The 56,701-nt window shown below is 42.5% G+C and carries 61 protein-coding genes, 3 tRNA genes, 1 other RNA gene and 1 pseudogene (1 of these 66 cut by a window edge); 38 read left to right on the forward strand and 28 right to left on the reverse strand.

What is annotated here, in order from left to right:
• The 16 genes from AC1HJP_RS15180 (at window position 1) to alr (ending at window position 10,619) form a co-directional block, all read left to right on the forward strand.
• A tRNA-Gly gene (locus tag AC1HJP_RS15180) sits at window positions 1-76 on the forward strand.
• Window positions 77-204: 128 nt separating this feature from the next.
• A tRNA-Gly gene (locus AC1HJP_RS15185) sits at window positions 205-280 on the forward strand.
• 186 nt (window positions 281-466) lie between these two features.
• Window positions 467-808 carry a 30S ribosomal protein S6 gene (gene rpsF, locus AC1HJP_RS15190; protein ID WP_058028561.1) on the forward strand — a complete coding sequence of 114 codons (342 nt, stop codon included), beginning with the start codon at window positions 467-469 and terminating at the stop codon, window positions 806-808.
• A 29-nt stretch (window positions 809-837) separates the two neighbouring features.
• Window positions 838-1,161, forward strand: a complete 324-nt coding sequence (gene priB / locus AC1HJP_RS15195; protein ID WP_130254141.1) for a primosomal replication protein N — start codon at window positions 838-840, stop codon at window positions 1,159-1,161.
• An 11-nt stretch (window positions 1,162-1,172) separates the two neighbouring features.
• Window positions 1,173-1,400 carry a 30S ribosomal protein S18 gene (gene rpsR / locus AC1HJP_RS15200; RefSeq protein ID WP_010386263.1) on the forward strand — a complete coding sequence of 76 codons (228 nt, stop codon included), beginning with the start codon at window positions 1,173-1,175 and terminating at the stop codon, window positions 1,398-1,400.
• A gap of 36 nt (window positions 1,401-1,436) precedes the next feature.
• Window positions 1,437-1,889, forward strand: coding sequence for a 50S ribosomal protein L9 (rplI, locus tag AC1HJP_RS15205; protein ID WP_138481601.1), 453 nt, complete (start codon window positions 1,437-1,439; stop codon window positions 1,887-1,889).
• Between the two features lie 268 nt (window positions 1,890-2,157).
• The gene (locus tag AC1HJP_RS15210) at window positions 2,158-2,583 is read left to right on the forward strand and encodes a type IV pilin protein (protein WP_480362541.1); all 426 of its coding nucleotides are present in this window, start codon (window positions 2,158-2,160) and stop codon (window positions 2,581-2,583) included.
• A complete protein-coding gene (locus AC1HJP_RS15215; protein ID WP_480362542.1) occupies window positions 2,567-3,031 on the forward strand; it encodes a GspH/FimT family pseudopilin in 465 nt (154 codons plus the stop codon). The genes AC1HJP_RS15210 and AC1HJP_RS15215 overlap by 17 nt, the downstream gene beginning before the upstream one ends.
• On the forward strand, window positions 3,022-3,447 hold the full coding sequence (locus AC1HJP_RS15220; protein WP_480362543.1) for a type IV pilus modification PilV family protein: 426 nt from the start codon (window positions 3,022-3,024) through the stop codon (window positions 3,445-3,447). The genes AC1HJP_RS15215 and AC1HJP_RS15220 overlap by 10 nt, the downstream gene beginning before the upstream one ends.
• Window positions 3,431-3,967, forward strand: a complete 537-nt coding sequence (locus AC1HJP_RS15225; RefSeq protein ID WP_480362544.1) for a prepilin-type N-terminal cleavage/methylation domain-containing protein — start codon at window positions 3,431-3,433, stop codon at window positions 3,965-3,967. The genes AC1HJP_RS15220 and AC1HJP_RS15225 overlap by 17 nt, the downstream gene beginning before the upstream one ends.
• Complete coding sequence (locus AC1HJP_RS15230) at window positions 3,964-5,802, forward strand: DUF7305 domain-containing protein (protein WP_480362545.1); 1,839 nt, start codon at window positions 3,964-3,966, stop codon at window positions 5,800-5,802. The genes AC1HJP_RS15225 and AC1HJP_RS15230 overlap by 4 nt, the downstream gene beginning before the upstream one ends.
• A gap of 174 nt (window positions 5,803-5,976) precedes the next feature.
• On the forward strand, window positions 5,977-6,540 hold the full coding sequence (locus AC1HJP_RS15235; protein WP_480362546.1) for an RNA polymerase sigma factor: 564 nt from the start codon (window positions 5,977-5,979) through the stop codon (window positions 6,538-6,540).
• Window positions 6,533-7,009 carry a hypothetical protein gene (locus tag AC1HJP_RS15240; RefSeq protein WP_421965214.1) on the forward strand — a complete coding sequence of 159 codons (477 nt, stop codon included), beginning with the start codon at window positions 6,533-6,535 and terminating at the stop codon, window positions 7,007-7,009. Before AC1HJP_RS15235 ends, AC1HJP_RS15240 begins: the two co-directional genes overlap by 8 nt.
• Before the next feature lie 10 nt (window positions 7,010-7,019).
• Window positions 7,020-7,958 (forward strand): DUF4097 family beta strand repeat-containing protein, encoded by a 939-nt coding sequence (locus tag AC1HJP_RS15245; RefSeq protein ID WP_480362547.1) that lies wholly within the window; start codon window positions 7,020-7,022, stop codon window positions 7,956-7,958.
• Window positions 7,959-8,105: 147 nt separating this feature from the next.
• Window positions 8,106-9,485, forward strand: coding sequence for a replicative DNA helicase (gene dnaB, locus AC1HJP_RS15250; protein WP_421965216.1), 1,380 nt, complete (start codon window positions 8,106-8,108; stop codon window positions 9,483-9,485).
• Between the two features lie 45 nt (window positions 9,486-9,530).
• Window positions 9,531-10,619: an alanine racemase gene (gene alr / locus AC1HJP_RS15255; RefSeq protein ID WP_480362548.1), complete on the forward strand. Its 1,089-nt coding sequence runs from the start codon at window positions 9,531-9,533 to the stop codon at window positions 10,617-10,619.
• 34 nt (window positions 10,620-10,653) lie between these two features.
• On the opposite strand, the gene AC1HJP_RS15260 is transcribed toward alr, so the two are convergent.
• From AC1HJP_RS15260 to yjgA, 7 genes are all read right to left on the reverse strand, one after another.
• On the reverse strand, window positions 10,654-11,082 hold the full coding sequence (locus AC1HJP_RS15260) for a secondary thiamine-phosphate synthase enzyme YjbQ (protein ID WP_480362549.1): 429 nt from the start codon (window positions 11,080-11,082) through the stop codon (window positions 10,654-10,656).
• Complete coding sequence (locus tag AC1HJP_RS15265; RefSeq protein WP_480362550.1) at window positions 11,079-11,546, reverse strand: chemotaxis protein CheX; 468 nt, start codon at window positions 11,544-11,546, stop codon at window positions 11,079-11,081. Before AC1HJP_RS15265 ends, AC1HJP_RS15260 begins: the two co-directional genes overlap by 4 nt.
• Window positions 11,547-11,615: 69 nt before the next feature.
• Entirely contained in the window at window positions 11,616-12,050 is a 435-nt protein-coding gene (locus AC1HJP_RS15270; protein WP_058028574.1) for a transcriptional repressor, read from the reverse strand.
• 140 nt (window positions 12,051-12,190) lie between these two features.
• Window positions 12,191-12,562 (reverse strand): rhodanese-like domain-containing protein, encoded by a 372-nt coding sequence (locus AC1HJP_RS15275; protein ID WP_421965219.1) that lies wholly within the window; start codon window positions 12,560-12,562, stop codon window positions 12,191-12,193.
• 163 nt (window positions 12,563-12,725) lie between these two features.
• Entirely contained in the window at window positions 12,726-13,397 is a 672-nt protein-coding gene (locus AC1HJP_RS15280) for a YiaD family glycine zipper/OmpA-like lipoprotein (RefSeq protein WP_480362551.1), read from the reverse strand.
• Window positions 13,398-13,575: 178 nt separating this feature from the next.
• Window positions 13,576-13,652: transfer RNA gene (locus AC1HJP_RS15285), tRNA-Ile, on the reverse strand.
• 329 nt (window positions 13,653-13,981) lie between these two features.
• Window positions 13,982-14,503: a ribosome biogenesis factor YjgA gene (yjgA, locus tag AC1HJP_RS15290; RefSeq protein ID WP_480362552.1), complete on the reverse strand. Its 522-nt coding sequence runs from the start codon at window positions 14,501-14,503 to the stop codon at window positions 13,982-13,984.
• Window positions 14,504-14,633: 130 nt separating this feature from the next.
• On the opposite strand from yjgA, the gene pmbA reads away from it, so the two are divergent.
• The gene (gene pmbA / locus AC1HJP_RS15295; protein ID WP_480362553.1) at window positions 14,634-15,983 is read left to right on the forward strand and encodes a metalloprotease PmbA; all 1,350 of its coding nucleotides are present in this window, start codon (window positions 14,634-14,636) and stop codon (window positions 15,981-15,983) included.
• A gap of 58 nt (window positions 15,984-16,041) precedes the next feature.
• Here pmbA and mgtE read toward each other — a convergent pair whose 3' ends face one another.
• The 12 genes from mgtE to AC1HJP_RS15355 all read right to left on the reverse strand — a co-directional run bounded on the left by mgtE (window position 16,042) and on the right by AC1HJP_RS15355 (window position 25,293).
• Window positions 16,042-17,400: a magnesium transporter gene (gene mgtE / locus AC1HJP_RS15300; protein ID WP_421965230.1), complete on the reverse strand. Its 1,359-nt coding sequence runs from the start codon at window positions 17,398-17,400 to the stop codon at window positions 16,042-16,044.
• Window positions 17,401-17,518: 118 nt separating this feature from the next.
• Window positions 17,519-17,794, reverse strand: a complete 276-nt coding sequence (locus tag AC1HJP_RS15305; protein ID WP_421965231.1) for an HPr family phosphocarrier protein — start codon at window positions 17,792-17,794, stop codon at window positions 17,519-17,521.
• Between the two features lie 3 nt (window positions 17,795-17,797).
• Window positions 17,798-18,646 carry an RNase adapter RapZ gene (rapZ, locus tag AC1HJP_RS15310; protein WP_058028594.1) on the reverse strand — a complete coding sequence of 283 codons (849 nt, stop codon included), beginning with the start codon at window positions 18,644-18,646 and terminating at the stop codon, window positions 17,798-17,800.
• Between the two features lie 17 nt (window positions 18,647-18,663).
• Complete coding sequence (gene ptsN / locus AC1HJP_RS15315) at window positions 18,664-19,116, reverse strand: PTS IIA-like nitrogen regulatory protein PtsN (protein ID WP_480362554.1); 453 nt, start codon at window positions 19,114-19,116, stop codon at window positions 18,664-18,666.
• A 2-nt stretch (window positions 19,117-19,118) separates the two neighbouring features.
• Window positions 19,119-19,406, reverse strand: a complete 288-nt coding sequence (gene hpf, locus AC1HJP_RS15320) for a ribosome hibernation promoting factor (protein ID WP_130255587.1) — start codon at window positions 19,404-19,406, stop codon at window positions 19,119-19,121.
• A 28-nt stretch (window positions 19,407-19,434) separates the two neighbouring features.
• Entirely contained in the window at window positions 19,435-20,955 is a 1,521-nt protein-coding gene (locus AC1HJP_RS15325) for an RNA polymerase factor sigma-54 (protein ID WP_480362555.1), read from the reverse strand.
• Window positions 20,956-21,002: 47 nt separating this feature from the next.
• On the reverse strand, window positions 21,003-21,728 hold the full coding sequence (gene lptB, locus AC1HJP_RS15330; RefSeq protein WP_138481556.1) for an LPS export ABC transporter ATP-binding protein: 726 nt from the start codon (window positions 21,726-21,728) through the stop codon (window positions 21,003-21,005).
• A gap of 2 nt (window positions 21,729-21,730) precedes the next feature.
• Window positions 21,731-22,255 (reverse strand): lipopolysaccharide transport periplasmic protein LptA, encoded by a 525-nt coding sequence (lptA, locus tag AC1HJP_RS15335; RefSeq protein ID WP_480362556.1) that lies wholly within the window; start codon window positions 22,253-22,255, stop codon window positions 21,731-21,733.
• Entirely contained in the window at window positions 22,245-22,799 is a 555-nt protein-coding gene (lptC, locus tag AC1HJP_RS15340; RefSeq protein WP_480362557.1) for an LPS export ABC transporter periplasmic protein LptC, read from the reverse strand. The genes lptA and lptC overlap by 11 nt, the downstream gene beginning before the upstream one ends.
• A complete protein-coding gene (gene kdsC, locus AC1HJP_RS15345; RefSeq protein ID WP_480362558.1) occupies window positions 22,796-23,347 on the reverse strand; it encodes a 3-deoxy-manno-octulosonate-8-phosphatase KdsC in 552 nt (183 codons plus the stop codon). Before kdsC ends, lptC begins: the two co-directional genes overlap by 4 nt.
• Window positions 23,348-24,319 carry a KpsF/GutQ family sugar-phosphate isomerase gene (locus tag AC1HJP_RS15350; protein WP_480362559.1) on the reverse strand — a complete coding sequence of 324 codons (972 nt, stop codon included), beginning with the start codon at window positions 24,317-24,319 and terminating at the stop codon, window positions 23,348-23,350.
• Between the two features lie 14 nt (window positions 24,320-24,333).
• On the reverse strand, window positions 24,334-25,293 hold the full coding sequence (locus AC1HJP_RS15355) for a calcium/sodium antiporter (protein ID WP_480362560.1): 960 nt from the start codon (window positions 25,291-25,293) through the stop codon (window positions 24,334-24,336).
• 213 nt (window positions 25,294-25,506) lie between these two features.
• Here AC1HJP_RS15355 and AC1HJP_RS15360 point away from each other — a divergent pair, with 213 nt between their 5' ends.
• From AC1HJP_RS15360 to murA, 7 genes are read left to right on the forward strand one after another with little or no spacing between them, the layout of a single operon-like run.
• The gene (locus tag AC1HJP_RS15360) at window positions 25,507-26,325 is read left to right on the forward strand and encodes an ATP-binding cassette domain-containing protein (RefSeq protein ID WP_480362614.1); all 819 of its coding nucleotides are present in this window, start codon (window positions 25,507-25,509) and stop codon (window positions 26,323-26,325) included.
• Complete coding sequence (mlaE, locus tag AC1HJP_RS15365) at window positions 26,322-27,101, forward strand: lipid asymmetry maintenance ABC transporter permease subunit MlaE (RefSeq protein ID WP_130255578.1); 780 nt, start codon at window positions 26,322-26,324, stop codon at window positions 27,099-27,101. The genes AC1HJP_RS15360 and mlaE overlap by 4 nt, the downstream gene beginning before the upstream one ends.
• 15 nt (window positions 27,102-27,116) lie before the next feature.
• A complete protein-coding gene (mlaD, locus tag AC1HJP_RS15370) occupies window positions 27,117-27,662 on the forward strand; it encodes an outer membrane lipid asymmetry maintenance protein MlaD (RefSeq protein ID WP_138481544.1) in 546 nt (181 codons plus the stop codon).
• A 2-nt stretch (window positions 27,663-27,664) separates the two neighbouring features.
• Window positions 27,665-28,339, forward strand: coding sequence for an MlaC/ttg2D family ABC transporter substrate-binding protein (locus AC1HJP_RS15375; RefSeq protein WP_480362561.1), 675 nt, complete (start codon window positions 27,665-27,667; stop codon window positions 28,337-28,339).
• On the forward strand, window positions 28,326-28,625 hold the full coding sequence (locus AC1HJP_RS15380; protein ID WP_480362562.1) for an STAS domain-containing protein: 300 nt from the start codon (window positions 28,326-28,328) through the stop codon (window positions 28,623-28,625). The genes AC1HJP_RS15375 and AC1HJP_RS15380 overlap by 14 nt, the downstream gene beginning before the upstream one ends.
• Window positions 28,626-28,630: 5 nt before the next feature.
• On the forward strand, window positions 28,631-28,888 hold the full coding sequence (gene ibaG, locus AC1HJP_RS15385) for a BolA family iron metabolism protein IbaG (protein WP_058028609.1): 258 nt from the start codon (window positions 28,631-28,633) through the stop codon (window positions 28,886-28,888).
• A 10-nt stretch (window positions 28,889-28,898) separates the two neighbouring features.
• Complete coding sequence (gene murA, locus AC1HJP_RS15390) at window positions 28,899-30,158, forward strand: UDP-N-acetylglucosamine 1-carboxyvinyltransferase (protein ID WP_480362563.1); 1,260 nt, start codon at window positions 28,899-28,901, stop codon at window positions 30,156-30,158.
• A gap of 93 nt (window positions 30,159-30,251) precedes the next feature.
• Here the strand turns inward: murA and AC1HJP_RS15395 are convergent, their stop codons facing one another.
• From AC1HJP_RS15395 to AC1HJP_RS15405, 3 genes are all read right to left on the reverse strand, one after another.
• Window positions 30,252-31,337 carry a trypsin-like peptidase domain-containing protein gene (locus AC1HJP_RS15395; protein WP_480362564.1) on the reverse strand — a complete coding sequence of 362 codons (1,086 nt, stop codon included), beginning with the start codon at window positions 31,335-31,337 and terminating at the stop codon, window positions 30,252-30,254.
• A 134-nt stretch (window positions 31,338-31,471) separates the two neighbouring features.
• A complete protein-coding gene (locus AC1HJP_RS15400; RefSeq protein WP_480362565.1) occupies window positions 31,472-32,824 on the reverse strand; it encodes a Do family serine endopeptidase in 1,353 nt (450 codons plus the stop codon).
• 160 nt (window positions 32,825-32,984) lie between these two features.
• Window positions 32,985-33,443, reverse strand: a complete 459-nt coding sequence (locus tag AC1HJP_RS15405) for a Z-ring associated ZapG family protein (RefSeq protein ID WP_480362566.1) — start codon at window positions 33,441-33,443, stop codon at window positions 32,985-32,987.
• Window positions 33,444-33,597: 154 nt separating this feature from the next.
• Between AC1HJP_RS15405 and zapE the strand changes: the two genes are divergently transcribed.
• The 8 genes from zapE to AC1HJP_RS15445 all read left to right on the forward strand — a co-directional run bounded on the left by zapE (window position 33,598) and on the right by AC1HJP_RS15445 (window position 40,090).
• The gene (zapE, locus tag AC1HJP_RS15410) at window positions 33,598-34,686 is read left to right on the forward strand and encodes a cell division protein ZapE (protein ID WP_421965314.1); all 1,089 of its coding nucleotides are present in this window, start codon (window positions 33,598-33,600) and stop codon (window positions 34,684-34,686) included.
• A gap of 303 nt (window positions 34,687-34,989) precedes the next feature.
• Window positions 34,990-35,418 (forward strand): 50S ribosomal protein L13, encoded by a 429-nt coding sequence (gene rplM / locus AC1HJP_RS15415; RefSeq protein ID WP_138481531.1) that lies wholly within the window; start codon window positions 34,990-34,992, stop codon window positions 35,416-35,418.
• Window positions 35,419-35,429: 11 nt separating this feature from the next.
• The gene (gene rpsI, locus AC1HJP_RS15420) at window positions 35,430-35,819 is read left to right on the forward strand and encodes a 30S ribosomal protein S9 (RefSeq protein WP_480362567.1); all 390 of its coding nucleotides are present in this window, start codon (window positions 35,430-35,432) and stop codon (window positions 35,817-35,819) included.
• Window positions 35,820-36,318: 499 nt separating this feature from the next.
• Window positions 36,319-36,906, forward strand: a complete 588-nt coding sequence (gene petA / locus AC1HJP_RS15425) for a ubiquinol-cytochrome c reductase iron-sulfur subunit (protein WP_138481527.1) — start codon at window positions 36,319-36,321, stop codon at window positions 36,904-36,906.
• On the forward strand, window positions 36,906-38,204 hold the full coding sequence (locus tag AC1HJP_RS15430) for a cytochrome b (protein ID WP_058028617.1): 1,299 nt from the start codon (window positions 36,906-36,908) through the stop codon (window positions 38,202-38,204). Before petA ends, AC1HJP_RS15430 begins: the two co-directional genes overlap by 1 nt.
• Window positions 38,201-38,938: a cytochrome c1 gene (locus AC1HJP_RS15435; protein WP_058028618.1), complete on the forward strand. Its 738-nt coding sequence runs from the start codon at window positions 38,201-38,203 to the stop codon at window positions 38,936-38,938. The genes AC1HJP_RS15430 and AC1HJP_RS15435 overlap by 4 nt, the downstream gene beginning before the upstream one ends.
• Window positions 38,939-39,038: 100 nt before the next feature.
• Window positions 39,039-39,665 carry a stringent starvation protein SspA gene (gene sspA / locus AC1HJP_RS15440; protein WP_058028619.1) on the forward strand — a complete coding sequence of 209 codons (627 nt, stop codon included), beginning with the start codon at window positions 39,039-39,041 and terminating at the stop codon, window positions 39,663-39,665.
• A complete protein-coding gene (locus AC1HJP_RS15445; RefSeq protein WP_480362568.1) occupies window positions 39,665-40,090 on the forward strand; it encodes a ClpXP protease specificity-enhancing factor in 426 nt (141 codons plus the stop codon). Before sspA ends, AC1HJP_RS15445 begins: the two co-directional genes overlap by 1 nt.
• A 278-nt stretch (window positions 40,091-40,368) precedes the next feature.
• Here the strand turns inward: AC1HJP_RS15445 and dolP are convergent, their stop codons facing one another.
• From dolP to AC1HJP_RS15465, 4 genes are read right to left on the reverse strand one after another with little or no spacing between them, the layout of a single operon-like run.
• Entirely contained in the window at window positions 40,369-40,935 is a 567-nt protein-coding gene (gene dolP, locus AC1HJP_RS15450; protein ID WP_480362569.1) for a division/outer membrane stress-associated lipid-binding lipoprotein, read from the reverse strand.
• A complete protein-coding gene (locus AC1HJP_RS15455) occupies window positions 40,935-41,522 on the reverse strand; it encodes an SIS domain-containing protein (protein WP_480362570.1) in 588 nt (195 codons plus the stop codon). Before AC1HJP_RS15455 ends, dolP begins: the two co-directional genes overlap by 1 nt.
• A gap of 2 nt (window positions 41,523-41,524) precedes the next feature.
• Complete coding sequence (locus AC1HJP_RS15460) at window positions 41,525-41,890, reverse strand: YraN family protein (protein WP_480362571.1); 366 nt, start codon at window positions 41,888-41,890, stop codon at window positions 41,525-41,527.
• A 23-nt stretch (window positions 41,891-41,913) separates the two neighbouring features.
• On the reverse strand, window positions 41,914-43,800 hold the full coding sequence (locus AC1HJP_RS15465) for a penicillin-binding protein activator (protein WP_480362572.1): 1,887 nt from the start codon (window positions 43,798-43,800) through the stop codon (window positions 41,914-41,916).
• A gap of 64 nt (window positions 43,801-43,864) precedes the next feature.
• Between AC1HJP_RS15465 and rsmI the strand changes: the two genes are divergently transcribed.
• From rsmI to AC1HJP_RS15480, 3 genes are all read left to right on the forward strand, one after another.
• A complete protein-coding gene (rsmI, locus tag AC1HJP_RS15470; protein ID WP_480362573.1) occupies window positions 43,865-44,725 on the forward strand; it encodes a 16S rRNA (cytidine(1402)-2'-O)-methyltransferase in 861 nt (286 codons plus the stop codon).
• A 49-nt stretch (window positions 44,726-44,774) separates the two neighbouring features.
• An RNA gene (gene rnpB, locus AC1HJP_RS15475) (RNase P RNA component class A) lies at window positions 44,775-45,135 on the forward strand.
• Between the two features lie 288 nt (window positions 45,136-45,423).
• Window positions 45,424-52,590, forward strand: coding sequence for a LamG-like jellyroll fold domain-containing protein (locus AC1HJP_RS15480; protein WP_480362574.1), 7,167 nt, complete (start codon window positions 45,424-45,426; stop codon window positions 52,588-52,590).
• A 142-nt stretch (window positions 52,591-52,732) separates the two neighbouring features.
• On the opposite strand, the gene AC1HJP_RS15485 is transcribed toward AC1HJP_RS15480, so the two are convergent.
• Window positions 52,733-53,758, reverse strand: coding sequence for a M48 family metallopeptidase (locus AC1HJP_RS15485; RefSeq protein WP_480362575.1), 1,026 nt, complete (start codon window positions 53,756-53,758; stop codon window positions 52,733-52,735).
• A 4-nt stretch (window positions 53,759-53,762) separates the two neighbouring features.
• Window positions 53,763-54,727, reverse strand: a pseudogene (locus AC1HJP_RS15490) (YjgN family protein).
• A 289-nt stretch (window positions 54,728-55,016) separates the two neighbouring features.
• Here AC1HJP_RS15490 and AC1HJP_RS15495 point away from each other — a divergent pair.
• The 3 genes in view from AC1HJP_RS15495 to AC1HJP_RS15505 are tightly spaced (at most 2 nt apart) and all read left to right on the forward strand, a layout consistent with a single transcriptional unit that may run on beyond the window.
• Window positions 55,017-55,679, forward strand: a complete 663-nt coding sequence (locus tag AC1HJP_RS15495; RefSeq protein WP_480362576.1) for a methylamine utilization protein — start codon at window positions 55,017-55,019, stop codon at window positions 55,677-55,679.
• Window positions 55,676-56,509 (forward strand): DUF3034 family protein, encoded by an 834-nt coding sequence (locus AC1HJP_RS15500; protein WP_480362577.1) that lies wholly within the window; start codon window positions 55,676-55,678, stop codon window positions 56,507-56,509. Before AC1HJP_RS15495 ends, AC1HJP_RS15500 begins: the two co-directional genes overlap by 4 nt.
• Window positions 56,510-56,511: 2 nt before the next feature.
• On the forward strand, window positions 56,512-56,701 hold the start of the coding sequence (locus AC1HJP_RS15505) for a group I truncated hemoglobin (RefSeq protein ID WP_480362578.1). The gene runs 236 nt beyond the window's last position; the window shows 190 of its 426 coding nt (coding positions 1-190); it begins with the start codon at window positions 56,512-56,514; its stop codon lies beyond the right edge, outside the window.

A 56,701-nucleotide genomic window follows, 5' to 3' on the forward strand; every position in this document is an offset into this window, starting at 1 on the left:
GCGGCACTAGCTCAGCTGGTAGAGCGCGACCTTGCCAAGGTCGAGGTCACGAGTTCGAACCTCGTGTGCCGCTCCAACTTCTTAATCTTGTATTTACACAAGTTAATTAGTATCTAGCTAATTATATGCAGTACTAACTCAGCTGCTAAAGGAAATGACGCGACCTTGCGTACTTACCGACAAATTGAGAGTTAATTATGTGATGCGGCACTAGCTCAGCTGGTAGAGCGCGACCTTGCCAAGGTCGAGGTCACGAGTTCGAACCTCGTGTGCCGCTCCAATCTTCTTGTTCAAATATATCCTGACTTATAATCTGATTAATAATTAGTCTTTTCTTTCTTTTTTCATTGCTAAAACTCCCAACTCAACGTAAAATACGCGCTCATTTCGGCTATCACATTTAGTTCCTTGCCTTCCCCCGACTGGCCGAAACGGGACAAGGCTATATTAACCGTAAGGAATATCCATGCGTCATTACGAAATCGTATTCATGGTTCACCCAGATCAAAGTGAGCAAGTACCTGGTATGATCGAGCGTTATACTGGTTCTATCACTGAAGCTGGTGGTCAAATTCACCGTCTAGAAGACTGGGGTCGTCGTCAACTGGCTTACCCAATCGAAAAGCTTCACAAAGCACACTATGTTCTAATGAACGTTGAAGCACCAACTGAAGTAATCAACGAGCTTGAAACTTCTTTCCGCTACAACGATGCAGTGCTACGTAACCTAGTTATGCGTACTAAAAACGCTGTAACTGAAGCGTCTCCTCTTGTTAAAGAAGAGAAAAAAGAAGCAGCTTCTGCTTAATCGTTATTGAATCTGGATTGATTAAATAGGTGACACAGCCTGATCTGTATACAAATCAATATGTACTTTCGGGTACGGTTTGTAAAACACCCAAATTTAGTCAAAGCCCAGCTGGTATTCCACATTGCACGTTTGTACTTGAGCACAAATCAATGCAAGTCGAAGCCGAACTAAATAGAAATAGTTATGTTCGTCTGAGTGTGGTTGCAAGCGGTGCACAATTACAGAATCAAACACAGCATTTATACGTTGGGCAGGCAATACAAGTTCGCGGTTTTTTAAATCGTCACGAAAACCGAAATGGTTTAAGTCAACTTGTTTTACATGCACAACATATTGAAAGAATTAATTGAGGAAATTACTCATGGCACGTTATTTCAGACGTCGTAAGTTCTGCCGTTTCAAAGCGGAAGGCGTACAACAAATCGATTACAAAGATCTAGCTACTCTTAAAAACTATGTAACTGAAAGTGGCAAAATCGTACCTAGCCGTATCACAGGTACTAGCGCTAAATACCAGCGCCAGCTAGCAACTGCTATCAAGCGTGCTCGCTACTTAGCCCTTCTTCCATACACTGACTTACATAAGTAAGCAGCGGATTAACTCGTTTTTAAAAGGTGTAGAAACATGCAAGTTATTCTACTAGACAAGATCGCAAACCTTGGTAACTTAGGTGACCAAGTTGCAGTTAAATCTGGCTTCGCTCGTAACTTCTTATTCCCTAAAGGTAAAGCAGTTCCAGCGACTAAAGCTAACATCGAAACTTTCGAAGCTCGTCGCGCTGAATTAGAAGCGAAGATTGCTGAAGAACTAACAGCTGCTCAAGCACGCGCTGAGAAGCTAGAAGCATTAGCTGAAGTTACTCTAGTATCTAAAGCTGGTGACGAAGGTAAGCTATTCGGTTCTATCGGTACACGTGACATCGCTGACGCTATCTCAGCTGTTGGTGTTGAAGTTGCTAAATCAGAAGTTCGTCTACCTCTAGGTACTATCCGTGAGACTGGCGAATTTGACGTTGCAATCTCTGTACACTCAGACGTAACTGCTACTATCAAAGTAATCGTTATTGCTGAAGCTTAATCTCTGATTAAGTATTGAAAAGCCGCGTGTTATGCACGCGGTTTTTATATAAGAAATAAAAACTATCACACTCTCTCTTCATATAAACATCTCACGGATCTGAGTTAACGGTACACAGTGTAATCACATGTAATCCGTTCCTTTTTCATATACATATATAATGTGGTATTTTGACTGCATATTTTGTCATAGGTAAGAACAAGTTTAGATTTTGTTTCTTGTTAGCTTTGTGTTAAAAATGACAGCGCTGTTTTAATTTGAGTAGAGTATGAATTCTAGAGTAAATACAAAAGGTTTTACGCTGATTGAGCTTTTAATTGTGGTTGCTATTGTTGCGATTACAACGACATTGGCGTATCCGTCTTATCAAAGGTATATCCAAGATGGGCATCGCTCAGATGCACAACAGGCTATGTTGCAAACTGCGGCAATTTTAGAGCGAATTTACTCAAGAAATGGGGGTTATCCAGATAGCGATCAATTTAACGATTTACCAAACTCAGCAGTCTATGATTTCACTTATCGACATACAAACAAACCTGTAGGTGCTGCAAACTTCAGAAGTTTGGGGTTTGTGTTAAGTGCAAGACCCAAAGCGGGAAGTGTACAAACGACAGACAGATGTGGTGACCTGTCAATCAATCAGGCAGGACAAACAACAGCAAGTGGGAATGGCAATGACTGCTGGAAATAAGCAAAAGTCACGTGGCTTTACTATGATTGAGTTATTAATCACGCTTGGTTTAGTGAGTATTTTAGCCATGCTAGCCGCTCCATCATTTGCTCAGTTTATAAAACAAGAACGCCTGACTAAAACAGCCAATCAATTAAACGCTGTATATCGTTATGCGAGAAGTGAAGCGGTAAAGCGAGCGCAAACGGTTATTCTCACCAAACAAGACACTTCTTGGTTAGTAGAAATTGAAGTCGCAGGTGGCAGAGAGACGTTACGACAGTTCGACTCTAATTATTCAACAGTCAATGCAGAGCTGGTTGATCGTATGATACGTTCAACGGGTGAATTAAATTTACAAAGCAATATTTTAATCTCTGATAACGATACAAATACCGATGATTATCGTTTATGTATTTTGCGAAGTGGGCAAAGCTGGTTAGGTAAGGCAGAAGAAAATTGCGCGTAAATGCTGGTTTTTCATTGCTAGAAGTATTGGTGTCTATGTTTATTGCGAGCATAGCGCTGATTGGTTTGGGTGTAACACAGCTGAAGTCACTGCAGTTCGCCAATAATAGCTTTGATTATACCGTCTCTCTTGTGCAGGCACAGAATGCGATTGAGCGTATGTGGCCTGAGCTGTGCGAAATACAACATAACTCGCCATCAAAATTTGCAGAGCAAGCATTTAGAGAGTCGTTACAGCCACCCGACAGCCTATCTTTTAGATATGCTTTAACATTACCTGAGACTTATAGCGATGAGATGCCCATCACTGTGGCATGGCAAGATTTACGAGTGCCAGAGGAAGCGCAAAAACAGCTGCTTAATCAGGTCACATTGAATGCAAGTTTCGTCGAGGTTCCGAATGTGTGTAACCCATAAGGTGAGGCAATCAGGATATACATTACTAGAGATGTTGGTGGCGATGGCTGTCGGCTTGTTTCTACTTGCAGGTGTTGCCATGTCTTATTCGGCGATAAAAAGCACAGTAAGAATGACCCAAGAGCTATCGGATGCACAAGAGGTGATCCGTTATACCAGCCAAGTATTTACGCGCAGTGTTAAGCAAACGAACAGTGAGCCTATTATTAGCGCAGCCCCTTTGACGATTCAATTTCAGCAACTAGCCAATGTATTATCTTGCCAAGGCACGACCCCAGCTGTGGATTACACTGAAACTTATGCACTTGAAAATGGTTTTTTAACCTGTGACATTGGTGATGGTAACGGCGCGGTACAACTGCTCAAGGGCATAGAAGCCATTAACTTTGCATATAATAATCATTTAGTCAGCGTGACTGTCAAACCGCTAAATATGCCAAGTCACTTTGGAGTAGGGCTACAAATAGATATTGCCACAACGCAATTAATTCTGCTCGAAGCATTTAAGGAAAGCGTATGAAGCAGCAGTCAGGATTCACTTTAATCAAAGTCATGTTAATGAGCACGATGGCCAGTGTCGTTGTGTTCGGTGCACTTAAAGAAACCGTGATCCAAGAGCGTTTAACGGGTAACTTTCAAAAAGACATGAATGCGCGTTTACTCGCTGAAAAAGGTATTTTTACGGCAGCTAAAAGTTTGCAAACAGCAGTGTCAAATGACACTAATTTGACCGTCGATGAGTTAGTTAATCAATATGGTTTACACGCCGGAAACGGTGATATAGGCGATGACACGGCTTATAAAGCACGCTTAAGTAAAAATGCTGATGGGTTACTTGAAATTACGAGTCTAGGTCAGCGCTATTATGGTGATGCGAATCAGCAACTTGTTGCCCGTTTTGAATTAAAACCAGGAGACGTTAAATCACCCTTTCAACATGCTGTTACGGGTTGTAAAGGTGTTAATTTATCAGGTAGCGGTGTCGTTGATAGTTATGATTCTAGTAAAGGCCCATACTCTGAAACTAACCGAGACTCTTCAGGTCATGTAAATACTGTGATTGGTGATTCGAGTGTCACCATTACGGGTAACTCACCGATTAAAGGTGATGTGAAAGCATCAGGTATCGTTTACCTTAAGGGCTCTTCACCTATTATCGGAGATGTTCATTCTAATACCGGTGTAGAAATTAGTGGGGGCGGTGGTTCAGGTTATCGTGTTGAAGGTAATGTTTACTCTGGGGGCTTCTTTACTCATCGCGGCGGTGAGGTAAAGGGTTATGTCAGAGCTGTGGGCAATGTTGACATGAAATGGGGAAGTAAGATCATTAATGCAAACAATGATCCTTACGACATCATGTATGGGGGAACGGGTAAGTTCCCTGCGAGTTATCACGCACAAGATAGGGTTGAACTCGACGATGGTACAGTAAGGCGAAATGTTCGTTATACAGACGATTATTTCAGAAAAACGCCAGAGATAGAGCCTGTTAAAGTATATGACCCAAGCGCTCCAGATTATGACCCAGCGAAGCCAAATAAAGAGTGTGATCCTTTTGAATTACCACTGAACATGCCGGATGTGATGGCTCAAAATCCAAAGCGAAGTCAAGATTTCGCTGTTGGAGCGACACAGAGCTATCAATTTACACCAGACATAGGCCGCTTGATGACATCTCAAGTTGGCATCAAAAAGGCTGTTGCGTTAGATTCCGAAAAAGCAGAGATCTATTTGTTTGATAATTTGAGTCAACGACATGGCATTACAGGCACGACTGAAGAGCGTGTGTTTGGCATGAAAAACTTTAAGTTATACAGTGATGGAAAAATGACTATCACAGGGGGCGATGTCATATTTTTAGTCGATGGTGACTTTGTATTAAGCGGTAATGCCAAGTTAACCATCAAGTCGGGCAGTAGTTTAACTGTATTCACTACCGGTAAAGTGATCTTAGGCGCAAGCGGCCAAGTGATCACAGAGAAAGAGGGGATGACCACAAGCGGTATCCCTAGCCTGAATTTTTTCTCGTCATATTCTGGTAGTGATGGCTTTGAAGTGAAAGGGGCATCAGATATGTATGCGACAATTTATGCGCCCTTAACACAAGTAAAGTTCTCAGGAAGTGGACAACTCTATGGCACCGTTCGTGGCTCAATCATCAACTCCTCAGGTGGTAGTGGCGTACATTTTGACTCTGCTTTGAAAGATGTGAACTTCGGCTCTGGCGGCGGTAGCAATGAGAAACCTCAGCTTATTTTTAAAGGCTGGTTCTTTGAGCCGGCCAAACCTTTGCCTGATCTAGAAGAAGAGGAAGGAGAGACCTCTAACACTGATAATAACAACACGGATGACTAACAGCACAATATGCAACTAACAGCATTTCATTGCAAAACCATTTTTGCTTTGTAATGCTGTCTCTTCAAATATTTTAAATTTCTTTTAAACCTTTTTAAGCCAAGGTGGCGTCTTAGATAATAACAATGAAGCAAAACGCCAAACTGGGTAAAAACCCGATAAAGGAATAACGTCATGTTAATCGATGCCAAACAGGCATTTTCGAATACGAATAAAGACGAGCAAACAGATGACCTAGTACATAGAGTACAACAAGGTGATCAAGCTGCGTTTGCCCAGCTTTACCGTCAGCATGAAAAACCTGTATTTGCGTTATGTTTGAGGCTGCTAGCAGATCAACAGCATGCAGAAGATGTCACGCAAGAAGTATTCGTACAGTTGTGGCATAAAATTTCTCAGTTTCAGGGACAGTCAAAGTTTTCGACTTGGTTGCATAGTGTAACGAGCAATATTGCCATTAGTTATTTACGCAAACATAAAAACTGGCTGCAAAAAGTTGTGAGCTTTGAACAAAGCGGCATGGATGAACAAAGCCTAGCCATGTGTAGCGGCTTAAACGGGTTAGATAAGCTAATTTTGCGTTTGCCTGAGCGTGCACGTTTGGTGTTTGTACTTCATGCAGTTGAAGGCTATCGCCATGAAGAAATAGGCAATATGTTAGGCATGGCTGTTGGCTCAAGTAAGTCGCAATATCATCGCGCAAGACAATTATTACAGGAGTGGTACGAGCATGAGTAAAGTCAACTTTGACGACTTCTTAAAAGAAGAGCTAGCAAAACCAAGTGAAGTAGCGCCGAGTCGCGACTTATGGCCTGGTATTGAGCGAGCAATTGCAGAGCCAGCTAAAAGCAGTGTCAATGATAAACAGTATTGGCCCAAAGTAACCGGTATTGCTGCGTGTTTTATTGCGGGCTTATTAGCATGGAATGTGAGTGTAATGCGCCCTGAACAAAATACGATGAGAGATTTAAGTGCACTATTCGAACAGCAAAAGCAAGCATTACTCGTACAGTACGAAGCACAGCCAGCTTTAACAAATGACTGGCAGCAACAACTTGATGAACTAGAGCAGGCCGAGCAAGCTGTGAAGCTTGCCTTACAAAATGACCCAGAAAATGCCGCGCTGCTGAAAATGCTCGCGCAGGTTTATCAGCAGCAATTAGATTTAATCAACCGTGTACATGCACCAAGTTGGCAACAAATTTAGGAGAAGAAAGATGAAAAAACTACTAACAGGACTGCTATTTTTCCCAGTTGCTTGTTTTGCCGGTGAAGCCATCGATAAGCAAATTTCAGTACCCGCCAATGGCAAGATTGTAATTGAAAACCAACGCGGTGAAGTAGATATTAAATCTTGGGATAAATCTGAGTTTAAGGTTACAGGCTCACTCGATGATATTGCTAAAGGCTATAAACTTGAGAACAACGGCTCTGTCACCGAGTTTATTGTTGAAATGCCTAAGCGTTATAAAGGTTGGAACAAAGGCGATGGCTCTAAACTGACCATTTATATGCCACAAAACAGTGAGTTGAGCTTTGAAGGCATAAATGTGAATATCTCTGCGACTGAATTATTAGCTGGTGCACGTATTAAAACGGTTAACGGCGATATCAAAGCAACGCAATTAGAAGGCAAAGTAAGTCTTGAAACGGTTAATGGCGATGTTGATGCAAACAAGTTATCGGGTGATTTACGCTTTGAAACGGTTAACGGTGACATCAATGATATGAACTCTAAAGGTGAGTTACGATTCAATGCCGTGAATGGTGATATTGAAAGTGACACCGAAGCGACAGATATTCGCCTTGAAAACGTTAACGGCGAAGTAGATTTCAAAGTTGCTTCTTTAAGGGACTTACGTCTAAATACAGTAAACGGTGAGATTAAGGTGCAAGTTAAAGTGTTACAGCCTAATGCGCGTATTAATATGGATACTGTCAGTGGTGATGTACGCTTATACTTCCCGAGTGACGTATCAGCTCGCTTTGATATTGATGCGCACTCCGGAGGTCGTATTATCAATGAGTTAAGTCGCGATAAAGTAAAGAAAGCCAAGTATGGCCCGTCACGTGAATTAGAGTTTATTCTCAATGGCGGTGATGCAGATGTTGAAATTGATACGGTCAGTGGTCGCATTGAATTAAAGAAAAACTAAGCGAATATACTTAGTGATAAAAGGTCTCCTAGTGAGGCCTTTTCTAATTTTAGCGTTACCTTAATTAGAGAAAGTCGCTTTACGCTTTTAAGTTGCTCCACTAGGGGCTAAAATAACCCTCTTAATTCTTTCAGATTGTGTAGTGCCATGGCCAAACCAGATCATCAAGTCGATACCCTCAAAGTTCCCCCTCATTCCATTGAAGCTGAACAGTCAGTACTAGGTGGCTTAATGCTTGATAATCAGGCATTTGACCGTGTTGCTGAGTTGGTGGTATCGCAAGACTTTTACACTCGCACGCATAAATTAATTTTTGAAGCGATGGAAAAGCTGGTTGAGCAAAGTCAACCCATCGACTTAATTACTATTTCTGAAAGCCTAGAAAAGAATAATCAACTGAGCGCGGTGGGTGGTTTTGCCTACTTAGCTGAAATTGCTAAAAATACGCCAAGTGCTGCTAACATAGATGCTTATGCCTCGATTGTACGTGAGCGTGCGGTTGTTCGTGAGATGATCACGGTTGCGAATGAAATTGCCGAAGCAGGCTTTAATCCTGAAGGGCGTGATAGCCATGAACTACTCGATTTAGCTGAAAGTAAAGTATTTAAAATTGCAGAGCAGCGTTCAAAGAGCACGGAAGGCCCACAAAGTATTCACTCAATCTTAGAAAAAACAGTCGATAAGATTGAAGAGCTCTACCAGTCACCGCAGGACGGTGTAACTGGGGTGAGTTCTGGCTATAACGACTTAGACCAAATGACAGCAGGTTTACAGCCATCAGACTTAATCATTGTAGCGGCGCGTCCTTCAATGGGTAAAACCACTTTTGCGATGAACTTGGCTGAGCATGCCGCAATGACGCAAGACAAGCCTGTACTGATTTACTCACTAGAGATGCCCTCAGAACAGATCATGATGAGGATGCTGGCTTCTTTAGGCCGAATTAACCAGACTAAGGTGCGTACAGGTCAATTGGATGACGAAGATTGGGCGCGTTTGTCTTCAACCATGGGGCTATTGATGGAAAAAGGCAAGATGTATATTGATGATGCATCAGGCCTAACACCAACCGATGTGCGCTCTCGTGCACGTCGTATAGCCCGTGACCATGGCGGTATCAGCATGATCATGGTCGACTATTTGCAGTTAATGCGTGTACCTAGCTTATCAGATAATCGTACCCTTGAAATTGCCGAAATTTCTCGTTCATTAAAAGCATTGGCAAAAGAATTACAATGCCCGGTTATCGCGCTGTCTCAGCTTAACCGTACACTAGAGCAACGTGCCGATAAACGCCCGGTAAACTCTGACTTACGTGAATCGGGTTCAATCGAGCAGGATGCTGACTTAATCATGTTCATTTATCGTGACGAAGTGTATAACGAAGACAGTCCAGATAAAGGCGTGGCAGAAATAATTATCGGTAAACAGCGTAATGGTCCAATTGGTAAGGTTAGGTTAACCTTCCAGGGGCAATTCTCTCGTTTTGACAATTACGCAGGTCCTGCATTTGATGATGAGTATTAAGCACTAGCAGCTTAATACTTTTGCAGGTCGCACACGAGAGGCAGTATGAGATTAGCAACCGCAGAAATTAACTTAACCGCGCTGGAAAAAAACCTCGCACGTATCAAACAAATTGCGCCAAACAGCAAAGTGATGGCGGTATTAAAAGCCAATGCGTATGGGCATGGTTTGGTGACGATTGCACAGCATTTGCAGGGGGCAGATGCGTTTGCTGTGGCCCGAATCGATGAAGCCTTGGCACTTCGTGCTGGTGGCCTGACAAAACCCATTGTCTTATTAGAAGGTTTCTTTGAAGCAAGTGACTTGCCTATTTTACTGGCGAATAACTTCGAAACTATTATTCATGACGAGCACCAGTTAACTGCACTTGAGCAGGAAAATTTAGATGCGCCGATTGCTACTTGGCTTAAAATAGATACCGGCATGCATCGTTTAGGAGTTGAACCTGAACAGCTAGAGCAATTTTATACTCGCCTTAAAGCCACTCCAAATGCTAAGCGTAACGTGCGTTTAATGACGCACTTTCCGTGTGCTGACGATACTAAAAACAATAAGACGCTGTCGCAGATCCAATACTTTTCCAAATTGGTCGGAGATAAAGTCGAACAAACTTGTTTGGCTAATTCTGCAGGCATTATCGCTTGGCCAGATAGCCATGGTGATTGGATAAGGCCAGGACTCATGCTGTATGGCGTTTCACCGATGCTTGATTCTGTCGGCTCAGAGCATGGCTTGTCTGCGGTGATGTCTTTAAAAACCCGTGTGATAGCCAAACGTTTTATTCCTGCGGGAGAGCGAGTGGGCTATGGTGGACGTTGGCAGAGTCAAACAGCTACGCAACTTGCAGTGGTTGCTATGGGCTACGGTGATGGTTATCCGCGTCATGCACAAGAAGGCACACCGGTTGTGATTAATGGCAAACGATATGGCATTGTCGGCAGTGTGTCGATGGATATGATCACGGTAGATATTGGCGCAGAAAATGATTCAGTTCAGGTCGGTGACGAAGTTGAAATGTGGGGAGAAAACTTACCAGTAGAAGAAGTGGCACAGTGTGCTGGTACTATTCCTTACGAACTGCTGTGTAATGTCACGCCAAGAGTGAGTTATCAATACATAGAAGATAAAAAATAAGCGGCCATTATGCCGCTTATTTTTTGATGTGAAATCAATAAAGTTCGCCAGACAATGTGGCAATAATACTTCTGCCGCCGGCGTAGTCTCTGTGCTCACCTAAATACACACCTTGCCACGTCCCCAACATGAGTCGCCCATGACTAATTGGAATAGTGATCTGGCAGCCAAGCGTGCTTGATTTAATGTGTGCAGGCATATCGTCGTCACCCTCATAGTCATGCTTATAATAGGGCTGACGTTCAGGTACAAAATGATTAAAGTGGCTTTCCATGTCCATACGCACCGTAGGGTCGGCGTTTTCATTGATTGTTAAACTGGCTGAAGTATGCTGCAAGAATAAATGCAAAAGGCCAACTTGGTAATTATGGATCTCAGGAAGTTGTTTAATAATGTCATCGGTAATTAGGTGAAAGCCGCGAGACTTCGCGGCTAGGGTGAATTTAGCTTGTTGCCAACTCATAGCTTATCGAAGCTCACCTCGATATTGGCATTACCGTCAGCTGAAGTGAATGGCATAATAATTTTAGCACCTTCACATTTGTGCGTAATGGTGTGTCCAGGGCCCGATACAACAATCGGTGTTGCCATATCAAAGTCATAGCCTTTTTCACCGAGTAAATTTTTTGCACCGCCAGTGACCATGTTAGTGATTTCACCCACCATATCTGTCACTTCTTCATTAATTGTATCTGGGCGCTCGCCAAGCATGCGCTCCATGATTGTTAGTGCTAGTTGCTCATCAAAGGTAATAGAAAAAGAACCCTTAGTTTGTGGCCCTACCATACCGATCAAGCCCGATACATCACCTTGCGCAACTTCACCTTTTTTGATTTTTGGTTTACCAGGTGTCAGCTCTGTTTGAGCCATCGTTGCTAAGACATTTATTAATGATGATAAAAAAGGGTTTATGAACTCTACTTTCATGTGCTGTTCCCTTGATTCTTAATTATTCAGTTCTAGGTTAAGTGTAGTGGTTTAATTGCATAACTGCACTTAGTCTTTACACTTTTCACACTTGCCATGTGCTTCTATTGTTTGGTTACTTACCTGAAAGCCTCGCTCAGACGCTAAGTTATTCAGTTCATGCGAAATTAAACTTGAATGAAGCTCGTCAACATGCCCACAATCATCACAGATCAACAACTGTACAGGATGAATATGGTCGAAATGATGACACAGCATAAATGCATTGGTGCTCTCAATTTTATGGATAAAACCAAGCTCAGATAAAAAGTCTAAAGCGCGATAAATCGTGGCAGGTTTTGCTCCAGGCTCAGAGACTTTTAATTCTTCTAAAAGGTCATAGGCACCCACGCCGCCTTGCTTAGCAGCAAGTAGACGGAATACTTTTTCACGGATCGCCGTAAAACGTGCGCCACGGTTATCACAGACTTGTTTTGCTTTATCGACTAATTGTTCAACATTCATACTTTAAAATCCTTACACTGCCAAACAATACTATCACATTCTTTAAAATAGTCTTGTTTTCGTGATGATTTATTCCGATATCTCAGCAGGTTTAATCATCTTCAAATGGTGACAAGAGGGCAAATAAAATACTTAAAGTGTTATTTCACGGTAGGCAAACTCTCAGCCTGCCAAGCATTCATGTCACCGCTTAAGTGTAAAAGGTTAAATCCATCTTTAGACAGCGTACGTTCAAAGATTCCCGCTCTACGACCTGAACGGCAATATACAACAAGCGTTTTTTGTTTTAGTGAATTGAGTAAATCCTGATGCTGTTCGATCTTATTAAAAGGAATGTTGATAGCCCCTTTTACATGCCCTGCTGCAAATTCTTCAGGGCTTCTGACATCGATAATTTGATGCGGCGTTGCAGACATTTGATTAATTAGTAGTGCCTGTTGCGATATTTGCTCAGTTTTACCTAAAGCAACGAAACTACATAACAGTATTGAAAGTAGTAGAAAAAAACGCATAGTTATCTCCTATTTATATATTGAGTAATCATACATATAAAATGAAGAAAAGGTTTATAAGTTCAAGAAGAAAATCTAGCAAAATTGGCTAAATAAAGGGAAATACCTTGGAAATTAGAAAGCCCAGTTCGCACTATGAGCTGGGCTAGAGTATGAAATGAAATTACTTCTTCGCAGGAAAGATGCTGATTTCAACACGTCTATTACAAGTGCGGCCAGCTTTGGTGCTGTTATCGCAAATAGGGAGAGACTCACCCAGACCTTCGGTGAATAAACGATTTGCAGCAACCTTTTGGCTTTGTAGGTATGCCTTTACTGAGTTCGCGCGCTTTTCAGAGAGAGCTTTATTTAATGACTCGCTACCGGAGCTGTCAGTATGACCTTCGATTAATAGCTGAGTGTCAGGATACTCAACAAGTACTTTCGCAACACCGTCTAGTGTCTGATAAATTGAAGTGCTTAACTTGTCTGAGCCAGAATCAAAGCCGATACCGTTTTGCATAATTAATACGAGCTTATCTTCACCCACTCTTTTTACTTGAACACCAGAGTTCATTAACTCTTCGCGAAGTGCAGCTTCTTGCTTATCAAAGTAATAGCCAACACCTGCACCGATCGCACCTCCGGTTGTTGCGCCAATAAGCGCGCGCTTTCTACGATCATCTGCATCTTTACCGGTTGCTAGACCTACGATGGCACCCGATACTACGCCAATAATGGCACCTTTTGTTGCTGAGTTTGTTTCGGTCTCACCTGTAGTCGCATTTTGACGCTGCGACATTTGACAACCTGAAACTAAAATTAATGCACTCAGTGCTACAGCTAATTTTTTCACGTAATGTTCTCGACTTGATGTTTTGGTTAAAATAAACGCATAGAGTTAGAAATGAGCTAGTGCCTAGATATTAGGCTTTAAGCAATTAAAAACGTATATATTGTAATATGAATAATGAGTTTAAAAAGCTTTGATTATAAAAAGATGAACTTGAATGAAGTATGAATATAGCAGTAAATGGTGGCCCCACCTGGACTCGAACCAGGGACCTAACGATTATGAGTCGTGTGCTCTAACCAACTGAGCTATAGGGCCATTTGAAGTTTTTGCTTTTTGTATTTCGTCCTGAAGCTGTTTTCCGGTCTCGGAATCAACGCACAGGGTCGCTTCGCTAATATCCCTGTGCTTCCTCGACGTTTTCTTTTTTCAAAAGAAAACCCAAATGAGCTGTAGGGCCATTTAGAAGTGCTTGAAATCGAATGGAATCGTAAAAAGCGCAGGCAGTATAAAAATTTTTATAGGGCTTGTCACCACTTAAAGTCGAAAAAATCTACTTATCTTGTTCAATTGCTTAATAAAGAATCATTTTTTTAAAGGTGGGAAACTGCGGCTAACTGTTCAACCGCAGTAAGCACACTTCTCAATTAAGGCATCATGACTTCTTTAAGATACTGGAATAGGTCTTTGTAGCCTTTTGCTGGCTTTTCGGCTTTGGCTTCTTTCGCTGCTTGGCGAACTAATTGGCGAAGTTTTTGTCTTTCCAGAGACGGGTACTGTTCTAAAAGCTCGTTAATTAAACTGTCACCGTTAATAATTAACTCATTTCTGGTTGATTCAATCTTGTTAAGTAAAACATCGGCCTGATTGTTTTTGTTCAGCATTAACTCAATCGCAGCTTCAATGTCGGCGACATTGTCTGTAAGGCGGAGTGTTTTACTGATGTAGTTAATATGACGGCGGTACGCTTCAGACTTTGCTCTGATCTTGTCAGCAACAACCATGGCTTCTATAAGGTCATCGCTTAGCGGTAACTTATCACGCTGCTTTTTACTCATAGCTGCTAAATCGATAGCTAGCTGTTGGTACTGCTGTGCGTCACGTTTAAGCTCGCTTTTTGAAACGTAAATAATTTCTTCTTCAATAACGGGTTTCTTTTTTTTAGCCATGGTGCGGAGTTTCTATAAAAATTTTGTGGATTATAACAATTATACGTCATAAATGCTGTGCCTTGATAAGGCGAAGTCGAATATGTGTGTTAGCATTTAGATATTAAAGGTGTTTTTAGAGAGCATAACTATGAAATCTGAGCAGCAAAGTGCGATTTTTACTCAAATAGATGAAGTCAAACAGGCCGTATCAGAGGCGTTGTCCCACGCAACAAAACTAGGTGCAACAGCGGCTGAAGCAGCAATGTCGAGCACTTCGGGTCTATCTGTTAGTACGCGCATGGGAGAAGTTGAGACCATTGAGTTTAACCAAGATGGTGGTCTTGGGATTAGTGTGTATGTGGGCAATCACAAAGGCTCTGCATCAACTGCTGACCTGAGCCCTAAAGCGCTTCGCTCTGTGGTTGAAAAAGCCATTGATATTGCAAAGTTTACTTCGGATGACCCTTGTAATGGTGTAGCTGATAAAGCTTTGCTTGAGATGTCTCCGCCAGATTTAGACTTGTATCACCCTTGGGAAGTAACGCCAGAGCAGGGTGTTGAACTGTGTATTGAAGCAGAAAAAGCAGCATTAGAGTTTGATGAGCGTATTGTTAACTCAGATGGTGCGAGTTTTTCTAGTCATGAAGGCTTGCGAGTTTATGGTAATACCCACGGCTTTTTAGCGGGCTTTCCGAGAACACGTCATAGTTTAAGTACCATGGTGATTGGTCAAGATGGCGAGCAAATGCAGCGTGATCATGCTTATACTCTTAGCCGTGAGCAGTCTGGTTTAAAATCTGCAGAGTCTGTCGGTCTTGAAGCGGCTGAGTCAACCATTGCTCGTTTGAACAGTAGAAAAATTGCCACTATGAAGACGCCTGTGGTGTTTCGTGCGGATGTTGCGAATAGTTTGTTTGGGCATTTGGTTTCAGCTATCGGTGGTGGTGCGCTATATCGTAAGTCGAGCTTCTTGCTAGACTCTTTGGGTAAGCAAATTTTTAATGACAAAGTAAATGTGTCAGAGCGCCCACATTTATTGAAAGGGTTAGCGTCTAGTCCATTTGATAGTGAAGGGGTAAAAACGCTGGATCGTGAGATCATTCACGGTGGTGAGTTGCAAACCTATTTACTTGCAAGTTATGCAGCAAGAAAAATGGGCATGACAGCTACAGGCCATGCTGGCGGCATTCATAATTGGTTAGTGCAACAAACCCATGATGACCTGAAAGCTGTGCTTAAAGAAATGGGCACCGGCTTGTTAATCACAGAGCTAATGGGGCAAGGGGTGAATACAGTAACGGGTGATTACTCACGAGGCGCAGCAGGTTTTTGGGTTGAGCAGGGCGAGATCCAATATCCAGTAAGTGAGATCACCATTGCTGGCAATCTAAAAGACATGTTCATGAATGTGCAGGCCATTGGTGGAGATATTGAAGCGCGTGGTAGCGTGCAAACGGGTTCGATATTAATTGAGTCAATGCAGGTCGCAGGTGAATAGGCTTTAATTAAAGTAAAAGCCCGCGAAACTGAGCGGGCTTTTTTGTGTCTGAAGCGGGTTAAACTAAGAACCAGGTCGCTGTGCCTAGGAAGGCAAAGATACCCACAATATCTGTGACTGTGGTGAGCACCACACTGCCCGCAAGGGCGGGATCTATATTCATACGCTTTAAGATAATTGGGATACTGGCACCGGCAATACCGGCTGCAAGTAAGTTCATGAACATCGCAAATGCGATCACGCCACCGAGTACGAAATCCCACTGCCATATGGCAACAACACCAGCGATTAAAATAGACCAAAGCACACCGTTTAAAGCCCCGATAGCAAGCTCTTTACCAAGTAAGAACTTCTGGTTGGTGTTGTTGATATGGCCAAGGGCAATACCACGAATAACTAAAGTTAGAGTTTGACTGCCGGCCACTCCACCCATACTCGGTACAATGCCATTAAGCACTGCTAAAATAGGGAGTATATCTAGGGTACTTTCGAAAAAACTGGCGACAAAGGCGGCAAGCAAAGCCGTTAAAAGGTTAATGCCAAGCCAGATAGAGCGGCGTTGGCTACTCTTCAAAACCGGTGCGAAGGTATCTTCTTCATCATCTAGACCCGCCATACTTAACATGCTGTGTTCGGCATCTTCACGAATAACGTCTACGATGTCATCGATGGTGATACGACCAAGCAGTTGCAAGTTATCATCAACGACCGCTGCAGAGATCCAGTTATGACGTTCGAACAGTTGTGCCACGTCACTTTCATCCATAGAAACGGGGATGGTCTCTTTCTCATCATCCATGAGTTCTGCAACCACTTTATCGGGTGAGTTCGTTAAAAGGGTTGCGACAGGTAGCGCTCCGATAAACTGGTTTTCTTTATCGACGACATATAAGTCATCGGTACCATCGGGTAACTCGCCTCGCAGACGTAAATAACGTAATACCACGTCGAGCGTCACATCAGGCCTAATGGTGACCGTATCCGTGCTCATTAGGGCACCCGCAGAACGTTCTTGATAAGAAAGCGCTTGGGTTGCCCTTGCCCTATCTTGGGCGTCCATTGCTCCGACAACGTCTTGGTAGACGTCTTCAGGTAAGCTTCTTAGAACTTCACCTAGGTCATCGTCGTCCATATCCTCAGTTGCGGCTGCAATGAGCTCTGGATCCATTTGGTTGATAATACCAATACGAACGTCTTCAGACAGCTCTTCGAGTACATCACCTTGAATATCAGGATCAACTAATTGCCATAGCTGAGTACGTACTTTGTGCGGAGAAGATTCAAGGAGTAATGCGGTGTCGCAGGGGGGAGTTTCAGCCAGAATACGCCTAACCTGAACAAACTGACCATTGTTTATTGCGTGCGTTACTTGTTGTAATTGTTGCAGCGTATAGTCTTGTTCTAAGGCTTCTGGCATAGGCAATCCATTTATTGGGTGGTGTGCACCGAGAATAAAGGTTTAGGCAGTTAATGTGAGCGCCTAAAAAGAGTGCCTTAAGTTTAACGTAATTTTTGCAGAGTTACCAAGTGCTTGGTTATTCATCTTCATGAAATTTTTGTGCAATTAACTCACCAATGGCTGAGAGTGCGGGCTCGGCATCTGGGCCTTCACAGCAAACTCGAAGCTGCTTGCCATGACTGCTTTCAAGCATGAGCAAAGCAAGTACACTGTCACCAGGGGCTTCTTTGTCATCTTGATAAAGGGTGATCTGAGCATCAAATTGTTGGGCTAATTGCGCAAGCACTGTGGCTGCACGTGCATGCAGGCCACACTTATTTTGGATTAGAAAAGTATCTTCTACCTTGACCATGTTCTAGTCTGCGTCTTGTTCGCGGTGACGTATTTGCACATTGTTATGAGTTTTAGCAAAGCTTTCACCAATGGTTTGAGCAAGGTAAACAGAGCGGTGTTGTCCGCCAGTACAACCAATTGCAATGGTTAAATAGCTGCGGTTATTGCGCTCTAGGTGAGGTAACCAAGTTTGTACAAAGGTTTGGATCTGCCACGTGAACTTCTGCACTATGCTGTGGCTTGCTAAATAATCTTTAACTGGTTGATCTAACCCAGTAAGCGGTTTTAGCTCTGGTTCCCAATGCGGGTTTGGTAAAAAGCGCGCATCAAATACATAATCGGCTTGCTTAGGGATACCATGTTTAAAACCAAAAGATAAGAAAGTAATAATAAGTTGCTTATCTTTTTTGCCAAGGATCTGCTCTCTAATGGTTTCTGCTAGCTGATGTACACTTAAATCTGTCGTATCGAGCAAAACATCGGCTCGTGTGATTAATACATCGAGTAACTTCTTTTCTTCTTTAATTGCTAAATCAAGCGGCAGATTATTTAAAGAAAGCGGGTGTAATCGACGCGTTTCTGAAAAGCGTTTGATCAGTGCTTGGTCATCACTGTCTAAATAGAACAGCGTTGGATTCGCAAAACCGGGTAAGTACTCAAGAATATCATTAAATTCTTGTTGCTCTTTTGGCAGGTTACGAACGTCGATACTGACGGCTATCTTGTCATAGTTATCAGAAACACTTCTGACCAAAGATGGTAGGAGATTAACTGGAATATTATCAACACAATAATAACCAAGGTCTTCCAATACCCTTAAGGCAACGGATTTGCCCGACCCTGAGCGACCACTAATGATGATCAGTTCCATGGATTCCTCTCTGTTAATTAATCTTGAAGTGCAATAAGTTGATAGAGTGCGTCATCGTCTTTTGCATGACGAAGCTGTTTACAAAACTCTTTGTTGTTTAGTTTATCAGCAATTGCAGCTAAGGTCTTTAGATGTTCTGCATTATTACCTTCAGGTACAAGCATTGCCAAGAGAATATCGACAGGTCGGTTGTCTATTGCGTCAAAATCAATACCGCTTTGATTGGTCACTAAAATAGCAAAAATAGTATCAATGCCTGCTAAGCGGCCATGAGGAATAGCAATACCTTTGCCTATGCCTGTACTGCCTAGTTTTTCTCGCGTTAGGAATGCATCTAATATTTCGTGGGCGTTATGTTCAGGAAGGTGTTCGCTCGCTAATTCACTGATATACTCAAGCGCGCGTTTTTTGCTATTAAAAAGGACCGCAGCTTTACTGCAGTCCTTGTTGATAATCGAGCTAAGTTTCATGGTTAGTGTCGAGTTAATTTCTCTTTATGTTTGATAACTTGGCGATCGAGTTTATCAACGAGTTTATCAATAGCTGCGTACATATCAGAGTGTTCATCTGAAGCGAAAATTTCACCGCCATTTAAATGAACGGTAGCTTCTGCTTTTTGTACCAGCTTCTCAACATCTAAGATCACGTGAACGTTGTTTATGTGATCAAAATGCCTTTCTAGCTTTGCAAACTTCGTGTTTACATAGTCTCTTAATGAATCTGTGATTTCTACGTGACGACCAGTTAAATTTAGTTGCATAAGCATTTTCCTTCTCTTGGTTTACGTCTTAAATCAAGCTCTTACGCTGATTTGACGGTGGAATAGAGAGTGACTCGCGGTATTTTGCAATTGTACGACGTGCCACTTTGATTCCCTGTTCTGCCAATATATCTGCAATTTTGCTGTCGCTCAATGGCTTAGCAGTATTTTCTGCAGCAATTAGCTTTTTGATCAATGCTCTAATCGCAGTCGATGAGCATTCACCTCCGTTTTCAGTGCTTACGTGGCTTGAGAAGAAGTACTTCAGCTCAAAAATGCCACGGGGTGTATGCATGTATTTCTGAGTGGTGACACGAGAAATGGTAGACTCGTGCATCTCGACCATCTCAGCAACATCATTCAAAACCATAGGCTTCATTGCCTCAGGTCCATGTTCAAAGAATGCCTGTTGTTGTTGCACAATGCAATTAGTAACTTTCATTAAAGTGTCATTACGGCTTTCTAAGCTCTTAATAAACCATTTAGCTTCTTGTAGGTGAGAGCGAATGAATTGGCTGTCAGTGCTTGATTTTACTGAGCGTGACATTGCTGCGTAATGATCATTAACCCTTATTTTAGGCATACATTCTGGATTAAGCTCAACAACCCAGCGACCTTTTACCTTTTTCACTGACACATCAGGAATAACATACTCAGATTCTTCACGAATAATACTGGCAGCAGGTTTAGGATTAAGGCTGTGGATTAGTGTCATCACTTCTTTTAACTCAGGCTCTTTGAGCTTGGTCTTTTTCATGATAGTGCGGTAATCACGGCTGGCCAGTAGATCAATATGCTCGCTTAACACCATTTTTGTTTCAGCAATGAAAGGCGTATCAGCATCAAACTGGTTGAGTTGAATACATAAGCATTCTTGTAATGAGCGAGCTGCAATACCTACAGGATCAAAGAGTTGAATACGCTTTAATACAGCCTCAACTTCGTCAAGTTCAATTAGCTCTTCGTCATTACCTTCATTAATGCTTTCTAGGAGTTCTTCGGTACTAACAGTAAGCAAACCTGCATCATCAACGGCTTCAACAATGGCAACGGCAATGGCTTTATCGGTTGGGCTGAATGGCGTGAGTTCTAATTGCCACATTAAATATTCGTGTAATGTTTCAGTGGTCTCCCCCTGATAAACAGTTTCGTCTTCAGGCATTGGGCCGCTACTGGTGCTCGGTGCTGCACTCATGTACTCGTCCCATGTCACATCCATAGCGAGATCGTCACTGACAGTGTCTTTACTCAGTGCGGCATCGCTATCGAGTTCGTAATCGCTGGTCGGTTCATCACCGTGACCATCATCAGCAGAATTAGAGAGTTGCTCGATAGAATCAGCATCTTTGGTCGCTTTGTCTGAATCATTGCCATCAGCACTTGGCTCTAATTCCGATTCATCTACTTCGAGTAAAGGGTTGCTATCCAGCGCTTCTTGGATCTCTTGCTGTAGATCTAGTGTGCTCAATTGCAGTAAGCGAATTGCTTGTTGCAATTGTGGTGTCATGGTTAGTTGCTGCCCCATGCGCAGCTGTAGCGATTGCCTCATGTATTTCTAACAATCCTTTTTGTTATTTGGATTATGTCTTGCTTTAACTATAGACGGAATTGTTCACCTAGGTAGACGTCTCTTACGGTTTGATCAGCTAAAACTGATTCAGGCGTACCTGACGCGATTAATTCACCATGTGAAACAATATAAGCTTTCTCACAAACATCAAGGGTTTCTCTTACATTGTGATCTGTAATGAGGACACCAATGCCGCGGTTTTTTAAATGCTCAACAATTTTCTTTATATCTAACACCGAAATCGGATCAACGCCAGCAAAAGGCTCATCTAAAAGAATAAATTTAGGGTTTGCGGCTAAAGCGCGAGCAATTTCAACTCGGCGACGCTCACCACCTGATAAAGCCATGCCCTGACTGTCCCGAATATGTTGAATATTAAATTCATCTAATAGGTCGTCTAGGGTTTGTTCTCTTTGTACTTTATTGAGGTCTTTACGCGTTTCTAAAATTGCCATTAAATTTTGATACACAGTCAATTTTCTGAAGATGGAAGATTCTTGAGGCAGATAACCTATGCCCATACGTGCTCTACTGTGCATAGGTAGCAAAGTGATATCTTCGTCATCTATGGTGACTTTACCTTTATCGCTAGGCACAAGACCAACGATCATGTAAAAACTGGTGGTTTTACCTGCGCCATTAGGGCCGAGAAGACCAACAATGCTCCCAGCTTCCACACTCAAACTGACATTTTTTACGACTTGGCGTCCTTTATAGCTTTTTGCTAGGGCTGTGGCAGTTAACACACTCATGCTTATTGACCTTGTTCAGGGTTAGACTTTGATGCCTTTTTCTCGGGCACTAAAATCGTGTGTACACGTTGTTTGTTTTGTTCATTCTGCTCAGCACTGATCAGTTGCTTCTCGATGTCATAAATAATTGCTTCAGCCTTGATAACTTGACCTGCTTGATTGATTTCGGCTTTGCCTTTGATGGTAAGCAGTCGATTTGCAACGTCATACCTGACTTCTTCTGCGCTGGCACTTAATACTGTGCCATCAGGCTGCTTTTCGATAAAGCGAGCTGGTTTGCCTGTTGCGACTAAAAGCTGTTTGTTCTCACCGAGCTCTTCACGCTGATGTACTTCTAATCTATCTGCATAAATTTCACGGTTGCCATGAATGATTTCAACATTTTCTTCAAAGATACCAATGTTTGTCTTTAATTGTGCTTGCTGCTTACCTGCTTTAATTGATACTTGTGACATAGGAGCTGTTTCAGCCAAAGTAAAGTTAGAAAAGCCGAGTAGTAGCAGTGAAAGAAGTAGTTTATTGGTCATAATAAATGGTTCGCGTATGGTTAATGAGCTCAATAATTTCAGTATTGAGGTCGGCATTGAGGCCTTGTCCTTTTATATTTAAATGAGGGCCCACAATTTCTACGGGTAGATCTGAGCGCATGCTGCGCTGAGTAATATCAACTTGAATATGGTCTGCACTGATTTGGCTTATCATTGCACCTTCAGTTAAATTTAGGGCTTTAACATCTCCCTCTAAGATCAGCATGTTATTTTCATATAAAGTGGCTTCATTGGATGAAAGTTGCCAATTTTGAGGGCCATTAAACAGGGTGAATGTCGGTGATGTAAAGTGGCTAAAACCGAGCTGCTGATAAAGCTCCATTTTATTTGCTTCAACTAAGTAATTTCGTATGCCGGCTTCAGAATATTTGGTTTGCTTTAGATCTGTAGCAACATAATCAGGCGTGGCTATGCTCTCTTCTTCAGTCGAGCTTTGCTTTTTAGGTTGATCAAAATACGGTGACCATATCCAATACATGGTCAGTGCAAAAATAATTAATAATATGACGCGGTTGACCGTCATGCGCTTGTTCCTGATGTGCCGAGTGTGTGACCTTGACACAACATAAGCAAGTCAGTTAACTCTCTCACAGCACCAAATCCACCAGGCAGCGAAGTCGTGTAGTGTGAAAGGTTGCGAATAATTGGGTGTGCATCGTTTACGGCCACAGCAAAACCCACTTGTTCCATCACTGGTAAATCAGGACCGTCGTCACCAATGTAAGCGATCTCGATATCTGTCAGGTTTAGGTTTGCTTTCAGCTCTTCGTAGGCTTTCACCTTGTCTTCTTGCCCTTGGTAAATATGCTTTACTGTTAAGCTAGTCATACGTTGCTGAACAATCTGTGAATGGCGACCGGTGATGACGGCAACTTCAACTCCAGCATTGATCAGTGCTTTTATGCCAAAGCCATCTTTGGTGTTGAATGCCTTTAATTCTTCGCCATTATTGCCAAGGTAAATACGGCCATCAGAGAATACGCCGTCAATATCACAAATAAGCAACTTAATTTGCTTCGCTCTAGATACCACATCTTCGCTGATTGGCTGATATAAGTCGGCAAATTGCATTTAAATGACTCCTGCTTTTAATAAGTCTTGCATATTCAGAGCGCCAATTGGGCGATTAGTTTCATCAACCACAATTAAGCCATTAATACGTTTGGTTTCCATAATGTTTAATGCTTCTGCTGCGAGCATATCGGCTTTAGCCGTTGTGCAATTAACAGTCATTGCATCATCAATTTTTGCGCTGTGCAAATCGAGCTTTTGTTCAATAATACGGCGTAAGTCTCCGTCGGTAAAAATACCGGCCAAAATACCTTGTTCATCAATAACTGCAGTCATGCCTAAGCCTTTGCTCGAAATTTCGAATAACGCATCTTTGATAAGTTTGCCCGTTTCGATGATTGGCATTTGCTCACCTTGATGCATGATGTCATCTAAGGTCAGTAATAAACGTCGACCGAGTGAACCACCAGGGTGAGAGAGTGCAAAATCATCGGCAGTAAAGCCACGCGCTTCTAGTAGGGCAACGGCAAGTGCATCACCCATGACCAGTGTGGCCGTCGTGCTCGCTGTTGGTGCTAACCCCAGTGGGCAGGCTTCTTTCGAGACCGCAATACACAAATGAATATCAGAAAGGTTAGCCATTGAAGAATTAGGATTGCCAGTCATGGCAATGGTTTTTGCACCAATGCGCTTTATAACAGGAATAATATTGACGACTTCGCTGGTCTCTCCTGAATTTGAGATCAGTAACACCACATCGTCTTTGGTGATCATACCGAGGTCGCCATGGCTTGCTTCACCAGGGTGAACAAAAAAAGCAGGGGTGCCTGTACTGGCGAGCGTTGCAGCTATTTTGTTGCCTATGTGCCCTGATTTACCCATACCAATGACTATGGTTCTGCCCTGGCAGTCAAAAACAGCTTGGCATGCTTTAACAAAGCTTTCATCAATATATTGTGTAATTTCATCGATGGCTTGTTTTTCAATATCGATGACATTTAAAGCCGTTTTAGTAAATTGTTCAGCAGTCATGTGCACTCCAACAACTAAATAATGTAATACATGTACCCGATGAACGCGGCAAGAAGTAGGCCCCCTTCAACGCGGTTGATGCGGCGAGTGCCTTTAAGGCTTAGGCTCATCGCGATTAAGATGAGCGTCGCACCTAGCATAATGTAAATGTCGCGTTGTGCGATGTTTGCATCGATAACTGCTGGGTTTAAGATCCCCGCAATAGAAAGTACTGCGAGAATATTAAAAATATTTGAGCCAATAATGTTGCCCATTGCTAGGTCATCTTCATTTTTTAATACGCCAGCAATACAGGCTGCTAATTCAGGGAGACTGGTACCAACCGCTATGATTGTCAGGCCAATTAATAAGTCGCTCATACCAAAATATTTGGCTATATCAACGGCTGCATCAATAAGATAACCAGAGCTAATAGGAAGCATGATCATACCCACGACTAACCATAAAACCGCTTTGTTGGTTGGTACATCATTCGGTACTTCATCACATGCTTCAGCAACTAAAGGGTCATCGTCTTGGTTGCCTGAGCGTTTGGTTAAAATGAGTAAGGTTGCGAGAAAAGTGATAAAGCCAGCAAATAAAACTAGGCCTTCAGTGCGACTAAAGTGATTGTCACTGACGATGAACCAAGCACCTAAAGACACGACAACAAGTAATGGCATTTCGCGTTTTAAGATGCCTGAGCCAACAGACAGTGGGCGCAATAGTGCGGTAATACCTAATACTAGTAATATATTGGCGATGTTCGAGCCCACCGCATTACCCACTGCGGTATCTGTTTTATCTGCAAAAGCAGCCTGCGCTGCAACCATCATTTCCGGAGCCGATGAGCCCATTGCTACTATAGTTAAACCTACGATTAATGTAGGTACACCGAAATTTCTTGCCAATGCTGCCGCGCCAAAGACAAAACGGTCCGCACTCCAAACTAACGCGGCAAAACCAAGTATCAAAATGATGAAAGATAAAATCATAAAAAGAATATGCCAACAAGGAAAACAAAATTGCGGCAAATAGTATCAAAAGCATAAAAAAAAGTATAAACAAAACGCTAGGTAAAAAGCTTTATTCATAGAAGTGAGCTATTACTAAAGCAGAGCTGTATCTATCACTTACAAAATTTTACGAATTCTCTTTTCACACTAAAACCAAAAAAAAGTATGATATGCAAATTGGTGAACCAGAATATGGAGCGCGACTTGTCGCAATCAATTATCGAAATCAAGGATGTAACTTTCTCCAGAGGTGATAGGACCATCTATAAGAACATGAGTTTCTCGGTACCAAAGGGGAAGATAACCGCAATTATGGGCCCTAGTGGTATTGGTAAAACCACCATGTTGCGTCTTATTGGCGGTCAATTAAAGCCAGATAGTGGCGATATTACTTTTGAAGGGCAAAGTGTACCGGGGATGACCCGTGCTGAGCTTTACGAAGCCCGTACGAAAATGAGTATGCTCTTTCAAAGCGGTGCGCTTTTTACAGATATGTCAGTATTCGACAACATCGCTTTTCCTCTTAGAGAACATACGCAGTTAAGTGAAGAGCTAATTCGCCTTGTTGTGCTTATGAAGCTTCAAGCTGTTGGCCTTCGTGGTGCCAGAGATTTAATGCCGTCAGAATTATCTGGGGGTATGGCAAGACGTGCAGCACTGGCTCGTTCAATAGCGCTTGACCCAGAACTAATCATGTACGATGAACCGTTTGCAGGACAAGACCCTATCTCAATGGGCGTGTTGGTACGTCTGATCAAGTCGCTTAATCAAGTATTAGGTTTGTCTTCTTTAATCGTAACGCATGATGTAACAGAAGTACTGAGTATTGCTGATCATGTGGTGATTATTGCTGAGCAAGGCGTGATTGGTACGGGCACGCCAGAGCAGATGTTGCAACATAGTTCACCACTGGTGCAGCAATTCTTAAAAGGGTTATCAGACGGTCCTGTGCCTTTCCACTTTAAAGCTGCGCCTTACGAAGATGAATTGTTACTAGGAGCGCAGCAATAATGGATTTTTTACAAGCATTAGGCCATAAAACTCTGAGTCGTTTTGCCTCATTAGGGCGTGCAACACGAATGTTATTGGGCGCCTTACTTAGCATGCCTAATTTTAAAAAAGGCACGCCGCTGTTAATTAAGCAGCTTTACATGGTAGGACATCAATCATTATTGATCATCATGGTGTCGGGTTTATTCATCGGTATGGTACTGGCTTTACAAGGTTATACCGTGTTAGTGGGGTACGGCGCTGAAGACAGCTTAGGTCCTTTAGTTGCACTGAGTCTACTGCGAGAGTTGGGTCCGGTTGTAACTGCACTATTATTTGCCGGTCGAGCGGGCAGTGCATTAACCGCCGAAATTGGTTTGATGAAAGCAACCGAGCAGTTATCAAGTCTGGAAATGATGGCAATTGATCCGCTTAAAAGGGTCGTAGCACCGCGTTTTTGGGCGGGCTTTATCAGTATGCCGCTGTTGGCACTGATATTTTCAGCAGTTGCAATTATTGGTGCGCACTTAGTAGGCGTTGATTGGTTAGGTGTCGATTCAGGCAGCTTCTGGTCAATCATGCAGTCTCAGGTGTCGTTCCAGCAAGATATTTTAAATGGCATGATCAAGAGCTTCGTTTTTGCACTGATCGTGACATGGATTGCGCTTTACAAAGGGTACGACTGTGTTCCTACATCAGAAGGGATCAGTAAAGCGACCACAGAAACAGTTGTTCATTCGTCGCTGGCCGTTTTAGGTTTCGACTTTTTATTAACAGCGGTGATGTTTTCAAGTTAAGGGTTTTGAGAAATTATGAATACACGGAAAATAGAAATTTTAGTTGGCTTATTTGTCGCACTCGGCGTGGCAGCGTTTGCTATTTTAGCGCTTAAAGTCGCAAACTCAGGGATCAGTGGTAATGGTGATACATACACGCTGAGCGCTAAATTTGAAAATATTGGTTCTTTAAAAACACGTGCACCAATTAAAGTGGGTGGTGTCGTGATCGGTCGTGTTGAAAGTATTTACATTCATCCGCAAGAGTTTTTACCTGTTGTGAATATGAGTATTGATGCGAGCTACGAGTGCCAGTTTTCTGATACAACCTCAGTCTCTATTTTAACATCTGGTATTTTAGGTGAGCAGTACCTTGGTCTTTCTCCTGTTATCGCTGCTGAATCAGCGAAGCAAAGCTGTTTAGGAAATGAGGTGACAAGTAATGCAGGTTCTGAATTAGATGACCTATTCGGTGTTGAAAGTGTCGCGCTTAAAAATGGTGACATGCTGACAGATACGAAATCAGCGTTGGTACTTGAAGAACTAATTGGTCAATTCCTGTTTAACCAAGGTGGGGAATAATCATGTTTAAGAAATTTTTAATGGTTGCTGCAGGTTTAGTGATGTCTGCTCAAGTGCTGGCAGCACCAGAGGTGGATTTAACCGATCCGTATAAAATGGTTGAGCAGGTTGCTGACAACACATTTAAACGTGTAGCTAAAGATCAAGGTATCATCTCGACTGACAAAGAGCACTTACGCGTTATAGTTGAACAAGAGCTGATGCCATATGTAGATTACAAGTATGCAGCTTATCGCGTGCTTGGTAGCTATATTCAAAAAGTACGTACCATGACAGATCCAGCTGAGAAAAAGCAGGCTGTTGAGCATATTAAAACATTCATTGATGTATTCCAGCGCTATTTAGTGGCAACTTATGCTGGTGTGTTTACCCAGTATAAAAATCAAAAAGTAGAGTTTGGTGAGGCCCGTAGTTTTGAAGGTGATGACGTTGCAGTTGTAAAAACCCGCATTGTTGAACCAGGCAAGCCGGACATTAAAATCGACTTCAAAGTGCGTAAAGGTAAGGACAATGAGTGGCGTGCATACGACATGATGGCAGAGGGTATTTCACTACTTGATGCGAAACAAACTGAATTGCATGGTGTGCTTCGTCAACAAGGTATCGAACATGTAATCGACCTTTTAGATAAAAAGAGCCGTTTACCAGTTCAATTCAGAGGTGATGATGGCAACTAATTTGCAGTTTTCACCTCTACAAGAAGGTGTGGTAGCGATTAAGGGAGAATTAACCCGAAATAGCTTAATAGATGAACGCCTTCTTAACCAACAGCTACAAAGTACGCAGTCAGTCCTATATTTTGACCTTTCTGAGGTTTCTAGGGTTGACACAGCGGGCTTAGCTTGGTTAATTCACTCTTTAGGTCTTTTGCAACGCCAAGGTAAGCGCCTTGAGCTGAAAAATATACCTGAGCAACTGCATAAATTGATGGAGTTGGGTCAGGTATCTAACTTATTTGAGTGAATCTGATGGAAACAAACCAAGTCGAAGCGGTATTACAAGAAGCATTGTCACTAGAAGAAGTCATAGTTAAAGCCAATGGTAGTCACTATGAGGTGATTGCAGTTGGTGAATGTTTTGACGGGGCGAGTCGAGTTAAAAAGCAACAGCTAGTTTACGGGCCTTTGATGGATGTGATCAAAGACGGCACCATTCACGCTTTAAGCATTAAAGCCTTCACGCCAACAGAGTGGCAAAGAGAACGTAAATTCATCCTTCCTCAATAACGGAGCCACAATGGATCAGTTTGTTATCCAAGGTGGCACCACCCTAGCTGGTGAAGTCACAATTTCGGGCGCTAAAAATGCCGCCCTTCCTATTCTTTTTGCAGCCTTACTAGGTAACGGCAAGAGTACTTTCTCGAATGTACCTCAACTTCGTGACATAGGCACAACCGAAGCGCTGCTGAAGACGCTTGGCGCAGAAGTTAAATGGCATGGCGATAATCTTGAAGTCGACGGAAGTACCGTTGATAAAGTGCTAGCGCCATATGAGCTTGTAAAGCAGATGCGTGCATCCGTTTTGGCATTGGGGCCTTTATTAGCCCGCTTTGGTCAAGCCCAAGTTTCTTTACCTGGTGGTTGTGCCATTGGTGCTCGCCCAGTCGATTTGCACATTCGCGGCCTTGAAAAAATGGGCGCAACCATAAATGTAGAAAACGGCTATATTAATGCAACGTCTTCGGGTCGTCTGCAGGGCGCTGACATCTATATGGAAACTGTGAGTGTAGGCGCGACCGAAAACTTACTGATGGCGGCAACGCTTGCTGACGGTAAAACCGTATTAGAAAATGCTGCACGCGAACCAGAAATTGTAAATCTTGCTGAATGCCTAGTGGCAATGGGTGCAAAAATCTCAGGAGCAGGTACCCATCGCATTGAAATCGAAGGGGTTGAGCAACTATCAGGGTGTGAGCACAAGATCTTACCTGATCGCATTGAAACGGGTACTTTCTTAGTCGCAGCGGCAATGGCAAAAGGTGAGGTGTTATGTAAGAACACAGACCATCATAGCTTAGAGCCTGTGCTTGAAAAACTGCGCGATGCTAATGCTTTGGTTGAAGTACAGCAAGACAGTATTTACATCGATATGCGTCAGCGCGAGTTAAAGGCTGTAAACATTAAAACCATGCCTCACCCTGGTTTTCCAACTGATATGCAGGCGCAGTTTACTGCTATGAATGTGGTAGCAAATGGCAGTGCAACAATCACAGAAACGATCTTTGAGAATCGCTTTATGCATGTGCCTGAATTACAACGTATGGGTGCAAACATTCGCTTAGAGGGCAATACTGCGATTTGTGGTGATACTGAGAAGCTATCGGGTGCACAGGTCATGGCGACTGATTTACGTGCATCAGCCAGCTTAATTTTGACCGGTATTGTCGCGCAAGGAGAGACTGTGGTTGATCGCATCTATCATGTTGATAGAGGTTACCAGCGTATCGAAGATAAGCTAAGTAAGTTGGGTGCGAATATTAAACGCCGCCACAATTAATACTGTTTGTTTATCTAAAAAGAAAAAAGCGACCTACTTGGACAGGTCGCTTTTTTGTATCTACTTTAGCTTTAGCTGGCTGAGCGAATTGAATTAATTAGTGTTAATTTCTAGCTCAGCAACGGTCAAAGTAATAGTTCGATGCTCACCATTTCTCAGCACCTCAAATTCAAGTTCAGTGCCAGGCTTAGTATTACCAATAAACTGTAATGTTTTTTGTGGGTTAGAAATCGATTGACCAGCAACTTTAACAATAATATCTCTATCTTGCATACCCGCTTGCCAAGCAGGGCCTAATGGATCCAGTTCGCTGATCAACAAGCCAACAATTGGAGTATATAAGTCGGTTACTTCATTTCCTGAGCTATCAACGGCTGTGCCTCTAAAGCCTAAGTAGCCGCGAACGACTCGGCCATCCGCAATGAGTCTTTGCATGACTTGTTTGGCTAACTGATAAGGTACAGCGAAAGAGATCCCTTGTATGTCGATGTTCAAGCGAGTTCTAAATTGTGCAGAGGTAATGCCAACGAGAATACCGTTTGAGTTAACTAAAGCCCCCCCTGAATTGCCCACATTCACAGCAGCGTCCATTTGCAGCAAATTGTTATATTGACTGTCAGTGAGTGTTTGCTTACCTGTAGCACTTATTACCCCTTGGGTAATAGTTTGACCTAGATTTAGTGGGTTACCTATCGCTAAAACCACATCGCCAACGCGAGGAATAAACTCATCGTCGGTTGGGATAACGGGTAGATGCTGGCCTGGAATTTTTAGTAAAGCGAGATCGGTGATGGTATCAAAACCGATCACTTGAACATCATAGAAGCGTCTACCGTCAGTCAAGATGACCATGATTTGGTCTGCGTCGTTAACCACGTGGTAGTTTGTCAGGATATAGCCATCGCTCGACATAATCACACCAGAACCAAGTTCTTGTGTGGTGTTACGTCTTTGGTAACGAGGCATTGATGAAATACTTTCAGAAAAAATCGTCACGACAGCAGGTGAGGCTTTAGCGACAGAGTCGGCAAAGCTCATATGGCTGCTGGTGTAATGGCTAGGCATGGCGAGCTTTGGCAAAACGACACTTTTTAGGTTGGGTGAAAACCAAATCACTAAAAATGCGATCCCAAGGCCGACAAACAAAGGGGGAAGAATAAATTTAAAAAGTTTTAGCACGCCATCGCTCATTTTTATTCATTACACAACAATCAGTTATTTTATCTTACTGAAAGCAGAATAGTAATGATGGCACAAATAAAAATGCAGCGACAATAAGACGCTGCATTTTATTAGCTAAAACTTAAAACAATTTATTGAATTAGAATAAACACAGAGTCTCGTCCGCGTTTAATACCCAATACGATGTTGCCTTGAATGTCTTCTATTAAGTTGCTCATATCGCGAATGTTCTTAACGCGCTGACGGTTTACTTGCATGATCACATCACCTTCTTCAAGGCCAACTCGCATAGCCGGTGAGCGATCTTCAATGCTAGAGACAATAACCCCTTGGTTGCCATTGCGTTCGCCACTTTCAAGCACAGCACCTCGTAGCATTGGGTGTACTTTATCTGCTTGAGCTTGCAGTTCGCCTTGACCTTTAAGTGTTACTTCTATGGTGCGTTTTCTACCATCGCGGAACACACCTAGTTCAATGGTTCTACCTTCACCTATGGTGGCGATTTTGCCTCTAAGTTCTTCAAAACTTTGGATCTCATCACCATTCAGACTGACAATCACATCATTGGCTTTAATACCGGCTTCGCTTGCCGCTGAGTCTTTTACAACTTGCATAACAAAGGCACCTTGCTGAACTTCTAAATCTTGTGCTTTGGCAAGGCCAGCATCTAGTGTACGGCCAATAATACCTAAAGAGCCTCGGCGTACTTGACCAAATTCGATAATTTGATCAACGAGGTTCTTCATCATATTAGAAGGGATGGCAAAACCGATACCAACATTACCGCCCGAAGCGCCAAGAATGGCAGTGTTAATGCCGATTAGCTCACCGTTCAGATTTACTAAAGCGCCACCTGAGTTACCTTGGTTAATAGCTGCGTCGGTCTGGATGAAGTCTTCATAGCCTTCAATATTTAAACCACTACGACCCAGCGCACTGACAATGCCTGATGTCACAGTGTGGCTCAGACCGAACGGATTACCAATGGCAACCGAGAAGTCACCGACTCGAAGCTTGTCAGAATTAGCCAGATGCACCTCTGTGAGGTTGTCCGCATCGATTTCAAGCAATGCGATATCAGATTCTTTATCGCGGCCAACCAACTTGGCATCAAACTCTCGTCCATCTTTTAAAGTAACGATAATTTTGTCGGCTTCGTCGATAACATGGCTGTTTGTTACTACGTACCCTTCATCTGCATCGATAATCACACCTGAGCCCAACCCACTGAAAGGACGCTTTTGGTTACGAGGTTGAGGGTTACCAAAGAAGTAGTCAAAAGGGTCGACACGCCGGCGAACCTCTTTTGCGCCTGATACACGAATACTTACAACCCCAGGTGTAACGCGCTCTAGCATTGGCGCAAGGGTAGGTAAAGACTGCCCATCGACCGCGATAGGGAGTTTAGCTTCAACTGCTGTGGGAGAAAGGAAAAGGGCAGTTGAAAAAATAGCAGCAGATAATAACGATAGTTTTAGTTTCATAGTCAATAAGTACTCCGAAAAGTAATAACGCCCATTTTCTATTAATCATTAAAAATAGGGCATATATCATTGATGATAGGTAAGTAAATTTTCGGCTTACTTACCGGTTCGTCATTTTTGGTAACTGTACTTACTGACTATGGGGGCTAAAAAAAGTTCATCAAGAGGCTTTTGATTGCTCAACTTCTGAGCTTTCACCAGAGAAAATACCTGTTTCACCTTCGGCATAATCGCTAGGTTGCGCTGACAATGTATCGTTTTTCGCTTCGCGACGGCGCTCTGGGCGGTTTTGTAGCGAGGCTTGCAGTTGTTCAGTGGTTTCTTTTGAGAAGAAAGGTTCATCAGGCATCGTTGGCTTAACTGTAAGCAGTGCTTTATCTGTTTCTTCTACATGGCTCAAAAGTTGAGAGTAGCTGTCTTGCATTTTAGTCATTAGCTTCTTGGTACTTGCAAGGTGATCAGCAACCTCTTGGCGATATTGCTCTAACTCGTGCTTAGCTTGTTGTACTTGCTGTTCTAAATCGTCGTGCTTAAGTTGTTTCTTGGTGATCATTGAACCTAAGAAAAATGCAGCAATAGCAACTACCACAATTAATCCTAACCAAGCAAATGTTGTCATAGGGAGTCTCCTTAAAAATACGCGCTCTATAAGTGTAGGCAATTATTCGGCTACGTAATAAAAAATGTAATTCAAACTATCAGCTAAATATACGCGGAGTTTTGATGCGTGTTAATATATGCCTCAAATAAAAACGCTTAGTTTGTGAAAAATGATGACACCTTGGGAAAAATATCAACAAGACCTACAACGAGATGACTTTCAATATGATGCGGCACAAGAAAACGCAGTAAAGCATTTGCAGCGTTTGTACGATGATATCGTGAATCAACCTGAACAGCCCCAAGGTTTCTTTTCTCGCTTATTTAATCGACAGCCAAAGCAAAAAATTACCGGCCTTTACTTTTGGGGCGGCGTAGGGCGCGGTAAAACCTATTTGGTTGATACCTTTTATGAGGCATTACCGACAGACAGGAAAATGCGAGTGCATTTTCACCGTTTCATGCACCGTGTTCACGATGAGCTTAAAAAGCTTAAAGAAGTAAAAGACCCACTTGAGACTGTGGCCGATATTTTTAAAAAAGAAACAGATATCATTTGTTTTGATGAGTTTTTTGTACAAGACATCACCGATGCCATGTTACTAGGTGGTTTAATGCAGGCGTTGTTTGCACGTGATATTATTTTAGTTGCTACCTCTAATATTGTTCCTGATGAACTATATCGAAATGGTCTTCAGCGTGCTCGTTTCTTACCAGCCATTGCCCTAGTGAAAGAAAACACTGAAGTCGTCAACGTCGATTCTGGCATTGACTATCGCTTGAGAACGTTAGAGCAAGCAGAGATTTTCCATAGTCCGCTTGACGCACAAGCAGATAAAAACCTGTTTGAGTATTTTGATAAGCTCTCACCTGAACCGGGTAAACTTGATGAAGCCATCGAAATCGAAGGCCGTTTGATCAACACCCGAAAAGTTGCCGATAGTATTGTGATGTTCGATTTCACACAAATTTGTGAAACGGCACGTTCGCAAGTAGACTATATGGAAATAAGCCGTATTTATAACACCGTAATCCTTTCTAATGTAAAACAGATGGGGCAGCAGAATGACGATGCCGCCAGACGTTTTATTGCTTTAGTTGATGAATTCTATGAGCGTAATGTGACGCTTATTATCTCAGCCGCAGCGCCGATCACAGAGTTATATACTGACGGCACACTTAATTTTGAATTTAGGCGCTGTATCAGCCGTTTGCAAGAGATGCAGTCGCACGAATACCTCGCAAGAGAACATCTCGCCTAAATGAATACCAATCAGTAGTAAATTCGGCAAAAAATACGCAAATTGCCTACGCTGATTGGTATAAATTTTCGCTCAAATCAACGCGATTATTTTTTTTGTAGAAAAAACAGTCGCACACTGGAAAAGCCTCTTCTGTGTTGCTATAATCCGCGGCCTGCCACGTTGCGTTCTATAGCCCTCGTCGGCTTAGCCACCGATTTGAGCGGCATAAAAGTCTTAAACTCGAAGGGGTTCAAGCACTCATAGTAAAGCGGTAACTTTTTGTTACCTGTGGTTTTAATTTGAAACATTGGATTTTATTTAATGAAAACGTTTGTTGCTAAGCCAGAATCTGTAAAACGTGACTGGTACGTAGTTGACGCTGAAGGTAAAACTTTAGGTCGTATCGCTACTGAAATCGCTCGTCGCCTACGCGGTAAGCATAAAGCTGAGTACACACCTCATGTTGACACTGGTGATTACATCATCGTAATCAATGCTGAGAAAGTTACTGTAACTGGTAACAAAACAACTGATAAAGTGTACTATGCTCACACTGGTTTCCCAGGTGGCCTTAAGTCTATCACTTTCGATAAGCTTCAAGCTAAAAAGCCTGAAATGATTATCGAAAAAGCAGTTAAAGGTATGTTACCAAAAGGCCCTCTAGGTCGTGAAATGTACCGCAAACTAAAAGTATACGCAGGTTCTGAGCACGCTCATGCAGCTCAACAGCCTCAAGTACTGGACATTTAAGGAGCTAACTCATGGCAAATCAATACTACGGTACAGGTCGTCGTAAAAGTTCAAGTGCTCGCGTATTCTTACGCCCAGGTACTGGCAACATCGTAATCAATCAACGTTCTATCGAAGAATACTTCGGTCGTGAAACTTCTCGCATGGTTGTTCGTCAGCCTCTAGAGCTAGTTGAAATGACTGAAAAGTTTGACCTATACATCACTGTTGCAGGTGGTGGTTCAACTGGTCAAGCTGGTGCTATCCGTCACGGTATCACTCGTGCGCTTATGGAGTTTGACGAGTCACTACGTCCTGCTCTACGTAAAGCTGGCTTTGTTACTCGCGACGCTCGTAAAGTTGAGCGTAAGAAAGTGGGTCTTAAGAAAGCACGTAAGAACACTCAATTCTCGAAGCGTTAATTTTTTACGTTTACAAGAATTCAAAAACCCAGCTTATGCTGGGTTTTTTGTTTTAAAAGTCCAAATATTTTTCATTTCCAATCCCAACCCACGCCAAACAACCGATGTTCGACTTATTGTTTACCTAATATTTTCAATATTTATTGTAATTAGTGAAGATCTGACGATAAATCAGCGCTTTTTTTTGCTACAATTGCGGGGCAAGTAAAGTGAGTAAGGTTTGATGCCCTTTTGGGTACCCTCGTCTCCTCATAGATGGGGTTGATCTTGGTCAGTATATTGTGGTTATAAAAACGTTATCATAACTAACTAGCTTTCGAGGCTACGACTAAAATGGGTAGTAAAATCCATGCTTTATTAGTCTTGATACGGGTAATAACCTTGTTTTCATCAAGGTAATTATTTATGATCGCGTCTATTTTGTAGTTTCTTAATTTAACCTGCTGTAACTGATGTTCTCAATATAGCAAGTGTTGAGGATCATAGTGGAGATAAGTGGATGAGCAATGCGCCTGTAGACAACAGCCGACGTCGCTTTTTGACCATAGCTACCTCTGTTGTAGGTGGTGTTGGTGCGGCTGGAGCTGCTGTTCCTTTTATTGCGTCTTGGAATCCAAGTGAGCGAGCTAAATCTGCGGGTGCGCCTGTAGAAGTAGATATCAGCAAACTTGAGCCTGGACAATTAATTCGTGTTGAGTGGCGAGGTAAACCTGTATGGGTTATCAATCGTACGCCAAAAATGCTTGAGCAGATGAAAGCTCACGAAGGTCAACTTCGTGATCCGCAGTCTGAAGAGCCTCAACAATTAGATTCAGCTAAGAATGAATACCGTTCTAAGCGCCCTGAAATTTTCGTGGCGGTTGGTATTTGTACTCACCTAGGCTGTTCACCAAGCTTCTTTAATGGTGGCTTTGGTGAGTTCGTTGAAGGTACTGAATCAGGTTTCTTCTGTCCTTGTCACGGTTCTAAGTTCGACATGGCCGGCCGAGTATTCCAAGCGGTGCCTGCACCTCTAAACTTAGAAATCCCACCTTACACCTTTATTGATGATACAACCATTTTGGTTGGTGAAGAAGAGGTTGCATAATGGCTGGTAAACAAGATAACGCTTCAACAGGTGTTGTTGGTAACGTCATCAACTGGATTGATGACCGTATCCCAATGACGCGTGTTTGGAACATGCACATCGCGCAATATCCTGCGCCAAAAAACTTTAACTTCTGGTACTTATTTGGCTCTTTAGCAATTTTAGTACTAGTAAACCAAATTCTAACTGGTATCTGGCTAACAATGAGCTATGTTCCTTCTGCTGAAGGCGCATTTGCTTCAATCGAATACATCATGCGTGATGTTGAATATGGTTGGTTATTGAGATACATGCATTCAACGGGCGCCTCGGCATTCTTCGTGGTCGTGTATTTACACATGTTCCGCGGCATGATCTATGGCTCGTACCAAAAACCACGTGAACTTCTATGGCTATTCGGTATGCTAATTTTCTTAGCATTAATGGCTGAAGCGTTCATGGGTTACCTATTACCTTGGGGTCAGATGTCATTCTGGGGTGCTCAGGTAATCATCTCATTATTCGGTGCGATTCCGGTAATTGGTGATGACCTAACTCAGTGGATCCGTGGTGACTACGTAATTTCAGGTGCGACGCTTAACCGCTTCTTTGCACTACACGTAATTGCACTACCACTTGTGCTAGTTATTCTAGTATTCCTTCACATTGTTGCGCTTCACGAAGTGGGTTCAAACAACCCTGACGGTGTTGAAATTAAGCGTAAGAAAGGTTCTGTGGCAGAAGAAGATAAGCCGAAGTTCCAATTCCATGAATATTACACAAACAAGAAAGACATTGTTGATGCAATCCCGTTCCACCCATACTACACAGTTAAAGATGTATTAGGTGTTGCTGGTTTCTTAATCTTCTTCTGTTGGGTTGTGTTCTTTGCACCAGAGATGGGTGGTTTCTTCCTAGAAGCGCCAAACTTTGAAGCAGCTAACCCGCTGAAGACACCAGAGCATATCTTCCCTGTTTGGTACTTTACGCCATTCTACGCAATCCTACGTGCTATCCCTGATAAGCTAATGGGTGTAATTGCAATGGGTGCATCGATCGTACTACTGGCATTATTGCCGTGGTTAGACCGTGGTAAGGTTCGTTCGATTCGTTACCGTAGTAAGTGGCACAAGCTAAACATTGCTCAGTTCGTAGTAACGTTCATCATCCTAGGTTGGGCTGGTGCGACACCTCAGACTGATTTGTCTACAGTGCTATCGAGAATTACGACTGTAACTTACTTCATGTTCTTCGTATTACTATTCGTATACTCGAAGAATGAGCAGACTAAACCATTGCCTGAGAGGTTAACGAAATGATGAAGAAGCTAATTATTGGTTTATTCGCATTGCTGCCTACTTTTGCAATGGCAGCAGGCCCGTCGGTACCACTACTTGAGTCAAACCATGACTTAACTGACAATGCGTCTTTACAGCGCGGTGCTAAGTTGTTCATGAACTACTGTCTTGGTTGTCACCAAATGCAGTATCAACGTTATGAGCGTACTTTCCGTGATATCGGTATTCCAGTAGAGATTGGTCAAGAAACGCTTATCTTTGATGGTTCTAAAGTTGGTAGTCATATCAATAATGCTATCAAGATCGAAGATGCCGCAACTTGGTTTGGTGCGCCGCCGCCAGATCTTACATTAGTTGCACGTGTACGTGGCGCTGATTGGATTTACACTTACTTGAAGTCTTTCTATGTAGATGAAAGCCGTCCGTTTGGTGTAAACAACTCAGTATTCCCTTCAGTGGGTATGCCACACGTACTTCAAGAACTTCAAGGTGTGCCAACTGCACGTTTTGAAGAGGTTGAAGAGCACGGTGTTAAAGTTCAAAAAGTAGTTGAAATCACAACAGATGGTTCTGGTGAGATGAGTGCTGATGAGTATGATCAAGCAGTGCGTGACTTAACGAACTTTATGGCTTATGTTGGTGAACCAACTCGCTTAAAATCAGAAGCGCTAGGTTATAAGGTATTAGGATTTTTAGTAATCTTATTTATCTTGGCCTTCTTCTTGAAGAAAGAGTACTGGAGAGATGTTCACTAATACAGTGATACATTTTTAAAGTAATTTTGTAATAGGGGCGTATGCCCCTATTGCTGTTTATAATGATTTATTACTTATTGTAATTTTAATGGAGGTAGGCATGGCCGTAGCTGCCAATAAGCGCCCTGTAATGACGCTTTTCTCAGGTGCTAACTGTATGTATAGCCATCAAGTACGTATCGTTTTAGCCGAAAAAGGTGTGAGTGTAGATATTCACTTAGCAGAAAAAGATAACCTGCCTGAAGCGCTTCACGAAATAAACCCATATGGCACAGTACCGACATTGATCGACCGTGAGCTTGGTTTATATGAAGCGAACATCATCATGGAATATTTAGATGAGCGTTTCCCGCACCCACCATTAATGCCTGTATACCCAGTAATGCGTGGTCGTAGCCGTTTAATGATGCACCGTATCGAAACTGATTGGTATACATTAGCAGCTAAAATCAAGCAAGGTGGCAGCGATGCTGATCAGGCTCGTAAAGAGCTAACTGAAGCCCTACTTGCAATTGCGCCAATCTTTACTGAGGCACCTTACTTCATGAGTGAAGAGTTTAGCCTAGTAGATTGTTACCTAGCACCACTATTATGGCGTTTACCAGAAATGGGTATCGACCTTAATGGTGCGGGTGCAAAAGAGCTTAAAGAATACATGCTTCGTTTATTTGAGCGTGATTCATTCCAAGCTTCTTTAACAGAAGCTGAGCGTGAGATCAGAGCATAATGACGCCAAATCGCCCATATTTGCTTAGAGCGTTTTACGATTGGATTGTCGATAATGAGTGTACACCGCATTTGGTTGTAAACGCTGAATATCCAGCGGTTCAAGTACCTACGCAGTTTGTACAAGATGGTCAAATTGTTTTAAACATTAGTCCTAGTGCAGTGACCCACTTTGATATGGATAACCAGCAGCTAAGCTTTAACGCCCGCTTTTCTGGTCAACCTATGCAAGTGTATGTGCCTATGGGCGCTGTACTGGCAATATATGCGCGTGAGAACGGTGAAGGTACCGTTTTTACTCAAGAAACTTTTCCTGAGTATGAAGAAGAGCCGCAGGGTGAACCAGAAGAGGTTGTTGAAGCCACTGAAGAGAAGCCCAAAGAGCCTGAAAAGAAAAAAGGCGCTCATCTTCGCGTTGTTAAATAAGTACTTTAAAGTCGCTTATTTGTATTTTAAAAAACCCGCTACGGCGGGTTTTTTATTTATAGTGCAAAAGGTTACCGACTGCGAACGAAGTGAGTACGGTTCTTTTGCGCAAGGTGAAATTAGCTGTTTTAGCTGGTGTTATTGTGGAGGGCTTTTTGATTTTGTTTTGGTTGTGTTTAGCGTGACGGCATCACGAAATTAGTTCACCTTGCGCAAAGGAAATGAAGTGCTACGCACTTGTCATTAACCCTTTGCACGTAAGTAACCTTTTGCACCCTTTATAAATATTCAAAAGCTTTGATGACTCTTTTTACACCGTTGACATGACGAGCGATTTCAACCGCCATATCAGCTTCTTCTTCTGATACTAAGCCCATTAAGAAGACTTCGCTGTTCTCTGTAACCACTTTGATGTTATTACCTGTGATGGTCTCAGCAGTGAGTAATTTGGTTTTTACTTTTGAAGTTAGCCAGGTGTCGTGGGTTTGTGTGGTGATGCCAATGCGCGTACCAATACGAAGTTGGTTATGGATGTTCTTTACTGTGACGGCATTTCTAACAGCTTGTGCAGCTTGTGACATTAGGTTATTGGAAGGTACTTGGCCAACAAGTAAAATGGTGCCATTGACACTGACGACACTAATATTAGCTTGCTCACTTAGGTTCGGTACTCTTTTAAGGGCTAGGGTCGCTTTAATTTCAATGTTGTTATCGTCTATTTGCGAGCCTATAGTGCGTCTATCATTGGCTGCTGATACAGCACCCGCTGTACCCGCTACAACGGCGGCAGCGCAGCCTTGAAGGAGAATAAGAGTGGCAATAATTATTAGGTGTTTAAATGGCATTACTGATCATCCTGAGGAAACAAGGTGTTATCAATTAATTGGCTAAGACAGTGCACGTTAAATAAGTGTGATTCAATAATGCGGCTAGGGCGCTTGCTTGGCGTCAATATTTCAACATCATTGGGGCCGAGTAGACCAATTAACTCACCCCCTTCATCACCCACTAGCGCAATGACTTTCATGTCTTTGGTAAGCGCTGCTTCTACTGCAGAAATAATATTTTTTTCGTTACCATCAATAGCAAAGACAACAAGTAAATCGCCCTGTTGTGCAAAGGCGCGAACTTGGCGTGAGAATTTGTCGTTCTCATGCTCCGTATTGTGCATGTCTAAGTGAATGTGATTTTGTGATAAAGCGATAGCAGGAAGGCAAGGGCGCTCTGTTTCATAGTGGTTTACAAGCAGACCAGCAAAGTGCTCAGCAAGCATATTACAGCTAGACTCTCCGCAGCAGATTACTTTATTACCATTAATTAAACCTTGCACGATTGTCATGGCTGCAGCTTCAAGCGCATCGGGAAGGACTTCACCCGCTGCGATTTGTGCTTGAATACTCTCAGTGAAAATTGTTTTTATTGATTCTTGCATAATTAATATATGTTTTTAATCCACTTTATATTATCTGAACTCACCCCTTCGATAGCAATAAAGTCTATTCGTACTGGTAAATTCTTTAGTTTTTTGCACTCTAAGTAATGATAAATACTTCTCTGCAGCTTTTGAAGCTTACTCGGGCTTAAAGCTGCAATAGCGCCACCATAGCTTTGGCTTTTTCTATATTTGACTTCAACAAAAACAAGCGTGTTTTGCTCTTTCATGATGAGGTCTATCTCACCATATTTGCAATTATAATTACGAGAAACTGCACTTAATCCTTGCGCCTGTAAATACTGCTCTGCTAGTTGCTCGTAGTGCATGCCTTTGGCACGTGTATTGGCAAACAATCCTTTTAGCATACGTTCCCTTATTTAAAAATGAATTAATCCCTTAAGCTTTCTTGGAAGCGATTATGATTTTGCATAAACAGCGGTGTTGGTTTTTGTTCTTCTAATTGCACAAGCTGAATTTTCTTTTGCTTGTATTGTGCCCATTCTAATCGTCTTTCAACGGTATTATTACTTTTAATACTAAGCTTACCAGTTAGCCCTGAGTAAGCTTTACCTGGGATCTTAGCTAATTGTTTCAGTTCAGGGATAAGGTGAACGGCGTCAAAGGCCATGGCAAATAAACGCTGCTCTATATCTGCTTGTTCAGGCCAGAGTGCATCGTATTGTGCTCTGAGATTAAACTTATCAACTGATTTGTTTAGCATCCAAGGCTGCTCAGTAAAGAATAAGCCTTCAAGGTCGCCTTTGTCAGTGTGATCCATACGCTTAGAATAGCTTCTTGAGCTTGCGTATAGAGGAATGCGTTTGGCAAAAGTACTGACGTTGACGTCAAGATAAGGCTTCAATAAACGTGTTTCGATGGCATCGCCTAGAATGTAGATGACATCAATATCCATGCGAGAACGCGTTTCACTCTCTACCTCTTTCCTGAATAGGCTTTTTACAGCTTTGATCCGCTCTTTAGAAGCGTCTACCTCAAGTAAGTTAGCTACGACTTTCGCCATATCTTTGCTATCAGTATATAGACCTACTTCTGGTTCAATCAGGCTATAGTTTTGCCATTCATTTTTGAAATGATTAACGAGTCTTAAACCCGATAGCGTATCTGGTGCCAATAACATAGGCTTTTGAAATTTCTGCGATAAGAAATGCACCATAGCTTGCTCGACTTCATGTTCAGGATTCAGGGCAAAAAAGTATTGTTCACCTGCTAAGCTAGAGGTCTCTGAAGTATTTAAGTGAAGTGTTGGTGTGCTTTGAATGGCGCTGCTGTTACTCACTTTTTCGATGTTGTCTTTGAGTAACGGACCAATGATGAAGTCAAATTGCTGAGAGGCGAGTTGCCTGTCTATGTCTTCGGCACTGAGTTGCTCGTCAATAAAAGTGATTTCTGTAATCTCACTGTGATCCATAGCTGCTAAGAACCCATTTTTTAGGGCGCTGCCTAGGCGTTTACTACTTCCGCTTTGGGGTAGTAGTACAGCGATGCGTTTTGCGTGATAGGGGGCAAGATTTACCGCATTCTGAACTTTCTTGGGCAAAATGTAAGTCGCTGGGTGATTAACAAAGCGACGCTGCCAGTTGTTAAGGGCTTGATGCAGTTGTATACCTGAACCAATATATATTTGTTGGTATTTGGCTAATTTTACCCAGCCTCTTTGGACTACAGTACTTCGGTCGAAGCGCTCCAACGCATAGGATGAAAGTTGCTGTAATGCTTGCCAGATTTCATCATTTAAATTTGCCACTTCTACTTTGTTAGTGAAGCTTAAATCGGCCGCTTTAAAATAGTAGGTAAGTGCTTTTTTCGGCATACCTTGAGAGGCATAAATACGACCCATTAAATACTGGTGCCACGCTTTATGCTCAGGTAAAGACAAGCGTTCTTTTAAAGTTTTAAGAATGTTGAGTGCTGTGCTGTAATTATTGAGCTCTGTTCTTGCTAGTGCGATATAAAGTTTATTTTGCACATAATCGACAGTTTCGTTTCGTTCTAATGCGAGGCAGGCTTGTTCTAAAATAGGCCAGTTTTGCTCTTTTATGGCATTTTCACGGGCACTATAAAGCAGCTGGATACGAGATGCACCTTGCTTGGCTCGTGCTTTGTTAAGTAGCCCCTCCGCATTGAGGACTTCAGGTGCTTGAGTTTGCGGCTGATTCTGCACCGCACGAGGTTGAGCTGGTGATTTTTCGGTTGTACTACACGCCGATAAACCCGACAATACACCTATTACAAGACAAATTACTTTCAGTCGCACCGCAACTTCCTAACGATAAACATTCCTCAAAGGGATATCTTACTGACTGAAACTGGAGAGCTCAATGACAAAAGCACAGAATACAGACAAAATTGGTACCCTTTACGTGGTCGCAACACCGATCGGTAACTTAGCCGATATCAGTGAGCGTGCTTTAACAACTTTAGCAGAGGTTGACTTAATTGCCGCTGAAGATACCCGTCATACGGGTAAGTTATTGAGTCATTTCAATATCAAAGCGAAAACCTTTGCGCTGCATGATCATAACGAAAAACAAAAAGCACAGCAGGTTTTAGATTGGCTAAACGAAGGGCTTGATATTGCATTGGTGTCGGATGCGGGCACGCCACTTATTAGCGACCCCGGTTATGCGGTTGTCAACTTATGTCGTAACGAGGGGGCAGATGTCACACCTGTTCCTGGCGCGTGTGCAGCGATCACGGCATTGTGTTGTTCAGGATTGCCGACAGATAGATTCCAGTTTATTGGTTTTACACCGGCGAAAAGCCAAGCCCGTCAACAGTTCTTTGTTGATGCATTTGAAAGCGGCATCACCAGCATCATGTATGAAAGCACCCACCGCATCATGGCCAGTCTTGAAGATATGCAAACCGCGTTAGGTGCAGAGCAACATGTGGTGTTTGCGAAAGAGCTGACAAAAACATACGAAACTTTCTTTAGTGGCTCTGTAAGCGAACTTATTGAGTATTTGACTAATGAGCCAGAGAAGCAGCGTGGCGAGCTCGTGTTAATGTTGCCAGGGAAAGCCAAACAACAAGACGAAATACCAGCTGATGCACGTAAAATGCTGAGTTTACTTGAGCCTGAAATGCCACTGAAAAAAGCCTGTGGTGTGGTTGCTGAGTACTTTGGTCTGAAGAAAAATGCGCTTTACAAAGCTGTGATTGCCGATAAAGGCGATTAACCGCAAAAAAGCGTGTGATTTTACTGTATCTTGCGTATAATCGCCCGCCTGAGTCAGCCGGATAATCGCTGCCTGTGACGAAAATGATCAGGGGGAGGAAAGTCCGGGCTCCACAGGGCAGGGTGCCAGCTAACGGCTGGGGGGCGTGAGCCTACGACAAGTGCAGCAGAGAGGAGACCGCCAACTTCGGTTGGTAAGGGTGAAAGGGTGCGGTAAGAGCGCACCGGGCCACTGGTAACAGTTGGTTGCAAGGTAAACTCCACCCGGAGCAAGACCAAATAGGGTTCCTTATGGTGTGGCCCACATCGGAACCGGGTAGGTTGCTTGAGCCTAGTAGCAATGCTAGGCCTAGACGAATGATTATCACCTCGCAAGAGGGACAGAACCCGGCTTACAGGCTGACTCACACTCTTTATTTAAGTAAGCGTTTGCTTTTGCAAACGCTTACTTAACCCACTCATTATTCTTTTTTTACACTTTAGTGTTCTTAATCACTGCAAAAAAACGAGTTTCTCAACTACCTCATTGTTCTAATTAGTTAAATTATCTCTTTTAGGCATATTTAAGTTTTTCAGTATGTTGTAGTGCTATTGGGAAACGCTTCAACTTCCACAATGTATCCATATTTAAACCTTATTTGCATGTCATAACCCTTACCTTGAGCTGTATTTGCCAATTTAAAGAGGGGTGTTAATACTATGATGCGGAACAAACTGTACCTAGCATTGCTGACACTGGGGGCGAGTTTCCCCAGTATTGCTCAGTCAAGCTTGGCGCCATTAACGATACATGTTGATGAAAATACCAAAACGAACACGACCATTGGCCGTGTTAGTTTCCTTGGTGGTGTATCGGATAAAACGGTGCGCTTAGAGGTTGGCACGACTGATATAAAAAACTGGATAACAAACGGTGAAGCGTTTGAACCTATTTCATTTGCTTCAACCTTTACACAAGCACCAATCGTATTTGGTCAAATCCAGTCAAACAGTGACTATCAGGTAGAGTACGAAGTAAGTACTTATTCTTATTCTGGCGTAACAAGCAAGAACAATAACCGCTTGTTAATGCGTCATCGTCTAGACAATGTAACAGCCCTTGGTTTTGAAGCGGTATTAGAGTCAGAGTTAGATAAAAAAGGCACAAGCGTTATCCAAAGCTTCCTTGACACTGGCGAAGGTGAAACGCTAGGTTGGATTGCATTTGCTGAGCCTATTTCAGCTTTTTGGAACGACAAGCCTATTGATGTGTCAAGCACTGGCACTTCGGTAACACACAATACCCACGGTCACGCGTTTAGTGTGCCGATGACAGATACTCCGAATATTTTAACATCTTTATCGACGTACAACGGCACTTCGCAAAGTGGCGTGGCAGTTGATGAATTGTCTGCAAATAAAGTAAAAGTTCATATTGATAACCTTGATGATGCGTCACATGCTGCGGAAAACGTAAACGTATTTGCATTACAAGGGTCAGGTTTATTGTTTACTGAGACGATGGCTGTTGTTGGTGAAACAGGTGTTATCACGGTTGATGATACTGACATCGAAAATCCATTCTCAATTACTTTCTCAAAGGCGTATAACAACCCAGTTGTTTTTGTACAAGCAGTTGGTAAAGACAAACAGATCTTTGACGCTGCCGTACGCTTAAATTTCGTTGCACCTATGATACTAGAAGGTTATCTGCATGCAGATAATGAAAACCTTCTACCAAACCGTTTTGGTGAGTTTGAGCTGCATTATCAAATTTTTGAAGCCGGTCGTTGGGATATCCCCCTTGAGCATTACACCTATTCAATCGTGTCTGGTAACGATGCAGGGGTATTCTCAGTTGATCCGGTGAAAGGTGAAATTAAAGTTGCTGACCAAACGCAATTAGATTATGAACTTGGTAACAACCAGTATTCATTAACAGTTCGCGTTACAGATGGTGCGGGAAATCAGTACGATACCTTAGTGACAATTAATGTGAACGACATCAATGATTCATTAAATAATAACGCGCAATCCATTGATGGTCTGGCAGCGGATGACTGGGCTGGTTGGTCAGTAGCCCCGGCTGGTGACGTAAACGGTGACGGTTTCGACGATATCATTGTGGGCTCTCCTCAAGCAGATGTTTATAGAAATGATGGCACCTTCATGTACGAAAATAATGGTGCTGCTTACGTTCTTTTCAGTGATGCAACAGGTACATTCCCATCATTAACAGAAGTGATCGGTGGGACACGTGGTTTTGGTATCATGGGTGCTGCATCTGGCGACAACGCAGGTTTTGCTGTTGCTGGAGGCGTTGATATTAACGGCGACGGATTATCAGACGTTGTAGTCGGTGCACCTTATGCTGATATAAACGGCAAGAATTCAGGTTCCACTTACGTCATCTTTGGTAAAACTGGTACTAACTATGTGCCATTGTCTGATATGAATGCTGGCGGGAGTGATTATGGTTTTGCGATTCACGGTGCATACACAGAAGATTACGCAGGTGGTACGTTAGTCGTTGGTGACGTTAACGGTGACGGTCTGGGTGATATCGTAATTGGTGAAACGGTTACTCGTTTCTTAGCGGGCACAGGCTCTTTTGCATTAAGAAATTTACTTGAAGATGGTACGGCTGATCCAAACCTAGCGTATGTTGTTTACGGTAAAAAAGACAACAATGTTGTTCAGTTAGCTAACGTTGCGACTGACTACAACGAGCAAGGTTTTGCGATTACTCGTCCAAGCAGAAAGTTATTTAGCGACTGGTATTATGGCGCACAAGTTTTACCAACGGGCGACTTTAATAGCGATGGCTTAACAGACTTTATTGTTAGCCACGGTTTATTTGTTGATACCTCTGGTACAAGTTATGTTGTTCATGGCCGTATCGGCGGTGAAGCGATTAAATACAACAATATTTACAAAGACGAACACGGTATTAAGATCACGCCTGAAGGCAGCGGCAATTATGGTTTCGATTTTGGTGATGCAACTCTTGATGCACTTCCTTCATTTACTACTTCTCATGTAGGTGACGTAAACGCCGATGGTGTTGACGATATCGCGTTATTGTTGACAGACACAGGGTGTTGCTCTGGTATTGATCACCCTCGAGCATACATCTTATTTGGTGGTGTTGACGTTGCTGATGAAATCAACCTAGCGGATATTGCCAATGGCAATGGTGGTTTTGTGATTCACAATGATGCGTCAAATATCGACCACAGTGACTTACAAGTTATTTTAGGTTCAATCGGTGGTGCAGGTGACTTAAATGGTGACGGCTTTGATGACATCATCATCGGTGACCCGTTTGCAGAGGACAACAAGGGTCGCGTATACGCTGTTTATGGCCGCGCTGGTACAGAGCCTGTTTATCTTAGTGAGATCATTGAAACCCAACAAGGCTTTTACTCAGAAGGTAATGGTGGCGAGCAACTTGGGCAATTCATTGCAAGTGCTGGCGACATTAATGGCGACGGTATCAAAGACATTCAATTTGGTACACCTTCTGCGAACAAAAACAATCTAAACAACACAGGTGCTGTGTACGTTTTAAATGGTGACGGCAAGTTAGTAACGCTTTGGGGGACTGACGGTAACGACACAATCACAGGTACTGCTTCTGCAGATAATATTGCCACTGGTACAGGTGACGACGTCATTCGAACTAACGGTGGTACTGATGCCGTTTACGCAGGTCCTGGTGAAGATATCATTTACATTTCAGATAACACCTTCACTCGTATTGATGCAGGCGGTAACACAGATACATTAGTATTTGACGGTTCAGGTATTAATCTAGACCTTGCAACTCAAGCTTCTCGTGTTCGTAACGTTGAAGTATTTGATATCCGTGGTTCAGGTGCTAACTCAATTACGCTTAATAAGAGCGTGAGCAGTAACTCAAACTTACGTATTTTAGGTGATAACGACGACTATGTTGGTGCCGCAAATAACCAATGGGTTGACTCCGAAACAACACAAGTTATCGATAATGTAACTTATAAAGTATTTACGTCTGGCTCAGCGACTATGTTAGTGCAAGATGGTTTAACAGTTACAGTTAATAATGCCCCAACGATAGAAGACCAAACGTTTACGGTTAGTGAAATTGCTGCCAGCGGTACAGGAATTGGCATACTTGCAGCCGATGCAAATGATGTTGGTGACTTCGTTACGTTCCAAATCTTGAGTGGTAATGAAGACGGTGATCTCGTATTAGATGCACAAACAGGTGTATTAAGCATTAGCCCAACCATCTCTCGTTTAGATTTTGAAAATACCGCGACTTACACATTACAAGTGATTGTGTATGACCAATACAATACGACTGACACTGCACAGGTTACTGTTGACGTATTAGATATGGATTCAATGGAAATTACGTTAGAAGGTGATGTAAGTGGTGAAGGTAGTTACTGGGGTGAAAACACGGTTTTAGATTTGCTTGGCATGAGTGCGTCTGAGTGGGCGTCAACAGAAACGAAGCATACTTGGACTGTGCCAGAAGAAAATCTGCCAGATGATCCTGCGATTATTCGAATTGAGTCACATGGTAAAATCCATTACGTGGGCGGCATGGACTTATTCGGCGGTTGGGTTGAAGCTGACATCCCTCTTTCTATGGACTTACGATTCCCGGATGAAATAGCTGCTGGTCAGCCAGTTAATTTAGCAACCAAGTTTACCGTTGGTGAAAATGCAAACTTCATTGCGTCGTCTCCTGGTGTACAAATCTCTGCTGAGTTAATTTTTGAAGATTATTTAATTAAATATGAATCAGCATTGTTTGAAAAACTAAATGGTCAAACCAAAATTGATTACGCGTCTTATGAGAAAGTCGTCGGTTCTGAATCGTTTGGTGTTTACGGCGAAAACTGTGCTAACGCCCTTAACCGTGCCGATTGCTACGAGTTGGAAGATGGTGTTGAAGTTTACGATTTAACTCGTGACCTTACCGATGAAGAAATTACGTCTTTAACAGAAAGCTACTTTTACGAGTTATCCGTTGCTGTCGCAACAGAAAACGCAAAAGCCAGAAGTGACGACATTAGCTTTGGTACGAGTGTGGTAAATGGTGTGGAAGTTATCGACGCTGTATACGCTCACATAGGTTTAACGGATGGCGTTGAAATTATCAGCACGGATGTTTCTGATCCGACAGCTACGATCATTTCATACATTCCTGCGAATGTATCTGATGAGAATATCGCTCTATTTATTAAAAACTTAACCCGTGATTCATTAGCAGAGTTATCTTCAAATGCGAGAAAAGCGATTGAAAAAGCGATTGACTTAGACGTAGACAATTTACGTTTCTTAGCAGGTCACGACTTAAAGGATTGGGTATCGGAAGAAATTTACTGGGGTTCTAACTGGACCAAGTGGCATGCTGCAGCAGGCATGGAGGCTATGGAAGGTACGTCTGAACAATGTATTGACGACTATTTTGCACCAGCTGGTGACGATTTATACCGTCGTTACAAATTCAGCACGCTTGATACTTTCTTAAGTGCAGCGCTTGATTTAAAACAAGACTTTGAGTTGAACATTGAATCTTCTGCGATTCTAGTTCTAGAAGATGGCACTGAGATTTATTTCGACCCAGAACAAGATATTACCTTTACACCAGAGTTAACTCATGACGTTAACAATGACGGCATGATTGACGCAACGTTAACCGTCAATGCTGCATCGAACTTTGTTAATAACAGTAAGATGAGTGCATTCTTTAGAATGCCATTTAAATTACTTGAGTTTGAGTACAACGTGCAAGAAGCGGTATGTACAGCTGACAATATCTACACCAAGGGTAACCAAGGTTTGATGTTTGAGAAGGGGTCTTATGGACCACTATACGACAGCGAGAAAGTGGTTACGGCTGGCGACACAGATTTTGGTGGACCTACCGAAATCACTATCGCGCAAAACTCGTTCACGACCCAATTATCTTTTGACTTATGTAGTAACAGTGCAGCATGTGGTGAACCGGTATTGTCATATGGCAATAATGCGCCAGTGGCATCTGATGTAACAGTAGCAGGTGAGTTTATAGGTAAATCTGCCTTAACAGCATCTTACACTTATACTGACAATGAAGGTGATATCGAAGAGGCAACAAATTACCAATGGTATCGCTCTGCGACAGGCAGCAACGGTGATGCGCAAGTTATTGTTGGTGGCTTATCTCAATCATATACCTTGTCGCTTGAAGACATTGATAACTATGTTGCGTTCTGTGTAACACCACATGATGGCACGTTATTCGGTGCCCCTGAATGCTCTGAGTGGACGTATGTTGAAAGCCCGTTCCATCAAGATATGTCTATTTTGGGTGGTTTTGGTCAATCAATTGTGTTGAACGGTACAGATCAGAGCATGATTCAAACTATGGATTCAGGCTTTAATCCAAACAGTTCATACACGATTGAAGCGTGGGTAAAAGTGAACTCGTTGAATCCAGAAGAAAACTCTAATTTATTCACTTTCTCAGAAGACGCAAACTCTTCAAAGGCTGCGGTGAGAATATTCTCTGATGGTCGTTTACGTGTGAAAGCAACAAACACCACGTTTAAGTCAACTGAGACAATCACTGTTGGTCAGTGGCAGCACTACGCTGTGAGTTATGACCAGCCGACACAGCAGTTGTCTGTTTACTTAGACGGTGAGCTAATCATCTCTAAAGTGGATGCTGCACAAGATAGCAATGTTTACTTTGTGTGGGGGTCTGGCAACGACGGCGTGAGCAAAAAGTTAGATGCCAATATTGATGAGATCCGCGTGTGGAACTATGCGAAATCGCAAGATTCTATTGCTGCACAGCGCAATTTAAGTGCGTCGTTAAATGAGTCAAGTTTGGTGTCTTATTATAGCTTCGACAATGAAGTAAACGGTGAAACTTCAGACTTAACAGGTGCAAGCACTATGGTACTTGTTAACACGCCAACGTTCGAAAAACACAATACTTATTTAACATTCGATGGTAATGGCGACTATGTAAATGTGCCCTATGAAGATCTGTCTTTAAACTTTGGTGATGAGAGTTTCACGATTAAAGCTAAAATCTATATCGAGCCAGGCACTAAGGGAGTACATCGCCTTATTGCAGCCAAAAAAGCGTCTAACAATGATGTTCATAAAGGTTGGCAATTCCTAGTAAATCAACATAATCGTTTGCAATTTAACTACCATACGACCAATGATGGTGCGCGATCAATAGTTTACACAGGTCATGGTAAAGACCTTAAAACTGGTCGCTGGTACGATGTTGCAGCGCTTATCGACTGGGAAAATAATGACTTCAAACTGTTTGTTGGCGGCGAAAAAGTTATGCGAATTAACTTAGGTCAGCAGAAAAACATGAACAATACATTACCGCTTCGTATTGGTGCATATAGCGATGGTGATACAACAACCAGTGCCTTCCAAGGACACATTGATGATGTCGCTGTTTGGACTCGTGCATTGACTGATACTGAAGTTGCTGATTGCACTGTCGAAATGGGAGCTGGGTGTGAACAAGCGTTATTTTTATACTATGACTTCGAACAAGACAGCGCGAAGAACTTAGCAAAAGATGAGTTTCACGGCACTATTAATGGCGCGGTTGAAGTAGATAACAGCCTTGATATTAAGTTTACAACGACTGAGTATGCTACTTTTGCTGGCAAGCTGCCAGGCGGTACTGGCGTCACATTCGGATTAGCAGATGCGCCTGCCTTCGGCGATGTCGTCATCAGCGAATACTCAGGTGAGTTTATTTATACACCAAATGGCAGTGCAAATGGTGCAAGCGATTCATTTAGTTATTACATTTATAGTAGTGATAATGGTCAAAGTCTGAAGCAGATTGTCACCATTGAGTTCGAATAAGCTTATTCGTCAATAAAAATAAAAGCCGCGATACTTGTGTGTCGCGGCTTTTTTATACTTGCTCACTAAAAGAATCGTTATTGAACTAACCTTTTCATTTCACTCTTATTGAAGCTGTGCTTGAACAGAGCTACAAATCTTATTACTTAAAGTTATTTGCATTCTCGATACGAGATTTAATGCTCGGGTGAGTAGATAAGTATTTACTCCATGCACCCTCTTCATCACTCTCTAGTTCAATGCCTGCTTGCTCAGCGATAATCTCTAATGCTTTGGCAAACTCTTTGGGGTCGATACCGTGCTGCTTCATATGCTGCAGGGCGTATTCGTCCGCCTCTTTTTCCATATCTTGCGAAAAACGCTGCTGCAAAATTGTTGAACCAGTACCAAGCAGTACTTCGGCAAAGCCTTCTAAATCGCCGAAGATCATTGCAAATGCAATAGCACCTGCTGCTGCCTGTGCTGCCATACGAATACTATGCTGTTTTTCAACATGACCGATTTCATGGAGTAAAACGGCTTGTAGTGCCAGAGGGTGCTCTTGCATGCTTTTTACAAGGTCATCGGTCACTACGATTTGACCATGCGGGAGCGCGAAGGCGTTTGCACCAAAGAAATCAGACTGATAGAAGCTCAACTTAAACTGCTCTGTAGATAGAGATAGTTTTTGTAAACTATCGTCCCATAGCTGAGTCACTGTTTGCTGTTCTTGCGCTGACAATGTGGTCGGTTCAAGCACGGCTTTTTCTATGGCATACATAGACTGCTCACCCATTTCTTGTACTACTGTATCGGGCACTAAGTCATAGGTTTGCACAGCAAACTCAGGCACAGCTTTAAATAGAATACCGTAGATTAAAATAGGGCTTAGTAAGATAGCAGCGAGCACTGCAAATAGATTTTGCTCTAGCTTTTCAATCAGCTTTAAACGTTTTCGCTCAGTTGGCCAGCGAAATTTAACGTCTTCTGGTAGAAAGCGGCTACCATCGCTGAATGTAATTTCTTGAGATTGACCTAAAATAGGTTCTCCTAAAATCGCACTCGTAAAGTCGTAGCTTTCTTGCTCGCCGCCCTCATGGTTCAACATCAACTTAGAGTCAAATACCGAAGCTGAGCAGGTAACAGCTTTGCTGCTACCTGCCGGATATAAAGTACCAAATATCTTCATATGCTTAAGTTAGAGAAATATCTACGTCAAATATGTTTGCCGCTTCTTCAGCATCAGCAAGTGAAGATTGTGACTCTCGGTATACTTCCATTACTTGTTCTGCATTTTCAGATAAAGTCACAGTGGTTGCTGCAGCAAGCATTTGTGCTTTGCGTACTTTTGTCCAAGGGAAGGCAAGACCAAGCGAGAAAATAATGGCTAGTGCATTTGTTGCAAGTAGTAATGAGTATTCAACGGTATCTAGCTTTGATTCAAATGTCGCCACATCTTCTAGTTGCGCATTCGCAAAAATATGGTTGCGGATCTTACTTTGGTAAATACCTGCAAGTAGGCTGATCGCTAAGAAGTTAAAACCTAGTGAGATAAATACCATGGCTACGCCAAGAGAACCAGGATCACCGAAACTGCCCATAACGCCAGCGATAATGGCGCTTATGACACCAAAACCAATCACGACAATTAAACATCTTAAGACTGCGCCGTAGTAGCGACCTGCTGAAAGCTCGACTTTTAAGGCTTTATTACCGTATTCAATATTATTGTGAATATAAGTGTCGATTTTTTTATTACCCAAGGCATCGCAATATAAAGCGTTATTGCACCGACAATTGGTAGTAATACAAAGTGGGTTAATGCATCTAGGTAGCTACCTTTAAAGCCAAAGCGCACATTGCGGTGACTCGTCATTCTTAAGTTGAAGCGTAAACTTTGATTGATTAACCAAGGAATCGCTGCTGCCCAAATTACAAAAAATACCAGTGCCATTGCTGGGCTGTAAGTACTTAAAGTGATGTATAACGCAAAAATAGCAAAGGCTATGATACGACCTTTAAGGATCTGCATAGGTGTTGCTAGATAATTGAAGCGATGGCCATCAATTGATGTGTGACCATAGAAGTATTGCTTTGTTCTTACCGTTGCCCACGCTGAGTAAATGCCAAGAGTGACAATACTGAGCAAGATGTTCACGATCCAAATACCAAAATAATCTTTCGCATTACCAGTGAATAGGACTTGATGTGTTTAGTGCTCAGGTTGAGCGGATAGCTTTATTTCTTCCATAATAATTATCCATGTTGTTGTAAGTCGGATATAAAATATCCCATTTGTACCTGAAATCCAAGAATATAACGAAGTAGCTTTAAGGTAATACCTTATAATCGAACGGTTTTTTATTATTGTGGTTCAACACACTTTTATAGACTTTCTATCTATAAGCTTCTAACCTTTTATTATTCTTGCGCTATAAGCACACATTATGACTCGTCTAATTATTTCTGCGTTTTTGCTATTCACTTGCGTTTTTGCATCAGCGCAAACCAACATTAAGGTTGTTGACCAACTTAATCAGCCACTTGCTGATGCTGTGGTTAGTTTTGTATTTAAAGGTGCGCCTCCAGCTATATCTGTAAGTCCAACTCCTTATATTATGGATCAAGTGAGTAAGGCGTTCTTACCTCATGTACTCGTTGTTCCAAAAGGAGCTCAGGTAAGTTTTCCTAATAGTGATGATATTCGCCATCATGTGTATTCTTTTTCTGAAGCTAAAACATTTGAGTTGAGGCTCTACCACGGCCAACCAAAAGCGCCGTTAGATTTTTCAAAATCGGGCATTGTGGTACTTGGCTGTAATATTCATGATTCGATGGTGGGCTACATTTATGTTTATGATGATAAGCCTGCAATAAAAAGCTCTGAGTTAGGCCTGGTTACTATGCCATATGCCAAAGAGCAACTTGAGGCTATCACCGTTTGGCATGCGAGAGCAAAAATTGGTGTTGATCGTCTGCGTACAATCAAACTCGATGACTTAAAGTTGGTTGATGGCAATATTGAGATCACACTTGAAGTGAACCCGCCAGAGAAACGAGATAGCTTCGAGAATCTATTTTCTGACTTAGCTCAAGGGGATAAGTTATGAAAATAGCGATAGCGAGCACGTTGTTACTTGCCTGTCTTTCGGTGAGTTTTGCATCGCAAGCGAGTGGTAAATTGCTCGGTACACCGGGTGTTTCTCAAGTAGAGGGATCTGCGGGGGGCGGGTTAGTCCCTTGGGCACAATTAGCTGGCTATGCCACAGAAGATGAGTGGGCAATATCGGGGTTTTGCACTAAAGCCGATGTGGATGATTTCTCTTTGAATGTGTGTGGCGCGCAAGCAAACTTTTTCGACAGACTTGAGTTAAGTTACGCTGAACAAGATTTCAAAGTTAACCCGCTAAATACCGAACTTTCACAGAGCATTACCGGCGCTAAAGTCAGACTCTATGGTGATTTGGTTTATAGTCAATGGCCGCAATTGACGTTTGGTGTGCAATATAAAAAGCTTGATACTCCAGCGGTTGCAAATGCGCTGGGCGCAGCTGATACATCAGGTTATGACTATTATCTTTCTGCCAGTAAGTTACATTTGGGTGCGGCATTTGGATATAACCTGTTATGGAATGCTACGGTACGCAGTACGTCTGCAAATGAAATGGGGCTACTCGGCTTTGGTTCGGCCAATCATGATCGCAGTGTACAGCTTGAGTTATCGTCGGCTGTTTTGCTAAACCAGCATTTAGCAGTGGGCGTTGAATATCGTCAGAAACCAGATAACCTTGGCTTGCAAGAAAGCGATTGGCGCGATGTGTTTGTGGCTTGGTTTCCCAACAAGCATGTCAGTGTGACGGCGGCATATATTGATTTAGGCGCGATTGCAGCATTACCAAAACAAACAGGTTGGTATTTATCAGTGACAGGATACTTTTAATAATGAGCAAAGTGTTTTTAATCATCAGTGCTGTGTTGCTGATTGGTCTGAGCGGATGTGCTTCACAGCCCAAATCTAACTTATATCAGCAACTTGGTGCTGAGCAGGGAATAGAGCGCATTGTTGATGCGTTTATTAAGCGTATTGCAAAAGATAAAACGATTTTACCGTACTTTGCTAAATCGAGCGTCA

The sequence above is a fragment of the Pseudoalteromonas sp. NFXS53 genome, assembly GCF_056629255.1.

Bases quoted from the DNA above. Each gene is read 5' to 3' on its own strand.
- rpsF (WP_058028561.1), top strand. From the start codon at position 467: ATGCGTCATTACGAAATCGTATTCATGGTTCACCCAGATCAAAGTGAG.
- rpsR (WP_010386263.1), top strand. From the start codon at position 1,173: ATGGCACGTTATTTCAGACGTCGTAAGTTCTGCCGTTTCAAAGCGGAA.
- rplI (WP_138481601.1), top strand. From the start codon at position 1,437: ATGCAAGTTATTCTACTAGACAAGATCGCAAACCTTGGTAACTTAGGT.
- AC1HJP_RS15210 (WP_480362541.1), top strand. From the start codon at position 2,158: ATGAATTCTAGAGTAAATACAAAAGGTTTTACGCTGATTGAGCTTTTA.
- AC1HJP_RS15215 (WP_480362542.1), top strand. From the start codon at position 2,567: ATGACTGCTGGAAATAAGCAAAAGTCACGTGGCTTTACTATGATTGAG.
- AC1HJP_RS15225 (WP_480362544.1), top strand. From the start codon at position 3,431: ATGTGTGTAACCCATAAGGTGAGGCAATCAGGATATACATTACTAGAG.
- AC1HJP_RS15230 (WP_480362545.1), top strand. From the start codon at position 3,964: ATGAAGCAGCAGTCAGGATTCACTTTAATCAAAGTCATGTTAATGAGC.
- AC1HJP_RS15235 (WP_480362546.1), top strand. From the start codon at position 5,977: ATGTTAATCGATGCCAAACAGGCATTTTCGAATACGAATAAAGACGAG.
- AC1HJP_RS15240 (WP_421965214.1), top strand. From the start codon at position 6,533: ATGAGTAAAGTCAACTTTGACGACTTCTTAAAAGAAGAGCTAGCAAAA.
- AC1HJP_RS15245 (WP_480362547.1), top strand. From the start codon at position 7,020: ATGAAAAAACTACTAACAGGACTGCTATTTTTCCCAGTTGCTTGTTTT.
- dnaB (WP_421965216.1), top strand. From the start codon at position 8,106: ATGGCCAAACCAGATCATCAAGTCGATACCCTCAAAGTTCCCCCTCAT.
- alr (WP_480362548.1), top strand. From the start codon at position 9,531: ATGAGATTAGCAACCGCAGAAATTAACTTAACCGCGCTGGAAAAAAAC.
- AC1HJP_RS15260 (WP_480362549.1), bottom strand. From the start codon at position 11,082: ATGAGTTGGCAACAAGCTAAATTCACCCTAGCCGCGAAGTCTCGCGGC.
- AC1HJP_RS15265 (WP_480362550.1), bottom strand. From the start codon at position 11,546: ATGAAAGTAGAGTTCATAAACCCTTTTTTATCATCATTAATAAATGTC.
- AC1HJP_RS15270 (WP_058028574.1), bottom strand. From the start codon at position 12,050: ATGAATGTTGAACAATTAGTCGATAAAGCAAAACAAGTCTGTGATAAC.
- AC1HJP_RS15275 (WP_421965219.1), bottom strand. From the start codon at position 12,562: ATGCGTTTTTTTCTACTACTTTCAATACTGTTATGTAGTTTCGTTGCT.
- yjgA (WP_480362552.1), bottom strand. From the start codon at position 14,503: ATGGCTAAAAAAAAGAAACCCGTTATTGAAGAAGAAATTATTTACGTT.
- pmbA (WP_480362553.1), top strand. From the start codon at position 14,634: ATGAAATCTGAGCAGCAAAGTGCGATTTTTACTCAAATAGATGAAGTC.
- mgtE (WP_421965230.1), bottom strand. From the start codon at position 17,400: ATGCCAGAAGCCTTAGAACAAGACTATACGCTGCAACAATTACAACAA.
- AC1HJP_RS15305 (WP_421965231.1), bottom strand. From the start codon at position 17,794: ATGGTCAAGGTAGAAGATACTTTTCTAATCCAAAATAAGTGTGGCCTG.
- rapZ (WP_058028594.1), bottom strand. From the start codon at position 18,646: ATGGAACTGATCATCATTAGTGGTCGCTCAGGGTCGGGCAAATCCGTT.
- ptsN (WP_480362554.1), bottom strand. From the start codon at position 19,116: ATGAAACTTAGCTCGATTATCAACAAGGACTGCAGTAAAGCTGCGGTC.
- hpf (WP_130255587.1), bottom strand. From the start codon at position 19,406: ATGCAACTAAATTTAACTGGTCGTCACGTAGAAATCACAGATTCATTA.
- AC1HJP_RS15325 (WP_480362555.1), bottom strand. From the start codon at position 20,955: ATGAGGCAATCGCTACAGCTGCGCATGGGGCAGCAACTAACCATGACA.
- lptB (WP_138481556.1), bottom strand. From the start codon at position 21,728: ATGAGTGTGTTAACTGCCACAGCCCTAGCAAAAAGCTATAAAGGACGC.
- lptA (WP_480362556.1), bottom strand. From the start codon at position 22,255: ATGACCAATAAACTACTTCTTTCACTGCTACTACTCGGCTTTTCTAAC.
- lptC (WP_480362557.1), bottom strand. From the start codon at position 22,799: ATGACGGTCAACCGCGTCATATTATTAATTATTTTTGCACTGACCATG.
- kdsC (WP_480362558.1), bottom strand. From the start codon at position 23,347: ATGCAATTTGCCGACTTATATCAGCCAATCAGCGAAGATGTGGTATCT.
- AC1HJP_RS15350 (WP_480362559.1), bottom strand. From the start codon at position 24,319: ATGACTGCTGAACAATTTACTAAAACGGCTTTAAATGTCATCGATATT.
- AC1HJP_RS15355 (WP_480362560.1), bottom strand. From the start codon at position 25,293: ATGATTTTATCTTTCATCATTTTGATACTTGGTTTTGCCGCGTTAGTT.
- AC1HJP_RS15360 (WP_480362614.1), top strand. From the start codon at position 25,507: ATGGAGCGCGACTTGTCGCAATCAATTATCGAAATCAAGGATGTAACT.
- mlaD (WP_138481544.1), top strand. From the start codon at position 27,117: ATGAATACACGGAAAATAGAAATTTTAGTTGGCTTATTTGTCGCACTC.
- AC1HJP_RS15375 (WP_480362561.1), top strand. From the start codon at position 27,665: ATGTTTAAGAAATTTTTAATGGTTGCTGCAGGTTTAGTGATGTCTGCT.
- AC1HJP_RS15380 (WP_480362562.1), top strand. From the start codon at position 28,326: ATGATGGCAACTAATTTGCAGTTTTCACCTCTACAAGAAGGTGTGGTA.
- ibaG (WP_058028609.1), top strand. From the start codon at position 28,631: ATGGAAACAAACCAAGTCGAAGCGGTATTACAAGAAGCATTGTCACTA.
- murA (WP_480362563.1), top strand. From the start codon at position 28,899: ATGGATCAGTTTGTTATCCAAGGTGGCACCACCCTAGCTGGTGAAGTC.
- AC1HJP_RS15400 (WP_480362565.1), bottom strand. From the start codon at position 32,824: ATGAAACTAAAACTATCGTTATTATCTGCTGCTATTTTTTCAACTGCC.
- AC1HJP_RS15405 (WP_480362566.1), bottom strand. From the start codon at position 33,443: ATGACAACATTTGCTTGGTTAGGATTAATTGTGGTAGTTGCTATTGCT.
- zapE (WP_421965314.1), top strand. From the start codon at position 33,598: ATGACACCTTGGGAAAAATATCAACAAGACCTACAACGAGATGACTTT.
- rplM (WP_138481531.1), top strand. From the start codon at position 34,990: ATGAAAACGTTTGTTGCTAAGCCAGAATCTGTAAAACGTGACTGGTAC.
- rpsI (WP_480362567.1), top strand. From the start codon at position 35,430: ATGGCAAATCAATACTACGGTACAGGTCGTCGTAAAAGTTCAAGTGCT.
- petA (WP_138481527.1), top strand. From the start codon at position 36,319: ATGAGCAATGCGCCTGTAGACAACAGCCGACGTCGCTTTTTGACCATA.
- AC1HJP_RS15430 (WP_058028617.1), top strand. From the start codon at position 36,906: ATGGCTGGTAAACAAGATAACGCTTCAACAGGTGTTGTTGGTAACGTC.
- AC1HJP_RS15435 (WP_058028618.1), top strand. From the start codon at position 38,201: ATGATGAAGAAGCTAATTATTGGTTTATTCGCATTGCTGCCTACTTTT.
- sspA (WP_058028619.1), top strand. From the start codon at position 39,039: ATGGCCGTAGCTGCCAATAAGCGCCCTGTAATGACGCTTTTCTCAGGT.
- AC1HJP_RS15445 (WP_480362568.1), top strand. From the start codon at position 39,665: ATGACGCCAAATCGCCCATATTTGCTTAGAGCGTTTTACGATTGGATT.
- dolP (WP_480362569.1), bottom strand. From the start codon at position 40,935: ATGCCATTTAAACACCTAATAATTATTGCCACTCTTATTCTCCTTCAA.
- AC1HJP_RS15455 (WP_480362570.1), bottom strand. From the start codon at position 41,522: ATGCAAGAATCAATAAAAACAATTTTCACTGAGAGTATTCAAGCACAA.
- AC1HJP_RS15460 (WP_480362571.1), bottom strand. From the start codon at position 41,890: ATGCTAAAAGGATTGTTTGCCAATACACGTGCCAAAGGCATGCACTAC.
- rsmI (WP_480362573.1), top strand. From the start codon at position 43,865: ATGACAAAAGCACAGAATACAGACAAAATTGGTACCCTTTACGTGGTC.
- AC1HJP_RS15480 (WP_480362574.1), top strand. From the start codon at position 45,424: ATGATGCGGAACAAACTGTACCTAGCATTGCTGACACTGGGGGCGAGT.
- AC1HJP_RS15485 (WP_480362575.1), bottom strand. From the start codon at position 53,758: ATGAAGATATTTGGTACTTTATATCCGGCAGGTAGCAGCAAAGCTGTT.
- AC1HJP_RS15495 (WP_480362576.1), top strand. From the start codon at position 55,017: ATGACTCGTCTAATTATTTCTGCGTTTTTGCTATTCACTTGCGTTTTT.
- AC1HJP_RS15500 (WP_480362577.1), top strand. From the start codon at position 55,676: ATGAAAATAGCGATAGCGAGCACGTTGTTACTTGCCTGTCTTTCGGTG.